This is a genomic window from Paraburkholderia diazotrophica, from assembly GCF_900108945.1.
Taxonomy (GTDB): domain Bacteria; phylum Pseudomonadota; class Gammaproteobacteria; order Burkholderiales; family Burkholderiaceae; genus Paraburkholderia; species Paraburkholderia diazotrophica.
Genome location: NZ_FNYE01000028.1, coordinates 57,672 through 104,582 on the forward strand (window position 1 = coordinate 57,672; position 46,911 = coordinate 104,582).

General features: G+C 63.8%; 44 protein-coding genes, 1 tRNA gene and 2 pseudogenes (1 of these 47 cut by a window edge). 24 read left to right on the forward strand and 23 right to left on the reverse strand.

Annotated elements, in window-relative coordinates:
- Positions 1–435, reverse strand: the 5' portion of a protein-coding gene (locus tag BMW76_RS27990; protein WP_090871159.1) for a DUF1345 domain-containing protein. 231 nt of this gene lie to the left of the window's left edge; the window shows 435 of its 666 coding nt (coding positions 1–435); its start codon is at positions 433–435; its stop codon lies off the left edge, out of view.
- A gap of 655 nt (positions 436–1,090) precedes the next feature.
- Here BMW76_RS27990 and BMW76_RS27995 point away from each other — a divergent pair.
- The 4 genes from BMW76_RS27995 (at position 1,091) to BMW76_RS28010 (ending at position 5,815) form a co-directional block, all read left to right on the forward strand.
- Positions 1,091–1,645 (forward strand): sugar dehydrogenase complex small subunit, encoded by a 555-nt coding sequence (locus tag BMW76_RS27995; protein WP_090871230.1) that lies wholly within the window; start codon positions 1,091–1,093, stop codon positions 1,643–1,645.
- A 156-nt stretch (positions 1,646–1,801) separates the two neighbouring features.
- Positions 1,802–3,403: a GMC family oxidoreductase gene (locus tag BMW76_RS28000; RefSeq protein ID WP_090871161.1), complete on the forward strand. Its 1,602-nt coding sequence runs from the start codon at positions 1,802–1,804 to the stop codon at positions 3,401–3,403.
- A gap of 264 nt (positions 3,404–3,667) precedes the next feature.
- Positions 3,668–4,900, forward strand: coding sequence for a c-type cytochrome (locus tag BMW76_RS28005; protein ID WP_407669033.1), 1,233 nt, complete (start codon positions 3,668–3,670; stop codon positions 4,898–4,900).
- A 177-nt stretch (positions 4,901–5,077) separates the two neighbouring features.
- Entirely contained in the window at positions 5,078–5,815 is a 738-nt protein-coding gene (locus BMW76_RS28010; protein WP_090871163.1) for a metallophosphoesterase, read from the forward strand.
- Between the two features lie 47 nt (positions 5,816–5,862).
- On the opposite strand, the gene BMW76_RS28015 is transcribed toward BMW76_RS28010, so the two are convergent.
- Both BMW76_RS28015 and BMW76_RS28020 read right to left on the reverse strand, forming a co-directional pair.
- On the reverse strand, positions 5,863–6,564 hold the full coding sequence (locus BMW76_RS28015; protein WP_090871165.1) for an RES family NAD+ phosphorylase: 702 nt from the start codon (positions 6,562–6,564) through the stop codon (positions 5,863–5,865).
- The gene (locus tag BMW76_RS28020) at positions 6,561–6,932 is read right to left on the reverse strand and encodes an MbcA/ParS/Xre antitoxin family protein (protein ID WP_322789305.1); all 372 of its coding nucleotides are present in this window, start codon (positions 6,930–6,932) and stop codon (positions 6,561–6,563) included. The genes BMW76_RS28015 and BMW76_RS28020 overlap by 4 nt, the downstream gene beginning before the upstream one ends.
- A gap of 167 nt (positions 6,933–7,099) precedes the next feature.
- Here BMW76_RS28020 and BMW76_RS28025 point away from each other — a divergent pair, with 167 nt between their 5' ends.
- Positions 7,100–7,588, forward strand: a complete 489-nt coding sequence (locus BMW76_RS28025) for a hypothetical protein (RefSeq protein WP_090871166.1) — start codon at positions 7,100–7,102, stop codon at positions 7,586–7,588.
- 3 nt (positions 7,589–7,591) lie between these two features.
- Here the strand turns inward: BMW76_RS28025 and BMW76_RS28030 are convergent, their stop codons facing one another.
- Positions 7,592–8,443: a LysR family transcriptional regulator gene (locus BMW76_RS28030; RefSeq protein WP_090871168.1), complete on the reverse strand. Its 852-nt coding sequence runs from the start codon at positions 8,441–8,443 to the stop codon at positions 7,592–7,594.
- 96 nt (positions 8,444–8,539) lie between these two features.
- Between BMW76_RS28030 and BMW76_RS28035 the strand changes: the two genes are divergently transcribed.
- Positions 8,540–8,923 (forward strand): tautomerase family protein, encoded by a 384-nt coding sequence (locus BMW76_RS28035; RefSeq protein ID WP_090871169.1) that lies wholly within the window; start codon positions 8,540–8,542, stop codon positions 8,921–8,923.
- Between the two features lie 94 nt (positions 8,924–9,017).
- Positions 9,018–9,851 (forward strand): TOBE domain-containing protein, encoded by an 834-nt coding sequence (locus BMW76_RS28040; RefSeq protein WP_090871171.1) that lies wholly within the window; start codon positions 9,018–9,020, stop codon positions 9,849–9,851.
- 63 nt (positions 9,852–9,914) lie between these two features.
- On the opposite strand, the gene BMW76_RS28045 is transcribed toward BMW76_RS28040, so the two are convergent.
- The 4 genes from BMW76_RS28045 to BMW76_RS28060 form a co-directional block, all read right to left on the reverse strand.
- A complete protein-coding gene (locus tag BMW76_RS28045; protein ID WP_090871173.1) occupies positions 9,915–10,616 on the reverse strand; it encodes an ATP-binding cassette domain-containing protein in 702 nt (233 codons plus the stop codon).
- A 1-nt stretch (position 10,617) separates the two neighbouring features.
- Complete coding sequence (gene modB / locus BMW76_RS28050) at positions 10,618–11,292, reverse strand: molybdate ABC transporter permease subunit (protein WP_090871174.1); 675 nt, start codon at positions 11,290–11,292, stop codon at positions 10,618–10,620.
- 23 nt (positions 11,293–11,315) lie between these two features.
- Positions 11,316–12,095 (reverse strand): molybdate ABC transporter substrate-binding protein, encoded by a 780-nt coding sequence (modA, locus tag BMW76_RS28055; RefSeq protein ID WP_090871176.1) that lies wholly within the window; start codon positions 12,093–12,095, stop codon positions 11,316–11,318.
- Between the two features lie 109 nt (positions 12,096–12,204).
- Entirely contained in the window at positions 12,205–12,915 is a 711-nt protein-coding gene (locus tag BMW76_RS28060; protein ID WP_090871235.1) for a phosphatase PAP2 family protein, read from the reverse strand.
- A gap of 357 nt (positions 12,916–13,272) precedes the next feature.
- Here BMW76_RS28060 and BMW76_RS28065 point away from each other — a divergent pair, with 357 nt between their 5' ends.
- Positions 13,273–14,457 (forward strand): extracellular catalytic domain type 1 short-chain-length polyhydroxyalkanoate depolymerase, encoded by a 1,185-nt coding sequence (locus BMW76_RS28065; protein ID WP_090871178.1) that lies wholly within the window; start codon positions 13,273–13,275, stop codon positions 14,455–14,457.
- Positions 14,458–14,563: 106 nt separating this feature from the next.
- Positions 14,564–14,740 carry a DUF3563 family protein gene (locus tag BMW76_RS28070; protein ID WP_090871180.1) on the forward strand — a complete coding sequence of 59 codons (177 nt, stop codon included), beginning with the start codon at positions 14,564–14,566 and terminating at the stop codon, positions 14,738–14,740.
- Between the two features lie 364 nt (positions 14,741–15,104).
- On the opposite strand, the gene BMW76_RS28075 is transcribed toward BMW76_RS28070, so the two are convergent.
- From BMW76_RS28075 to BMW76_RS28095, 5 genes are all read right to left on the reverse strand, one after another.
- A complete protein-coding gene (locus tag BMW76_RS28075) occupies positions 15,105–15,524 on the reverse strand; it encodes an organic hydroperoxide resistance protein (RefSeq protein WP_090871182.1) in 420 nt (139 codons plus the stop codon).
- Positions 15,525–15,701: 177 nt separating this feature from the next.
- A complete protein-coding gene (locus BMW76_RS28080) occupies positions 15,702–16,157 on the reverse strand; it encodes a MarR family winged helix-turn-helix transcriptional regulator (protein ID WP_090871183.1) in 456 nt (151 codons plus the stop codon).
- Positions 16,158–16,310: 153 nt separating this feature from the next.
- Positions 16,311–17,123, reverse strand: a complete 813-nt coding sequence (locus BMW76_RS28085) for a BPSS1780 family membrane protein (RefSeq protein WP_090871185.1) — start codon at positions 17,121–17,123, stop codon at positions 16,311–16,313.
- Positions 17,114–18,109, reverse strand: coding sequence for a homoserine kinase (locus tag BMW76_RS28090; RefSeq protein WP_090871187.1), 996 nt, complete (start codon positions 18,107–18,109; stop codon positions 17,114–17,116). Before BMW76_RS28090 ends, BMW76_RS28085 begins: the two co-directional genes overlap by 10 nt.
- 248 nt (positions 18,110–18,357) lie before the next feature.
- Complete coding sequence (locus BMW76_RS28095) at positions 18,358–18,765, reverse strand: hypothetical protein (protein ID WP_090871189.1); 408 nt, start codon at positions 18,763–18,765, stop codon at positions 18,358–18,360.
- 244 nt (positions 18,766–19,009) lie between these two features.
- On the opposite strand from BMW76_RS28095, the gene BMW76_RS28100 reads away from it, so the two are divergent.
- Positions 19,010–20,536, forward strand: a complete 1,527-nt coding sequence (locus BMW76_RS28100; RefSeq protein WP_090871191.1) for an AMP nucleosidase — start codon at positions 19,010–19,012, stop codon at positions 20,534–20,536.
- A gap of 58 nt (positions 20,537–20,594) precedes the next feature.
- Here the strand turns inward: BMW76_RS28100 and BMW76_RS28105 are convergent, their stop codons facing one another.
- Both BMW76_RS28105 and BMW76_RS28110 read right to left on the reverse strand, forming a co-directional pair.
- Positions 20,595–21,128, reverse strand: a complete 534-nt coding sequence (locus tag BMW76_RS28105; protein ID WP_090871194.1) for a chromate transporter — start codon at positions 21,126–21,128, stop codon at positions 20,595–20,597.
- Positions 21,125–21,733, reverse strand: a complete 609-nt coding sequence (locus tag BMW76_RS28110; protein ID WP_090871237.1) for a chromate transporter — start codon at positions 21,731–21,733, stop codon at positions 21,125–21,127. The genes BMW76_RS28105 and BMW76_RS28110 overlap by 4 nt, the downstream gene beginning before the upstream one ends.
- Positions 21,734–21,831: 98 nt before the next feature.
- Between BMW76_RS28110 and BMW76_RS28115 the strand changes: the two genes are divergently transcribed.
- Complete coding sequence (locus BMW76_RS28115) at positions 21,832–22,803, forward strand: transcriptional regulator GcvA (protein WP_090871196.1); 972 nt, start codon at positions 21,832–21,834, stop codon at positions 22,801–22,803.
- A gap of 51 nt (positions 22,804–22,854) precedes the next feature.
- Here BMW76_RS28115 and BMW76_RS28120 read toward each other — a convergent pair whose 3' ends face one another.
- Positions 22,855–23,598 (reverse strand): LOG family protein, encoded by a 744-nt coding sequence (locus BMW76_RS28120; RefSeq protein WP_087735609.1) that lies wholly within the window; start codon positions 23,596–23,598, stop codon positions 22,855–22,857.
- 1 nt (position 23,599) lies between these two features.
- Between BMW76_RS28120 and polA the strand changes: the two genes are divergently transcribed.
- From polA to BMW76_RS28135, 3 genes and pseudogenes are all read left to right on the forward strand, one after another.
- Entirely contained in the window at positions 23,600–26,347 is a 2,748-nt protein-coding gene (polA, locus tag BMW76_RS28125; RefSeq protein ID WP_090871198.1) for a DNA polymerase I, read from the forward strand.
- A 259-nt stretch (positions 26,348–26,606) separates the two neighbouring features.
- Positions 26,607–27,956 (forward strand): NAD(P)/FAD-dependent oxidoreductase, encoded by a 1,350-nt coding sequence (locus BMW76_RS28130; protein ID WP_090871200.1) that lies wholly within the window; start codon positions 26,607–26,609, stop codon positions 27,954–27,956.
- Positions 27,957–28,202: 246 nt separating this feature from the next.
- Positions 28,203–29,074, forward strand: a pseudogene (locus BMW76_RS28135) (dienelactone hydrolase family protein).
- Positions 29,075–29,369: 295 nt separating this feature from the next.
- On the opposite strand, the gene BMW76_RS28140 reads toward BMW76_RS28135, so the two are convergent.
- The gene (locus BMW76_RS28140) at positions 29,370–30,239 is read right to left on the reverse strand and encodes a sulfurtransferase (protein ID WP_090871202.1); all 870 of its coding nucleotides are present in this window, start codon (positions 30,237–30,239) and stop codon (positions 29,370–29,372) included.
- A gap of 110 nt (positions 30,240–30,349) precedes the next feature.
- Positions 30,350–31,456, reverse strand: coding sequence for an aromatic ring-hydroxylating oxygenase subunit alpha (locus BMW76_RS28145; RefSeq protein ID WP_090871204.1), 1,107 nt, complete (start codon positions 31,454–31,456; stop codon positions 30,350–30,352).
- Between the two features lie 286 nt (positions 31,457–31,742).
- Here BMW76_RS28145 and BMW76_RS28150 point away from each other — a divergent pair, with 286 nt between their 5' ends.
- The 4 genes from BMW76_RS28150 (at position 31,743) to folE2 (ending at position 35,886) form a co-directional block, all read left to right on the forward strand.
- Entirely contained in the window at positions 31,743–32,060 is a 318-nt protein-coding gene (locus BMW76_RS28150) for an exodeoxyribonuclease VII small subunit (protein ID WP_177200521.1), read from the forward strand.
- On the forward strand, positions 32,057–32,938 hold the full coding sequence (locus tag BMW76_RS28155) for a polyprenyl synthetase family protein (protein WP_090871206.1): 882 nt from the start codon (positions 32,057–32,059) through the stop codon (positions 32,936–32,938). The genes BMW76_RS28150 and BMW76_RS28155 overlap by 4 nt, the downstream gene beginning before the upstream one ends.
- Positions 32,939–33,034: 96 nt before the next feature.
- On the forward strand, positions 33,035–34,933 hold the full coding sequence (dxs, locus tag BMW76_RS28160) for a 1-deoxy-D-xylulose-5-phosphate synthase (protein WP_090871208.1): 1,899 nt from the start codon (positions 33,035–33,037) through the stop codon (positions 34,931–34,933).
- A gap of 146 nt (positions 34,934–35,079) precedes the next feature.
- Positions 35,080–35,886, forward strand: a complete 807-nt coding sequence (gene folE2 / locus BMW76_RS28165; protein ID WP_090871210.1) for a GTP cyclohydrolase FolE2 — start codon at positions 35,080–35,082, stop codon at positions 35,884–35,886.
- Positions 35,887–35,999: 113 nt separating this feature from the next.
- Here the strand turns inward: folE2 and tsaD are convergent, their stop codons facing one another.
- The gene (gene tsaD / locus BMW76_RS28170) at positions 36,000–37,025 is read right to left on the reverse strand and encodes a tRNA (adenosine(37)-N6)-threonylcarbamoyltransferase complex transferase subunit TsaD (protein WP_090871212.1); all 1,026 of its coding nucleotides are present in this window, start codon (positions 37,023–37,025) and stop codon (positions 36,000–36,002) included.
- Between the two features lie 135 nt (positions 37,026–37,160).
- Here tsaD and BMW76_RS28175 point away from each other — a divergent pair, with 135 nt between their 5' ends.
- From BMW76_RS28175 to dnaG, 4 genes are all read left to right on the forward strand, one after another.
- Positions 37,161–38,396 (forward strand): BaiN/RdsA family NAD(P)/FAD-dependent oxidoreductase, encoded by a 1,236-nt coding sequence (locus tag BMW76_RS28175; RefSeq protein ID WP_090871213.1) that lies wholly within the window; start codon positions 37,161–37,163, stop codon positions 38,394–38,396.
- A gap of 76 nt (positions 38,397–38,472) precedes the next feature.
- Entirely contained in the window at positions 38,473–38,685 is a 213-nt protein-coding gene (gene rpsU, locus BMW76_RS28180) for a 30S ribosomal protein S21 (RefSeq protein ID WP_012403240.1), read from the forward strand.
- 309 nt (positions 38,686–38,994) lie between these two features.
- The gene (locus tag BMW76_RS28185) at positions 38,995–39,441 is read left to right on the forward strand and encodes a GatB/YqeY domain-containing protein (protein WP_090871215.1); all 447 of its coding nucleotides are present in this window, start codon (positions 38,995–38,997) and stop codon (positions 39,439–39,441) included.
- 117 nt (positions 39,442–39,558) lie between these two features.
- The gene (gene dnaG, locus BMW76_RS28190) at positions 39,559–41,442 is read left to right on the forward strand and encodes a DNA primase (RefSeq protein ID WP_090871217.1); all 1,884 of its coding nucleotides are present in this window, start codon (positions 39,559–39,561) and stop codon (positions 41,440–41,442) included.
- 24 nt (positions 41,443–41,466) lie between these two features.
- Here dnaG and BMW76_RS42025 read toward each other — a convergent pair whose 3' ends face one another.
- Entirely contained in the window at positions 41,467–41,814 is a 348-nt protein-coding gene (locus BMW76_RS42025; protein WP_245763414.1) for a hypothetical protein, read from the reverse strand.
- A gap of 61 nt (positions 41,815–41,875) precedes the next feature.
- Between BMW76_RS42025 and rpoD the strand changes: the two genes are divergently transcribed.
- Both rpoD and BMW76_RS28200 read left to right on the forward strand, forming a co-directional pair.
- Positions 41,876–43,921, forward strand: a complete 2,046-nt coding sequence (rpoD, locus tag BMW76_RS28195; protein ID WP_245763415.1) for an RNA polymerase sigma factor RpoD — start codon at positions 41,876–41,878, stop codon at positions 43,919–43,921.
- Positions 43,922–44,107: 186 nt separating this feature from the next.
- Positions 44,108–44,195 (forward strand) — tRNA-Ile (locus BMW76_RS28200).
- A 361-nt stretch (positions 44,196–44,556) separates the two neighbouring features.
- Here the strand turns inward: BMW76_RS28200 and BMW76_RS40555 are convergent.
- From BMW76_RS40555 to BMW76_RS40560, 3 genes and pseudogenes are all read right to left on the reverse strand, one after another.
- Entirely contained in the window at positions 44,557–45,033 is a 477-nt protein-coding gene (locus BMW76_RS40555; RefSeq protein WP_143062340.1) for a hypothetical protein, read from the reverse strand.
- A gap of 867 nt (positions 45,034–45,900) precedes the next feature.
- On the reverse strand, positions 45,901–46,338 hold the full coding sequence (locus BMW76_RS28205) for a hypothetical protein (RefSeq protein WP_090871221.1): 438 nt from the start codon (positions 46,336–46,338) through the stop codon (positions 45,901–45,903).
- Positions 46,319–46,911, reverse strand: a pseudogene (locus BMW76_RS40560) (hypothetical protein); the annotation flags it as partial. The gene BMW76_RS28205 and the pseudogene BMW76_RS40560, both read right to left, overlap by 20 nt.

Genomic DNA, 46,911 nt, shown 5'->3' on the forward strand with positions numbered 1-46,911 from the left:
CGTCGCGAAGTGCAGGCGCGCGTAGTGCAGCGTGAAGATGGTCGGTATCAGGAACCATGCGCCGATCAGCGTGACGGCTGTCACGACGTAATGCGACAGGCCCGGCCCCTGCGAACTGGAACCGCCTTTCGACGACGCCAGCTCCAGCACGATCGCCGCGATGCTCGCGACTGTCGCGAGACAGATGATGAACAGCACCACTGTCGCGTTCTCGTCCTCGCGCTGCGCGATGTCGCGCACGCGGTCGTGATCGGCGCGCGCCATCTCGATCCACATCAGCGCAAGGTAAGTCCAAACGGTGACATCCCACGAGACGAGCACGCGGATCATCGGGCGCATCTGCATGCCCGCGAGCAGCGCGCCGATCAGCACGCCGACAAGCAGGCCCGCCATCATGCGCGGCCGGTTGCGTAGTACCTGGGGATAGACGTTCATGTACGCGCGCTCCTGGCAGGATGTTGTGACAAGGGCATGTCGCGAAGCGATGCCAAAGGTTGCGGCGATTCTACGATTGCATGCAGCATGATTTGTCGAAAGGGGTGCCTGGACGTTATAGTTTTCCCGCAGTTTTGCTCAATGGCCTTGCATGCGGCTTTCACGAGGTGCGTTGCCTTGTTCTGGGGCGCAAAGGAAGCACGAGCCACGAAGCACGTGATAGGCCGTCGAGGTCGATCACGGTCGGGCATCGCCGGAATGACCGGATTGGCGGCGCAATCGCTGGCGCCGCGCGGATGGCCCCGATCGAAGCGCTCGCATGCGCCCGACGATTAGAGACCGCAAGACAGCGGCGCAAGACCAGCAAGACAGTATTGGGGTGGACGCACGGCGTGCTCGCAGGTTCGGCCAATAACCGGACGGCGCGCGACCGTCGAACGACAAACACCATCTGGAGCCCCCAATGACAGATGTCCAACAACACGCTGCGCACACGGATGCCACGCACGCCGGCGAGGCCACTCATGAGGCCGAGGCGGCTGACGAGGCGGTGCAAGCGGTGGTGCAAGCGGCGGCCATCGACGGCGCGCAGGGCGGTGCCCGTCTCCGCCCAGGGTCGGGTTCCGGCTTCATCGCGCGCTCGCCGCGCCGGCGCATGTGGATGCTCGGTGCGCTCGCATCGGCGGCAGGCTTTGCGTTTTCAACGGCAGCGAGCCATCGCGCCGCGCGCGGCATCCGTCCCATTGCGGGACTTGCGAGCCTTTTGCACTTCGTGGGTATCTCACCCGCCTACGCCGATACGCTGCCCGCGGGCGGCGGCTTCGATGCGTTTATCGCGCTGTCGGGCAAGCTCACGGGGCACACGAGCTTCGATCCCGTGCTCGGCAAGCGTGCTTACGAAGCGTTGTCCAAGGCGGACAGCCAGTTCACGCAGAACGTCGCCGCGCTCAACGCGTGGCTGCAGACTCACGGCGGCGTGCCGTCCGACATCGTCACGCAGGCATTGCAGGCCGAACGGCCGAATCTCGCGAAGACCGTCAGCGCGATCACGCGAGCGTGGTATCTGGGGCTCGTCGGCGATTCGCCGAACGTCCAGGTGATCGCGTATGAAAGCGCACTGATGTTCGAGCCCGTCCAGGACATCCTGACTATTCCGTCGTATTGCCGCGACGTGCCGTTTTACTGGACCCGGAAACCCGCGAATGCGTGAGCGCTGCGCATGCAGCGTCACGTGTTCGTCTCGCACGCCGCTCGCCTTCGACGCGCGGCGGGGTCTCCGGACGGGTTGCCACCCGTGAACAACACATAAGCCAGCGGATCAAGCCAGCCGCAGAGGGCAAAGAAGAAGGCAAAGAAGAGGTCAAGGATGGCAAACGCAAATTCCGCCGACGTCGTCGTAGTCGGCTCGGGCGTGGCGGGCGGTCTCGTCGCGCATCAGATGGCGCTCGCGGGCGCATCGGTGATTCTGCTCGAAGCCGGGCCGCGTCTGCGGCGCGGGCAGATCGTCGAGAACTTCCGCAATTCGCCCGCGAAACTGGACTTCGCGACGCCGTATCCGTCGACGCCTTATGCGCCGCATCCCGAGTACTCGCCCGCCAACGACTATCTGATCCAGAAGGGCGACTATCCGTATAACTCGCAGTATCTGCGGCTCGTCGGCGGCACCACGTGGCATTGGGCGGCCGCGACGTGGCGTCTGCTGCCAGCGGATTTCGAACTGAAGAAGCGATACGGCGTCGGCCGCGACTGGCCGTATCCGTATGAAACGCTCGAGCCGTGGTACGACGCGGCCGAAGTGCAACTGGGCGTGTCCGGGCCGGACCCGTCGATCGATCTCGGCTCGCCGCGCTCGAAGCCGTATCCGATGGCGGGCCTGCCGCTGTCGTACATGGACCAGCGCTTCTCCGACGTGCTGAACGCGAACGGCTTCAAGGTCGTGCCCGAGCCCGTCGCGCGCAACAGCCGTCCATACGACGCGCGGCCCACCTGCTGCGGCAACAACAACTGCATGCCGATCTGTCCGATCGGCGCGATGTACAACGGCATCGTGCACGCCGACAAGGCGGAGCGCGCGGGCGCGAAGCTGATTGCGCAAGCCGTCGTCTACCGGATCGAAGCGGACGACAAGGGGCTTATCACGGCTGTTCACTACAAGGACCCGAAAGGCAACAGCACGCGCGTCACGGGCAAGCTGTTCGTGCTCGCCGCGAATGGCATCGAGACGCCGAAGCTGATGCTGATGTCGACGTCCGACAAGTTTCCGCACGGCATCGGCAACAGCTCCGATCAGGTCGGCCGCAATCTGATGGACCATCCGGGCACGGGCATCGCGTTTCTTGCGAACGAGTCGCTGTGGCCGGGGCGCGGGCCGATGGAGATGACGTCGGTGGTCAACTTCCGCGACGGCGCGTTCCGCTCGGACTATGCGGCGAAGAAACTGCATGTGTCGAACGGCGTGCCGACGATCGCGATTACATCGGCGCTGCTCAGGCAGGGCCTGACGGGCGCCGAGCTCGACCGGCAGATTCGCGACCGCGCGTCGCGCCTCGTCGTGATCAACAGCTTCCACGAGCATTTGCCGGAGCCGCGGAACCGCATCGTGCCTTCCGCCGATCACAAGGACGCGCTCGGCATTGCGCAGCCCGAGATCTACTACTCGATCAATGATTACGTGAAGAAAAGCGCTGCGCACACGCATGAACTCTATGCGCAGATCGCGGGGCTTTTCGGCGGCACGGAGGTGTCGTTCGACGATACATTCGCGCCGAACAATCACATCATGGGCACGACGATCATGAGCAGCGATGCGGCCGATTCCGTCGTCGATCCCGACTGCCGCACGCACGATCACCCGAATCTTTTCATCGCGGGCAGCGGCGTGATGCCGGGCGCAGGTTCCGTGAATTGCACGCTGACGATCGCGGCGCTATCGCTGAAGCTCGCCGACAAGCTCAAGCGCGAACTCTGACCCAACGCACGAAGACACATGATGAACCAGCACATGTCCCGCGCGCGCAAGCCAGGCGAACGCACCGGCAACCTCGACGCGACGGTTTTCTCAGCCAGCCGGCGCGCGGCGCTCAAATACCGCCGCCGGATATGGAAGATGGCGGCGCTCGCTGCGGCGTTCTCGCTGTTCGCGCTGTATCTCGCGTGGCTCGAAGCGTACGACGCAGCCCCGCGTCACAACGACGAAGCGCCGCTCGCTGAAGCCGTCGCGCAAGGCGCTGCGATGAGCACTGGTGCGGGCATTGTGCCCGCTGCCAGCGCGACAGGTGCCGATCTCGTCAAGCGCGGCGAGTACCTCGCGCGCGTCGGCGACTGCATCGCATGTCACACGTCGGACAAGGGCCGTCCGTTTGCGGGCGGCCTTGCGATCCATACGCCGTTCGGCACGATCTACACGCCGAACATCACGCCCGATCCGGACACGGGCATCGGCCACTGGACAGACGCCGACTTCATGCGCGCGATGCACGAAGGCATCGGCAAGGAAGGCGAGCGGCTCTATCCGGCGTTCCCGTATGTCGAGTACACGAAAGTCACCGAACAGGACGTGCAGGCGATTCGCGCGTATCTGAACACGGTGGCGCCCGTTCACTACACGCCGCCCGCGAACAACCTGAGCTTTCCGTTCAACCTGCGCTGGCTGATGTTCTTCTGGAACCTGCTGAACTTCGACGAAGGCCGCTTCGTGCCCGACCCGAAGCAAAGCGCCGAATGGAATCGCGGCGCGTATCTGGTGCAAGGGCTCGCGCACTGCGAGGAGTGCCATACGCCGCGCAACTTCGCGCAGGGGCTCAAGACGAGCGAACGCTTCTCAGGTGCGATCCAGGCCGGCTGGCACGCGTACAACATCACGCCGCACAAGACGAGCGGGATCGGCGAGTGGACGGATCAGGATGTGATCGGCTATCTGTCGACGGGCGTTGCCCCTAAACGCGCGAATGCAGCGGGGCCGATGGCCGAGGTGGTCGCGGATAGCACGCAGTATCTGAACCGGGAAGACTTGCGTTCGATCGCGACGTATGTGCGCACCGTCAAGCCCGTCGACAAGGGCGAGTCGCGCGCGCGGGCCGGATGGGGCGTGCCGGCGAGCGACGTCGTCGCGTTGCGCGGCACGAAGACGAACGGCGTGAACGGCGCGCGACTCTTCCTCGCCAACTGCGCGACGTGCCACAACTGGACGGGCGAGGGCGTCGGCGCGAGCGCGCCGGGCGCGTATCCGTCGCTGATCCATAACACGGTGTCGGGTGCGAGCGACGCGAACAATCTCGCGATGGTGATCCTGCACGGCGTGAGCCGCACGACCAAAGTCGCCGACGTGCTGATGCCGGCATTCGACCGTGATCTGAGCGATGAGCAGATCGCCGCGATCACGAACTATGTGACGAAGCGCTTCGGCAATCCGCGATCGACTGTCAGCGTCGAGCAGATCGGCAAGCTGCGCGCAACGCTGCAGTGACGGCATAAAGTGCGTGAAGTGCATGAAGTGCGGTGAAGTGCGATTAGTGCGACTGCGACGCAGCCGCGCGGCGCTCGAATCCCGCTACCACGTCTCTTGCGTGCCTTGCCGACGACAGGCGCACGAACGCGGGATGCCGCGCATACAGCGCTTGCATGCGCGCACTATCATTGCGTCATGGATTCCACACTTGTCACCGCCGTCCAACATCACGACGTCAATCGCGACGGACGCGATTTCGTGGTCGGCGATCTGCATGGCTGCGTCGATCCGCTGCGCTTTTTGCTGCGTGAAATCGAATTCGATCCGTCGCGTGACCGGCTGTTCTCCGTCGGCGATCTGGTCGATCGCGGCGCGCAGTCGGAAGAGGCGCTCGCACTGCTCGACAAGCGGTGGTTCCACGCCGTCCTCGGCAATCACGAGGACACGCTGTGCGCGGTGGCTGAAGGCAGGCTGAAGAAGCAGTGGTGGTATGGCATCGGCGGCCTGTGGAGCGCGCGTGTGCCGATGGAGCGGTTGCGTGCGTATGCGCAGCGGCTGCGCACGCTGCCCCTCGTGCGCGTGATCGGCTCGGGCAGCGATCGCTTCAACGTGCTGCACGCGGAGTTTCTCGGCACCGACGCCGAACTCGACGCAAACCATTTCTCCGACGAGACTCGCCAGCAACTGCTGTGGGGCCGCAGCCTCGCGATGGGCACAACCGATCCGGCGAGTCAGCGCGGCCTGTCGCTGACCTATTGCGGGCATACGCCCGTGCGCGAGGTGCAGCAGTTCGGCGCGCAGGTGTTCATCGACACGGGTGCGTTCGGACCGGGCGGCAAGCTGACGATCGTCGAAGCGCGCACGACGACGCGCTGGTCGGTCACGGTCGATCTGGCGCGCTCGGCTGGAGCATCGGCGCTTGCGTTGCCGTAGTTGCGTTGCCGTAGAAGCCCATGCCGTAGACACTCCTGCCGGATGCGTCAGCCGACCCGGCTCAGCTCGAACACCATGTCGACGGTGCTGCCGTTCCAGTTGTATTCCAGATACGCCGCGTGATGACAGTCGCGCAGAAGCGTCGTCCTGAACGCGGCGAGACATTCGCCCCCCGCATCCCGCACCGACGGATAGGCGATGCCCGGCGCGCCCGCCTCGCGGATCGCGCGGCCGAGCGCCTGGCCGGGCGCATAGTCGTTCGGCGACAGCACCGATGCATCGGCTGAATCCATGTCCCGCAGATCGACGACATCGCCTTGCGCGATCACTGTGTAGAGACGCATCTGCTGGCGCATCGGTGGTTCCTGGGTCGCGGCGAGAAAGAGGCCCGAGTGGTAGCGCGTTTCCGCGATCGCCGTTTCGCGCGAGCGCGCGCAATAGAACACGCCATACGTGCCGTCGGAAAAACGGCTGCCCTGCGGATTCAGATGCGTGAGCGCGGCCATGATCGGCCCGTAGCCGGGACCGAAGCGCCGTTCGTCGCGCGGCACGAGATCGAGATCGCCGACTTCCGTGCGCACGCGGTCGTTGGTCATCGCTTCGAGCGCGTAGAGCGCGTCGAAGTCTTCGGGCGATGCGACGCGGTCGAACAGGTTGACGGCGGGAAAGCGAGTCGGAATCACGCGATACGCGGGCGTCCAGGCGAGCGATGCCACGCGCCAGCGGTCTTGCCATTGCGGTTCAGTCACGCCCAGCCGCCTCGCATTGCGTCGAGATACTGGCGCACGGCGACGAGGTCGCTGATATTGCCGGCGAGCATGCGGTCGAGCGCGCGGCGGCCGCCGAACGGCGGCGCGCTGTTGGGGCGCTTGATCCAGGCATCGGCGGCGGCAGGCTGCGGCAGCAGGATTTGCAGCGACTTGTAGATGCCGAGCAGAAGGGACAGCCGCTCCAGCGTGTCGCGGGCGAGGCGTGCCGTCTGCGGCGAGTTTTTCCACTTGAAGAACGTCGAGCGGCCGGGCGAGCCGAGCAGAATGATCTGCTCGTCGGCGCTCAATTCCCAGTCGCGTGCAATGTTGAAGAACGCGCGCAGACCGGCGGCGGACATGTCCGCCATCGAAGGTTCGGCGGGCGGTCGTCGCAGCGGTCGTTCGGCGCTCGAGATGTGGGCGGCGGAAGACATCATGGAGTCCTGAGGTGAACTTTTTCTACATATTAGTCCACATATGGATTAATGCAAGTCCGCATGTATAATCCGCGCCACGAGTTTTTGCGGAGGCGGCGGTGTCGTTCGGATTCAGAGTGGGGGTGGCGGTCGGTTTGCTGTGCGCGTCGATGGCGGCGCGCGCCGAATACAAGGAAGTGTGGAATCCGCCCGAGGCCGCGCCGGGTGTCCGGCACGTCATGCAGTCGAAGCACTCGGCGCCCGTTGGCTCTGGCGCGGCGACGGGTGCGCATCGGCATGCGGCTGCGCCGCGCGCGAAAGTTGCAGCGGCTAAGCCAGACGCGAAAATCCCGCCGAAAAAGGCCGGTAGCGTGGCGGCTGGCGCTGGTGTGAAGACGGCGCACGCAAGCGCGGCGCATGTAGCGACGCGCCAGGGCCACGCAGAGACCCACGCCCAAGGCCACGCCCAGATCCAAGGCCCGCCCGCAAAACCTGTCGCCGCCGTGGCCACGCCCTCGCCGAAACCCGCGCAAACCGCCAACGTACCAGCGCCTCAGGCCAACAGCGGCGGCGCCATTCCGCGCGAGCTTCCGCCGATTCTCAAATAAGCGTCACTGGGCGGTCAGCCCGTTCGTCACGATCCGCAGCGTTTCCGCCGAGCGTGCGTCGCGCACGCGCGAGTGCAGCGTCACGCGCGATTCCGGCAACGCCGGCAAGCCCAGACGCGCGCCCGAATCGACCAGACCGCGCGGCGCGACGCGCCTCGCGAGCGGCGACACGGCGAGCCCGGCCGCTGCCGCCGCGCCCACGGCAGACACCCCGCCGCCGACGAACGCTTCGCGCCACGCGATGCCTGCGCCGTCGAGCGTACGCAGCGCGATCGAGCGCACATTGCAAGGCGGGGCAAGCAGCGCGAGCGGCAGCGGTTCGCCGGCGCGCGGCTGCCATTCGGGCGTCGCGAGCCAGGACAGCGGTTCCGTGAAGAGCAGCTGGCCGTCCTCGCGCGGCATGTCGTCGGGCTCGGAGCGCACGACCACGGCGTCGAGCCGCCGCTCGTCGTACTGATGAAGCAGCGCCGCCGACGTTCCCATATGCAGTTCCAGCACGAGCCCCGGATCGTGCGCATTGACGCGCGCGAGCATCCCCGCGAGGTCGATGCCCGCAACATGCTCGCTCAATCCCAACGCAAGACGCCGCCGCTCCACAGAGAGCGAGCCGAGCGCCCGGTCGTGCGCCGTCAGCAGACCGCGCGCGCCTTCGACGAACGCCTCGCCATCCGCCGATAGCCGCACGACGCGCGGCGTGCGCTTCAGCAACTGCTTGCCGATATGCGCTTCCAGCCGCTTCAGCTTGAGGCTGACGGCGGATTGCGTGGTGTCGAGTGCATCCGCGGCCCGCGTGAAGCTGCGCAAATCGGCGACGAGAACAAAGGCGCGCACGGCGTCGAGATCGAGCACTTTCATTTCAGATGTAAATAGATGAAATATCGAAGCATATCTGTTCATTATGATAGGTCCGAACTAGCCTGAATGCACCTTCTCTTCACACAGGAGTTCGCTATGCCTCTCACCCGAATCGCTCTGCGCGCCGGCAAGCCGGCTGATTACCGTCGCGCGCTTACGCAGGGCATCCAGCGCGCGCTGATCGACGTTTTCAACGTGCCCGAAGACGACATCTTCATGGTCATCAGCGAGCACGATGCGAGCAACTTCGTCTATGGGCGCAACTATCTCGACATCGAGCGCAGCGACGATTTCGTGCTGATCCAGATCGCCGCGAGCAACACGCGCACCGCCGAGCAGAAAAAGGCGCTCTACCAACGCATCGCCGACAACCTGGCCGAAAGTCCAGGCGTGCGTCGCGAGGATGTGTTCGTGAATCTCGTCGAGGTGTTGAAGGAGAACTGGTCGTTCGGCAACGGGATCGCGCAGTACGCGCTCTGAGCGTTTTCGCGCGGCCGCTCGCGTGCTTTCGGCGAGGTGCGCGTCGCTATAATGGCTTGCACTTTTATCCGCCATTCGCCGACGCGCGCGCGCCATGACGACCGACCACAACGACGCTTCCCACGACCCTTTGCAATTCGGCGGCTCCGTCTGGTTCCGTTCCGGCGAGCAGACGCTCGGCGGCGCGCAACGCATTGCGCTGCTCGCGGCGATCGGCGACACGGGCTCGATCACGGGCGCGGCGAAAGCCATCGGCATGAGCTACAAGGCCGCGTGGGACGCGATCGACGCAATGAACAACCTCGCCGGCGAGACGCTCGTCGTCCGCTCGACAGGCGGCAAGGGCGGCGGCGGCACGACGCTCACGCCGCGCGCGCGGGCGCTGATCGACACGTTTCGCGCGGTCGAGCGTGAGCACCGGCTGTTCCTGGAGCGCGCCGGCGCCGCGATTGCCGGATTCAGCGACGACTGGCAGCTGATCGGCCGCATCGGCATGAAGACGAGCGCGCGCAACCAGTTGTACGGCAAGGTCAGCGCCATCCAGCGCGGCACCGTCAACGACGAAGTATCGCTTGCGCTGCCCGGCGGACAGATCATCGTCGCGATCGTCACGCACGAAAGCACGGAGATGCTCGGGCTCGCGGTCGGAGGGGAAGCCGTCGCGCTCGTAAAGGCGTCGTCGGTGCTGCTGGCTGCGGACGACGGCACGGCGCAACGGCTGTCGACGCGCAACCGGCTGCGCGGCAAGGTGTCGGCGGTGCAGCGCGGCGCCGTCAACGCGGAGGTGTCGCTCGCGCTCGAAGGCGGCGCCGTCGTCACGGCCGTCGTCACGAACGAGAGCGTCGACGAACTGGGCGTCGCCGAGGGCGAGGCGCTCGTGGCCGCGTTCAAGGCGTCTAGCGTGATTCTTGGCGTGACTACGGCTTAAAGGTTTGAGGGGCTTCATAGCGCCGCGCCTGTCGGGCGCGGTGCGGTGCGGTGGTGCTCTCTCTTAGGAAAGCGTGCGCGCGTAGCCCTTGAACGGCGCGTTTTCGCGCACGCTGCCGTCGTACACCTGCACGACCTGATCGCCGAACGCGGCGACATCGTCGGGATCGTGCGTGATCAACAGCATCGGAATGTCGAGCCGCGTCTGCAGATCGCACAGTTCGCGCCGCATTCGCTCGCGCAGCGCGTGATCGAGCGCGGAAAACGGCTCGTCGAGCAGCAGCAGCCGCGGCTGCGCGACGAGCGCCCGCGCCAGCGCGACGCGCTGTTTCTGTCCGCCGGAAAGCTGCGCCGGATGGTGCCCGGCGACGCTTTTCAGATCCAGCGCATCGAGCCAGTAATCGATCTGCGGATGCGAAAAGCGTCGGCCCGGATTGAGCCAGCCTGAGTGCATGCCGAAGCCGATGTTCTGCCGCACGTTCAAATGCGGAAACAGCGCGTAGTCCTGGAAGAGGTACGCGAGGCGGCGCGCCTGCGGCTTCTGGTCGATGCCGCGCGCACTGTCGAAGAGCGCGTCGCCGTGCAGTGTGATCTTGCCTTCGTCGGGGCGCAGCAAGCCCGCGATCGCCTGCAGCGTCAGGCTCTTGCCCGCGCCCGACGGCCCGTACAGCACGATGCGCTGCGCGCTCGCAGTGAACGACACGTCGAGCGTGAACTGGCGCTCGGGCGTATGCAGCGATTTGCGGATGTCAACGGTGAGCGGCATGTCAGCGGGAAGTCATCAGCGAGTGTTGCGGCACGAGCCGGCCCGCGAGCAGAAGAATCGCGACGCAGGCAATCGACGTCACGAGCACGAGGAAATTGGCCGTGCCGTCGTCGCCGGCCTGCACGGCGGCGTAGACGGCCACCGACAGCGTCTGCGTGCGGCCCGGCAGGTTGCCGGCGATCATCAGCGTCGCGCCGAATTCGCCGAGCGCCCGCGCGAACGCGAGCAGCGCGCCCGCCAGAATGCCACGCGACGCGAGCGGCAGCGTCACGCGAAAGAAAATGGCCGCTTCGCTGACGCCAAGCGTGCGCGCCGCGCGCTCGAGCTGCGGATCGACAGATTCGAACGCCGCGCGCGCGGACTTCAACACGAGCGGAAAGGCCACGACCATCGACGCGATCACGGCGCCCTGCCACGTGAACACCAGCTGGATATCGAAGCGGTCGAGCCACGCGCCGATTACGCCGCGCCGGCCGAGCAGCACCAGCAGGTAATAGCCGAGCACCGTCGGCGGCATCACGAGGGGCAGCGTCAGCAGCGAATCGATTACGTCGCGCGCGCCCGAGCGCCAGCGCGACAGACCGAGGCCGAGCGCGATGCCGAACACGACGTTCAGCGCGGTCGCCCAGCCGGCGACCTTCAGCGACAGCAGCAGCGGAATCCAGGCCTGTTCCATCACGCGCGCCTCGTTATGCCCGCTCAGTGCGCCGGCTTGAAGCCGTATTTCGCCAGCACGGCCTGGCCCGCCGGCGACAGCACGAACCCGATGAACGACTGCGCGTCGGCGGCATGCTTGCTGCCTTCGACCTGCGCGATCGGGTAGGTGATCGGCGTGGTCGTCGGCACGGTCAGCGCAACTTTGATCTTGCCGGGCATGACGGCGGCATCGGTGCCGAACACGAAGCCGGCGTCGACTTCGCCGCGCGACACGTAATCCAGGCTCTGTCGAACGTTGGCCGCGAGCACGCCCTTCGCGCTGACGGCATCCCACACGCCAGCCGCCTTCAGCGCGCCTTCCGTGTAGCGGCCGACGGGTACGGACGCCGGATCGCCGTACGCGACGCGTTTCACGCTCGCCGTCGTCAGCTCGTTCAGCGTCGACGGCGCGCGCTTGCCGTCCGCCGGCACGATCAGCACCAGCGAATTCGCGGCGAAGTCCGTACGCGTCGACGGCACGATCACCTTTTGCTCGACGGCCTTGTCCATCGCCTTCTGATCGGCGGAAGCGAACACATCGGCGGGCGCGCCCTTCGCGATCTGCTGCATCAGCACGTCCGACGCGCCGAAGTTGAAGAGCAGCTTCGTGCCGGGATGCTGCTGCTCGTACGCATCGCCGACCGCCTTGAACGCGTTGGTCAGGCTGGCGGCAGCCGACACGACGATCTCATCCGCGCGTGCCTGCGCGCCGAAGGCGAACGAGAGCGCGCTTGCGGCGAGCACGGCGGGCTTCAGAAAGCGGTGGATCGACGTGACGGACATGGATGCATGGCGCCGGGCGGACCGGAAACGAGTGGAAAACGCCATCGTAATATATGTGCGGTTATAGCGCTCGACATGTTGAGCATATCGGGGTCGTAAAGGCGAACTTTTATGCGTCGGGGTTTTGCAGCGGCACGGCGACGTTGCGCGTATTCGGCAACGGCGAGAACGGCGCGACGGGCGCGCTCGTATCGCGCAGCCCCCGCCAGCTGCCGCGGACGAACGGCCGGTCGTGGCCGGAGACCTTCAGCGCGAGATGCGTGACCCAGCGGTGCGTCGGCACATGCACGTTGTGCAGGCCGAGCGCGATGAGCATCAAACTCAGCGCGACGGGGACGATTGGCATGCGCCCCGGCGTCGCGTTCCATGCGATGCGGATGAACACGAGCGCTGTCAGCGCGCCGACGATGCAGCCCGTGATCGCCTCCGAAGGCGAATGCGCCTCGATGACGATGCGCGAAAAGCTGACCAGCGCGCCACCGAACAGCGCCAGCAGCACGCCGGCGACACGCATGGCGGGCGGCGCGGGCAGCAGCACGAGAAAGGCCGCGACGGGGAAGACGGCCGTGGCGAGCATTGCGTGTCCGCTCAGGCCGGTGAAGTCCCACACGGGCACGCCGACGCCCCAGCCGAGAAACGCCACCTTCGTCGCCGTGACCAGCGCGACGGCCACGCCGAGCAGAAAGAGCCAGCCTGCGGCAAGCTTCCATGAATAGCCGACGGTCAGCCAGAGCGCGATCGCGAAGGCGAGCGGCAGCGTCAGTCCGGCTCCGCCGAAGCTCGTGATCAGATACCAGAAGTGATATGGCAGGTGAGGCATGGGCATTCTTGACGACATATAGCCGGGCGCGGCGTGTTGCGGGCCTGCGGCTGGGAGATTCGGGGCGCCGTGTGGCAGCGCGGGATCGGATTGCACATTTCCCGGGACACTTCCGCTCGGCGCGTATTCTATAAGTATAGGGGGAGGAGTTCGGCCGCAGTCGCAAACACCGAACGCGATATCTGACAGATGCTAGGACAATTCGGAAATCGTATGAGGGAAGGCACGCAGCAGCAGGCTTTTTGCTGAATCCACAATCACCCGACGTTCAGCATCGCACCGGGATTGGTGTTATTGTGCATTGCACAAGTCTGCCTTTGACGCAGACAGCATCGATCCCTATTTGCGAGAAATCCTATGCCAAAAAGCTTCACCAAAATCTGGCTAGGCGGCCTCAAACGCCTGTTTGCGATCCAGACGGAGCACGCCCGCACGACGCTGAAGCGTGCGTCCAAGTCGAAGCGCCCGGTGACGCGGCCTGCATCGCCCGTCGCGAAGCCTTCGGTGAAAGTGCGCAAGACCGTCACGCGCGACGTGCCACAGCGCGGCGCGCGCGAATCGCGCGTGGGGCCGCGCGCCGCCGCATGGGCGGGCGGCACGTGGACACGCTCGTTCCACTCGGCGCCTGCCGCGCCGGGCAGCCTCGTCAATCATCTGCAATACGGGCTGTATCTGCCCGCCGGCAAGCCGCTCAAGCACGTGCCGCTCATCGTGATGCTGCACGGCTGCAAGCAGTCGATCGACGAATTCGCCGAAGGCACGCGCATGAATCTGCTCGCCGACCGCTACGGCTTCGCGGTCGTGTATCCGGAGCAGTCGAAGCATGCGCACGCGCATCGCTGCTGGCATTGGTACGACGATACGGACCGCGCTGGCCGGGCCGAGGCGCGCTCCGTGGTGTCGCTCGTCGATGCGCTCGTCGAGTCATATGGTTTCGATCGCGAGCGGGTCTATGTGGCCGGGTTGTCGGCGGGGGCTGGGCTCGCGACGCTGCTGGCGCTGCACTTCCCGGACCGTTTCGCGGCCGTCGCGCTGCATTCGGGGCCGGCGTTCGGTGAGGCGCACTCCGGCATCACCGCGATGGACGTCATGCGGCGCGGCACGCGTCAGGACCCCGTCACGCTCGTCGATGCCCTCGCGGACGTGACCTCGTATCCGGGGATGCCGGCCATCATCCTGCAGGGCGAGTCCGACCACGTCGTCGCGCCCGTCAACGCGGAGCACTTGACCGAGCAGTTTCTGCGGCTGAACGGCATCGTCGATGCGCAGGGCGTGCGCAAGGTCGGCGACGTGAAGGAGGACCGCAAGGCGACCGTGCTCACGCGCGACTACACGCGCGGCGGACGGCGCGTCGTACGGCTGTGCCGCGTGCAGGGGCTCGGCCATGCGTGGAGCGGTGGCGACGATGCGGTGCCGTTCCATTCATCGAAAGGGCCTGATGCGAGCAGCCTGTTGTGGGATTTCTTCAGGCATCAGCGCCGCACCGAGTTGCCGCGTGCGGCCGCGCGCGCCACAGAGGGCGCCCGTCCGCGCGCCAGTTGACAAATTGCCACACTTCGAATCGATCGCTGGCACAGACCTAGGGTTTTCCCTATAATACGGGTTATCCCTAGGTATCGGCCACCTAACGCCACATTCGAGGTTCACCATGTATCTGATCAGCCGTCTTTTCCTGTTCCTGACGAAGTCCTACGACGAGCGCGTCAAAGAGCGCAACGACGCCTACCTGGCAGAAGCCACGGACCTGTACGACCTCGAGTTCCGCATGCGCAAGGTCGATCGCGAATCGCAAATGCGTCATCCGTCGTGGATGAGCCAGAACTAAGCTGGTTCGCACTGGCCGGCGTATGAGCAGGTCCGAAACGCGCGCTCGACGCGAGCGTAGCAGCGCATAGCGCGCCAGCATCGTCTGGCGCGCTTTTGCATGATCGCCGACGGGCTGCGGGTAATCCTTCCTCAGCATAACGGCCCAGTTCTTCAGATCGTCTGGGTCCGCCTGCCAAGGCGTGTGGATCGGTGTCGCCAGTCGATACCATCCGCAGACGGTTGTGAATGAAGCCAGTGCCCGTATCATGCGTCGAGGTGATGAGCGCGAATCATGTGCTGTCAAAGACAACGCCCGTCTTTCGAATGAAGGGCGGACGCTGCGGCCCGAACGGCTGTCGGTTTGATGTAGATCGCCGACAAGTTCAAACCACCTTCGCGCGCACGTCGACATTGCCGCGCGTCGCGTTCGAATACGGGCACACCTGATGTGCCGCGTCGACCAGCTCCTGCGCCGCCGCCGCATCGAGACCCGGCAGCGACACGCGCAATTCGATGTCGAGCGCGAAGCCGCCTTTGTCGTTCGGGCCTACGCCGACATCGGCCGTCACCGTCGTTTCAGCGGGCACAGCCTGCTTGCGCTGGCCGGCGACGAACTTCATCGCACTCAGGAAACACGCCGAGTAGCCGGCCGCGAACAGCTGTTCCGGGTTCGTGCCCTGCGCGCCGTTGCCGCCGAGTTCACGCGGCGCAGCCAGCTTCACGTCGAGCACGTTGTCCGATGAGACCGCGCGACCGTCGCGACCGCCGTTGCTCGTTGCCGTTGCCTTGTACAGTACGTTCATTTTGCCGCTCCTTGATCGGTTTCGGTGATTGGGTCGGTGCTTGCCGGTCTTTCGCGCGCATCGCTATCGGATCGGCACGCGACAAAGATAGCGTACAAATCATTTGTGTACAAACTATATCCATATCGATGCGATAGGAAATGCATAGGCGCCGGCAGCCGCGACCGACCCGCGTTTTCAGTAGCGTTCGAGGTAGTCGTTCAAGGTGCCGCGCAATTGCGTCAGATCATCGCGTAGCCGCGTGAGGAACTCAGGCGTTTGCTGGGTCGCGCAAAAGATCGCGCCCGGCACATCGCGTGCAGTGCGCTTGAGCGCGACGCCCGATTTTGTCAGCCGGATAAAGACGAGCCGTTCGTCCTCGGTGCCGCGCAAGCGCTCGATATAGCCTTGCGCTTCGAGCCGCTTGAGCAGCGGCGTGACCGTCGCCGAATCCAGATTCAGGCGCACGGCGATGTCCTTCACGGTGACATCGTCGCTTTCCCACAGGATCAGCATCGTCAGATATTGAGGGTACGTGAGCCCAAGCCGGTCGAGAATCGGCTTGTACGCTTTGGTCATCGCAAGGGACGTCGAGTAGAGCGCGAAGCAGAGCTGCTCATCGAGCGTGACGGGAAAAGCGGTGCGCTGGGTCATGTGCGTTCCCTGAAGCAAAGCGTGCGAATGGATTGCGTGCAAACTATTGTGCCGCAAAACACGGCACGACGGATCGATGCAAACGGACGGGAAATCCGCGCCGCATGGCAGCGGCGCAGGTTCGAAGAAAGCCGGCTCTTGCGAAGGCGGCTGCTAGGAAGACGGCGAAGAAGGCGCAGGCGGCAGCGGCTGTCCGGGCGATTGCACGCCGAAGCAGCCGCGATAGGTTGCATAGAACGAGCAGTAGAGCATCGTCGTGACGATGATCGACGCGGGCATCAGGATCACGAGCGCGAGGTCGCCCGCACCGATCGCCTGCAGCAGCGCGGACAGTCCGAGCGACACCGTCGTCGCGACGGCGAACCACAGCGCGCCGTACACGGCGAACGCGCCGCGATTTCGCCAGCAACTGACGATGCTGAAGAACATCGCCTTGATGGTCGGCACATCGTGCCATGCGGTGAGGATCGGCGCGAACCAGAACAACATCGCGACGGGCACATAGAATGCGAGCGCCGTCAGCACGGCCAACGGAATATCGCTGTTGGCGATGGCTTCCGGCTGCATCGACTCGCCGCTGACCATCAGATGCAGCAGCACGCCGCCGTCCGCAAGCGCGGAGCCCAGCATCACAATGGTCATCGCGATGATGTAGAGCACGCCGAGCAGCAGCAGGCGCTTCGCGACCTGGCTGCCGTACGAGCGGAAGCCGTCGACGAGTATGGTGGGCAGCACCGGCTTGCCCGCAATCGTGTCGCGGCACGCCGCCATGAAGCCGACCGCGATGCCCGGAATTAGCATGAGCGGCAGCACGCCGCCGACGATGGGGATCAGCGAAATGGCCGTCATCGCGAGCAGATATGCGAAAAACAGCGTGAGAAACGCAAGCGGGTTCTTGCGAAAGAGCCAGATTCCTTGCCGGAACCATACGTAGCCGGTTTTCGCCGGGACTTCGATCAGTTGCATGAGCTGTGAATGCCAGGGAGGGCGACGCCAGCGAGGCGCTCGCGAAGAATGCGCTCGAAATGACCCGGATCGTGTGGCTTGAGCAGTTCGGCGGCGCGCGGCATATGGAAATCATACAGGCGAGACACCCAGAAGCGATACGCTCCCGCGCGCAACATGTCGCCCCAGTGCCGGTTTTCGGCGGGAGTGAACGGGCGCACGGTCTGATACGCGCGCAGCAACGCTTCGACGCGCGCTTCGTCGAGCTTGCCCGTGGCGAGATCGACGCACCAGTCGTTGACCGTCACGGCGACGTCGAAGAGCCACTTGTCGCAGCCCGCGAAATAGAAATCGAAGAAGCCGCCGAGCGCAACTTCATGATGCGTATCGGGCGCCGCGTGCGCGAACAGTACGTTGTCGCGGAACAGATCGCAATGGCATGGACCCTCCGGCAGCGACGCATAATCCGCCGACGCAAAAAACGCCTGCTGATGCGCGAGTTCTTCCGTGAGCAGCGTGCGTTGCGCATCGGTGACGAACGGCACGATGCTCGGCACCGTTTCCTGCCACCACGGCAGGCTGCGCAGATTCGGCTGATGATGCGGGAAATCGCGGCCCGCCAGATGCAGTCGCGCGAGCATCTGGCCCACTTCGATGCAATGCGCGACGCCGGGCGCGAGCTCCGGCGCGCCGTCGAGCTTCGTGACGATCGTCGCGGGCTTGCCGTCGAGCATGCCGAACAGCGCGCCGTCGTCGCGCGGCATCGGGTCCGGCACGGGCACGCGATGCGACGCCAGGTGGCGCATCAGGTCCAGATAGAACGGCAATTGCCCTGCCGTCAGCTTTTCGAAAATGGTGAGGACGTACTCGCCGCGCGTGGTCGTCAGAAAGAAATTGCTGTTCTCGATTCCGGATGTGATGCCGCGAAAGTCGACGACTTCGCCGAGATCGTAGTGGCGCATCCAGTCTGCGAGCTGGGCTTCGGTGACAGCGGTGAAAACGGCCATGCGTGGGGCGTCGAATCAGGTTGTTCGGCTGGCGCGATGCCAGTGTGAGCCGGGGCAAGCGGGTTGAAAACGTCGTTGCCTTCGTGGTGCGTCTTTGTGACGGGCGCCGGATGCGATGTTCACCGGCGCCTATCGGCCTTAAGCAGGCTTGCAACAGGCTTGAAACAGGCTTGAAACAGACTTGAAGCGGGTTTGAAGCAGGCCGGCGCGCGTCGCCGCGAGTGGGCGCACGCGCAGGCTTGCGTCGATCAGTAATGCAGGTTCACGGACGGCAGGCGCGCGGGCGGCTTGCCGGATTCGTAGACCTTCGGCGACGTGTCGGTGGGCGCGCTCATCTGGTAGCGCGTGCCGAAGTTCGAGCGCACGTTGATCTCAACGGGCTTGCCCTTGTCGCGGTATTCGGTGATTTCGGTGCCATTGCTGCTGCGCTCGTAGAAGCTCGGCGTACGCGGCGTGTTGATCTCGACCTTCGAGCTCACCTCGGCCGCGGGACGGTTGATCGCTCTCAGATCCGGCAGGCCCGCGCGTTCGTTGGCTTCGGCTTGTGCGTCTGCGGCCGCCTGCGCGTCTTTCGCGGATGGGGCAGGCTGGGCAGCCATCGCCACGCCGCTGACGGCGAGCGCCAGCGCAACTGCGGCGGGGAAGAGCGGCTTCATGATGTTTCTCCGATTAGGTGGCCCGATTCTAGCAAATCCAGTGCTGCTCACGGGCATGAGCAGCGGGCGATAGCCTTATTTTGCGCGCTTCTCGCACGGCACGCGCGGCACATGTGTGAGGCGTCGCGCAAGCGGCGCAATCATGCGTGCGTGTGATCGCACAGGCGGCTCATGTGCAGGCGCGCGCACATCAGAAAGCGCGGGTTCCGTGGTAATGTCGTTGCATCAATCGAGGCGACCGAAGATGAACTACGATACCAATCAACGCGCGGTGCACATGCCCGCTAACGCGTTCCCGACCGAGGCCTTCGACGACGCCGCCGATGCCGTCACGCGCCTGTCCGCCATCTATGAAGCGAACACATCGTTCCTGCGCGATGCGTTTGCGCGTTTCCGGCGCAACGAGCCGTTCGACCGTCGCGTGCGCGCGTGCTATCCGTTCGTGCGCGTGCGCACGGATACGAACACGCATGTCGATTCGCGCCGCTCGTATGGCTTCGTCGCGGGTCCGGGCGTGTTCGAAACCACGGTGACGCGGCCCGATCTGTTCGGCAATTACTATCGCGAGCAATTGCGCCTGCTGGTGAAGAACCATCATGTGGCCGTCGAAGTGGGCGTATCGGATCAGCCGATCCCCATTCACTTCGCTTTCGCCGAGGGCATCCACCTCGAAGGCGATCTGGATCGCGAGCGTCTGCTCTCGATGCGCGACGTATTCGACCCGCCCGACCTCGCGTTGCTCGACGACCGCATCGTCAACGGCACCTACGAGCCGATGCCCGGCGAGCCGCATCCGCTTGCGCTCTTCACGGCGGCGCGCGTCGACTTTTCGCTGCATCGGCTCAAGCACTACACGGCGACGTCGCCCACGCACTGCCAGAACTACGTGCTGTACACGAACTATCAGTTCTATATCGACGAGTTCGTGAAGCTCGGCCGCACGATGATGGCGAAGACTGACGACGCCGATCTGCGCGCATACCGCAGCGAGTACACGTCGTTCGTCGAGCCGGGCGACGTGATCACGTACAACGCGAATATCGGCGAGCAGGAAGACGAAGGCACGGCGCCGCCGCGCCTGCCGCAGATGCCCGCGTATCACCTCAAGCGCGCGGACGGCAGCGGCATCACGATGATCAACATCGGCGTCGGCCCGTCGAACGCGAAGACCATTACCGATCACATCGCGGTGCTGCGCCCGCATGCATGGATCATGCTCGGCCATTGCGCAGGTCTGCGCAACACGCAGCGTCTCGGCGACTACGTGCTCGCGCACGGCTATGTGCGCGAGGATCACGTGCTCGACGACGACTTGCCGCTGTGGGTGCCGATTCCTGCCCTCGCCGAAGTACAGGTCGCGCTGGAGCGCGCCGTCGCGCAGGTCACGCAGCTCGACGGCGCCGAACTCAAGCGCGTGATGCGCACGGGCACGGTCGCGAGCGTCGATAACCGCAACTGGGAGCTGCGCGATCATCGCGAGCCCGTGCAGCGCCTGTCGCAAAGCCGCGCGATCGCGCTCGACATGGAAAGCGCGACGATCGCCGCGAACGGCTTCCGTTTCCGCGTGCCGTACGGGACGCTGCTGTGCGTGTCCGACAAGCCGCTGCACGGCGAACTGAAGCTGCCCGGCATGGCCGACCAGTTCTATCGCGCGCAGGTCGACCAGCATTTGCAAATCGGCGTGAAGGCGATGGAGATTCTGCGCACCAACGGCCTGCACAAGCTGCACAGTCGCAAGCTGCGCAGCTTCGCCGAGGTGGCGTTCCAGTAGTAGCGTTTCGGCAGTAGCGTTTCGCAATAGCGTTTGCGGTAGCGCGTGTAAGCGCTTGTCAGCCGACGAACGGGAGTCCGGCGAGCCCTGCGAGCGCGCCGGCTCCGAGCAGCCACAACGGATGAATGCGTGTCCTGAACGCGAGCACTGCGCATGTGCCCGTGATGGCCCACGCGAGCCACGACGTGTCCGACGTCTGCGCGATCAGAACGGCGCTCGCCGCGACGAGACCCGCCGTCACGGGCACGAGTCCCTTCTGCGCGATGCGCCGCCACGGGCGGTCCTTGAAGCGGTTCCACGCGTGCATCGCAAGCAGCGTGACGACCGAAGACGGTCCGAACTTCGCGAGCGAGGTCACGAGCATCCCGGCCCAGCCCGCCACATGCCAGCCGACGAGCGTCACGACCATCATGTTCGGTCCAGGCGCGGCCTGGGCGAGCGCGAAGAGCGCGCTGAATTCGCTGGCGGGCATCCAGTGATGCACCTCGACGACCTGCCGCTGCATCTCCGGCAAGATGGTGTTGCCGCCGCCGAACGCGAGCAGCGACAACTGGCTGAAGATGACGGCGAGCGCGATCAACGTATCGGTCATTTCGATGCCTCGTTCTGGCGTGCCGATGTTGCGGCGGCATCGGCTTTTGCCACGCGCGACGCCATGTAGATGCTGAGCGGCGTCAACACGATCATCGTCGGCAGCAGCGGAAAGCGCAGCAACGCGATCGCGACGAAGCCCAGCGCGGCGATCGTCGCGGCCCTCGGGTCGTGGCGCAGCGGCAGCAGAATCTTGACGGCCATCGCGATCAGCAGACCGGCGGCGGCCGCCGCGAGTCCGGCGAAAAGATGCCTGATGTGCGGATCGTTCTGCGTGCGCTCGTAAATCACGCCCAGTGCGATCACGACGAGCGACGGTCCGGCGATCAAGCCGAGAATGCCCGCCAGCGCCCCATGCAGGCCGCGAAAGCGCATGCCCAGCGCCACCGACAGATTGATCACGTTGCCGCCCGGCAGGAACTGGCACAGCCCGAGCAGATCGGTGAACTCGGCGGCCGTCAGCCAGCGGCGCTGTTCGACGATGGTCCGCCGCGCGAGCGGCAGCGCGCCGCCGAACGACGTCAGGCCGAGGCCCAGAAAGCCCATGAAGATTTCGCGCGTAGTCGGAGCGGGCGCATGCTCCGGCGCGTCGGGGTGCTGATCCATCGCGTTCACCATTCGGTACAAGGCGTGAAGGTTAGCGCCGATTCCGGGCAGCGCAAAACGATTTCTCGGGCACATCCTTGTGATCTAGAATCACAAGGATGAATGCAAGGACGAACCGCAAACTTCCCCCTTTCCCGGCACTGCGCGCCTTCGAAGCCGCGGCGCGGCACAACAGCTTCACGTCCGCCGCGGACGAGCTTCATGTGACGCACGGTGCAATCAGCCGTCAGGTGGCGGCGTTCGAGGCGTGGGTCGGCGTGCAGGTGTTTCATCGTATCGGCAAGCGGGTGCGGCTGACGGAAGACGGCCGCCGCTATCTGTCGACGGTGCAGGCCGCGTTCGACAGCATCGCCGCAGCGACCGACCAGTTGCGCGACACGGGCGTCGTGCACGTGCTGCGCGTGAATGCGCTGCCGACGTTCGCAATGAAGTGGCTATTGCCGCGGCTCTCGCAGTTTCAGCGGATGGCGCCGAACGTCGAGTTGCGGCTGTCGACGTCGAACGCGCCCGTCGAAACGCTCGACAGCTTCGACGTCGCCGTGCGGCGCGGGCCCGCACACTGGCCCAATTGCGCGAGCGGGCAGTTTCTCGAAGAAAGCGAGCTTCCCGTGTGCAGTCCCGTGCTGTTGCAGCGCCTGCCGATTCATACGGCCGACGATCTCGCGCGTCATGTGCTGCTGCATTCGGATACACGGCCGGACGCATGGCAGCACTGGCTGCACGCGGCGGGTGTCACCGCGAAGTGCCGCAAGAAGCAGTCGTTCGATCACTTCTACCTGGCGTTGCAGGCGGCCGTGGATGGCCTGGGCGTCGCGCTCGGACCGACGCCGCTGGTCGACGACGAACTGGCGTCGGGGCGCCTGGTGATGCCGCTGAAAGGACCGCGTATCGGCGCGCGCGGCTATTGGTGGGTCGCGCGGCGCGAAGTGGCGAACGCGCCGATCGTCGGGCAGTTTTGCCGCTGGCTCGAAGCGCAGGCGGCGCAGACGAAAGTGGAAACGGAAGCAGAAGGTACTGCACCGGCAACGACGCGCGGCAATGCGGGCAACGCGCATGCCGCGTCGCGATAGCCGTGATGGCGGACAACGCAACGCACTGTCCGCCATGGATGCATCAGACGATCACAGGTAGAACATCCGGTCTTCGTCCGACTTCACGGGATGCGCTTCCGGCTCTTCGCGCTCTTCATAGAATGCGAGCACGGCTTCGAGCACCTGGTCGGGTTCGTCGATCACCTGCATCAGGTTCATGTCCTCGGGATTGATGAGGCCCATCGGCACCAGTTGCGCTTCGAACCAGCCGAGCAGACCCTTCCAGAACTCCGCGCCGACGAGAATGATGGGCACGTGGCGCGACTTCTTCGTTTGAATCAGCGTGAGCACTTCGGCGAGTTCGTCGAGCGTGCCGAAGCCGCCCGGCATCACGATGACGGCATCCGAGTTCTTCACGAACGTGACCTTGCGCGTGAAGAAATGGCGAAAGCGCAGCGAGATGTCCTGCCACTGGTTGCCCGACTGCTCGTGAGGCAATTCGATGTTCAGGCCGACGGACGGCGCCTTGCCTGCATGCGCACCCTTGTTGGCCGCTTCCATGATGCCGGGGCCGCCGCCGGAGATCACTGCGAAGCCGGCGTCGGAGAGCTTGCGTGCAATCGTGGTGGCCAGTTTGTAGTAGGGCGAGTTCGGTTTCAGACGTGCCGAACCGTAGATGCTCACGGCCGGGCGGATCTCCGACAGGTACTCGGTCGCCTCGATAAACTCTGCCATAATCGTGAACATCTGCCACGATGCGCGGGCCTTCTTGGCTGTTGCGCGCTCTTGATCTGCGAGCGATCGCAGACTCGGAATCACTTTTCTCTTAGTCATAATGCCTGAAGAACAGAACCTGGAAGGTAAGACCCTGCTATTGGTTGACGGTTCGAGTTATCTGTACCGGGCCTACCATGCGATGCCTGATCTGCGCGGTCCAGATGGCGGACCAACAGGTGCGCTCTACGGAATCATCAACATGCTGCGCCGTATGCGCAAGGAAGTTACGGCAGAGTATAGCGCGTGCGTGTTCGATGCCAAAGGCAAGACGTTTCGCGACGACTGGTATCCGCAATACAAGGCACACCGTCCGTCGATGCCCGAAGATCTGGCCAAGCAGATCGACCCGATTCACGTCGCCGTGCGCTCGCTCGGCTGGCCGCTTCTGATGATCGAGGGCGTCGAGGCCGACGACGTGATCGGCACGCTCGCGCGGCGCGCGGAACAGCGCGGCATGAACGTGATCGTATCCACGGGGGACAAGGATCTGGCGCAGCTCGTGACGGATCATGTCACCCTCATCAATACGATGACGAACGAGAAGCTCGACCGCGAAGGCGTCGTTGCGAAGTTCGGCGTGCCGCCCGAGCGCATCGTCGACTATCTGTCGCTGATCGGCGATACCGTCGACAACGTGCCGGGCGTCGAGAAATGCGGCCCGAAAACGGCACTCAAATGGCTCACGCAATTCGAAACCCTCGATGGCATCGTCGCACATGCGAATGAAATCAAAGGTGCGGTAGGAGACAATCTGCGACGCGCGCTCGATTTCCTGCCGATGGCGAAAAAGCTCGTCACGGTCGAAACGGAATGCGATCTGACCGAGCACGTGAACTCGTTCGAAGAGACGCTCGCCACGCGCCCCGAAGCGCGCGAGGACTTGCGCGACATCTTCACGCGTCACGGCTTCAAGACGTGGCTGCGCGAAGTGGAAATCGCCGATGCCGTCGAAGGACCCGAGACGGATGTGCCGCCCGCACCGACCGTCGACGGCGAGCGCGCGCGCGAGTACGACACCGTGCAGAGGTGGGAGCAGCTCGATGCATGGCTCGCGAAGCTCGACGCCGCCGACATCACGTCGTTCGATACGGAGACCACGTCGCTCGATCCGATGACGGCGCAGATCGTCGGCATTTCGATTGCGGTCGAAGCAGGCAAGGCCGCGTATATTCCGCTCGCGCATCGCGGGCCGGATGCGCCCGTGCAATTGCCGCGCGACGAAGTGCTCGCAAAGCTCAAGCCATGGCTCGAAAGCGCGGACAAGAAGAAGGTCGGCCAGCATGTGAAGTACGACGAGCAGGTACTCGCGAACTACGGCATCACGATGAACGGCATCGAGCACGACACGCTATTGCAGTCGTATGTGCTCGAGTCGCATCGTCCGCATGACATGGACAACCTCGCGTTGCGCCATCTCGGCTTCACGACGATCAAGTACGAAGACGTGGCGGGCAAGGGTGCATCGCAGATCGGCTTCGACGAAGTGCCGCTCGACAAGGCCTCCGAATACGCGGCCGAAGATGCCGACATTACGCTGCGGCTGCATCAAGCGCTGTATCCGCAGATCGCTGCGGAAGTGCCGCTCGATCATGTGTATCGCAGCATCGAAGTGCCGACGTCGCGCGTGCTGCGCAAGATGGAGCGCAACGGCGTGCTGATCGACGCGGAAAAGCTGCGCGTGCAGAGCAATGAAATCGCGACGCGTCTCGTCGAACTCGAAAAACAGGCGTATGAACTGGCGGGCGGCGAATTCAATCTCGGCTCGCCGAAGCAGATCGGGCAGATCTTCTTCGAAAGGCTCGAACTGCCCGTCATCAAGAAGACGCCGAGCGGCGCGCCGTCCACCGACGAAGAAGTACTGCAAAAGCTCGCCGAAGATTATCCGCTGCCAAAAATCCTGCTCGAGCATCGAGGGCTGTCGAAGCTGAAGTCGACGTACACGGACAAGCTGCCGCGCATGGTCAACGCGACGACGGGGCGCGTGCATACGAACTATGCGCAGGCCGTCGCGGTGACGGGGCGCCTCGCATCGAACGATCCGAATCTGCAGAACATTCCTGTGCGCACGGGCGAAGGCCGCCGCATCCGCGAAGCGTTCATCGCGCCGCCGGGACACAAGCTCGTGTCGGCGGACTACTCGCAGATCGAGTTGCGGATCATGGCGCATATCTCCGGCGATGAAGCGCTGCTGCGCGCGTTCAAGCAGGGCGAAGACATTCACCGCGCTACGGCATCCGAAGTGTTCAGCGTGACGCCGCTCGAAGTGTCGAACGACCAGCGGCGCATCGCGAAGGTCATCAACTTCGGCCTGATCTACGGGATGAGCTCGTTCGGTCTCGCATCGAACCTGGGCATCACGCGCGATGCCGCGAAGCTCTATATCGACCGCTATTTCGCGCGTTATCCGGGCGTTGCCGCGTACATGGAGAACACGCGTTCGAGCGCAAAGACGAAGGGCTATGTCGAGACCGTGTTCGGCCGGCGTCTTTGGCTGCCCGAGATCAACGGCGGCAACGGACCGCGCCGCCAGGCCGCGGAGCGGGCCGCGATCAATGCGCCGATGCAGGGCACGGCCGCCGATCTGATCAAGATGTCGATGATCGCGGTGCAGAACTGGATCGAGGAGTCGGGCATCGGCACGCGCATGATCATGCAGGTGCACGACGAACTGATTCTCGAAGTGCCGGACGACGAGCTCTCCGATGTCCGCAAGCGCCTGCCGGAACTGATGTGCGGCGTCGCGCAACTGAAGGTGCCGCTCGTCGCAGAAGTGGGCGCGGGCGCGAACTGGGAAGAAGCGCACTGACATGCCAGTCATGTGCGCCACGACATACTGACACAGCATTGTTGCTTCTCCAGGTCAACGGGACAATCAGCGGGACAATGAGCGGGACAGCAAGCGGCAACGTCGTTCGCAAGTCACAGTCGCACATGACGGACTTGTGACTTGTCCCGCTGGTCGCCGACAATCGACAGAACGCGAATAACAAAAAGCAAAAGCGGCCGCACACGCGCGAAGCGAGCCGCATCGACGCACAACTTGTCGTTTCATACGGAGAGTCCTGATGCATCGTTTTGTCGTCGTGGGTGGAGGTGCGGGCGGTCTCGAGCTGGCGACGCGGCTCGGCGACCGTTATGCGCGCAAGAAGAGCAATGGCGTGCCGCTCGCGCAGGTCACGCTGGTCGACCGTTATCCGACGCATATCTGGAAGCCGCTGCTGCATGAAGTGGCAGCGGGCAGCATGGACCCTTTCACGCAGGAACTCGAATATGCGGCGCAGGCGCGCTGGCATGGCTTCGAATTCCAGCAGGGCGAACTGACCGCGCTCGATCGCACCGCGAAACGCATCACGCTCGGCCGCGTGCTCGATGACGACGGCGCCGAGCTTCTTCCCGAACGCGGGCTCGAATACGACACGCTCGTCATCGCGATCGGCAGCACCACGCATTTCTTCGGCGTGAAGGGCGCGCCGGAATATTCGCTTGCGCTCGACACCGTCCAGCAGGCCGAGCGCTTTCGCAAGCGCCTCATTGCCGCCTGCATGCGCGCCGAGCATCAGGCGCACGAGCCTGTCGAGTCGAATCCCGGCACGCATGCATCGACGGAGCCGCGCATCCAGGTCGCGATCGTCGGCGGCGGCGCAACGGGTGTCGAGCTATCGGCGGAATTGCGCAATACGGCGCAAGTGCTGTCCGCGTACGGGTTGCACAAGCTCGATCCGCGTCATGACGTCGGCATCGTGCTGATCGAAGCGGGGCCGCGCATTTTGCCGGCGCTTCAGGAGCGCGTATCGACGGCGACGGCCGAACTTCTGCAAAAGCTCGGCGTGAAGCTGATGGTGGGCGAGACCGTTGCGGAGGTCGCGCCGGGTCTCGTGCGCACGGCAAGCGGCAAGACCGTGCGCGCCGATCTGACCGTGTGGGCCGCCGGCATCAAGGCGCCGCTCGTATTGAGCCAGCTCGACGGCTTGCCCGTGAACCGGCTCGGCCAGTTGCAGGTGCGCCGCACGTTGCAGACCGAAATCGACGACAACGTGTTTGCGCTCGGCGATTGCGCGGCATGTCCGTGGCCCGGCAACGAGCGCAACGTGCCGCCTCGCGCGCAGGCCGCGCATCAGCAGGCGAGCTTTCTGTTGCGCGCGTTCGGCAATAGGCTCGAAAGCCGGCCGCTGCCCGAGTTCACCTATCGCGACTTCGGCTCGCTGGTGTCGCTTGGGCACTTTAGCGCCGTCGGCAATCTGATGGGCGGCGTGATCGGCGGCAACATGCTGATCGAAGGGCTCTTCGCGCGCTTCATGTACATGTCGCTGTACCGGCTGCACATCGCGGCGCTGCATGGCTACGCGCGGATGGTGCTCGATACGTTCGCGCACTGGTTGCGGCGCACTACGCTGCCGCGCGTGAAGCTGCACTGATCGTCGGTCGATGCTTCTGCAACGGAATGCGCTTTGCGCGTATGCTTGTCCGCGGGAGTTGGCGCTTTAGCTGTCGGCTGGAGTTAGTGCTTTAGCACTTACTGCGGCCCCATGCAGAGCACTTACTCCCGTCCCATGCAGGGCGGTCGATCGGAGTTGGCTTGAATGCCTACTCTCCCGTCTCCTGCAAAAACGTTGCTTGCCTTCCTTGCCGTTCACCCTTGTCATTTCACCAAGGAGCACCGCATGCTGAAGCCAGAAGTCGACAGTCTCGTTCCCCACGTGCCCTTCGATCGGCGTACCTTCATCAAGGCGGCGCTCGGCAGCGGCTTTGCGGCGTGCGTGCTGCCCGTGTCCGCGCAGACCATCCACACCGATAGCGAAGGGCTCGATGCGGGCGAGGTCGGCATCCACTCGGGCGATACGCTGGTGCCCGCGTACCGCGCGCAGCCGAAGGGCAAGACGCATCTGCCCGTGATCATCGTGATCCATGAGATCTTCGGCGTGCACGAGCATATCGCGGATGTCTGCCGACGCTTCGCAAAGCAGGGCTATCTGGCCGTCGCGCCGAACCTGTACGTACGCCAGGGCGATCCGACAAAGTATCCGTCGATGCAGCAGCTCAACGAGGAGGTCGTGAGCAAGGTGCCCGATGCCCAGGTGCTCGCCGATCTCGACGCGACCTTCAAGTGGGCCGGCCAGCACGGCGGCGACGTGAACCGGGTTGGGGTCAACGGCTTCTGCTGGGGCGGACGCATTACGTGGCTGTACGCGGAACACAATCCGCGGCTGAAGGCGGCCGTCGCGTGGTATGGGCGCGTGGTCGGCGATCAGACGCCGATGACGCCCGCCAATCCGATCGACCGCGTATCGGATCTACAGGTGCCCGTGCTCGGGCTGTATGGGCGGAGGACCAGAGCATTCCCCAAGATTCGCTGGAAAAGATGAAGCAGGCGATCGCGCAAGGGCCGCAGGCGGGGCGGGGGGCGCAGTTCGTCGTCTACGACGACGCGGGGCATGCGTTTTTTGCCGACTATCGGCCGAGTTACCGGCAGGCCGATGCCGAGGATGGCTGGAAGCGGGCGCTCGCGTGGTTCAGGCAGCATGGCGTCGGCTGATTGTGCTGTTGCGTCACAAGTGCGGATTTCACGCGATCGTGTTGCGGCCGCATTGCGGTAACGTTGAATTCCTTTGCAAGTCGGTTTGATGCTGTTGCCGCGGGCTGTCCGGTCGTCTTTTACAGCCGTGACAAAGTTGTTTCCAAAAGGTATTCAGTGCGGACTTCGGGTCCGCTCTTTCCGCTTGCTCGTCGGACTGTGCTCGCCTTGGGTGCGGGCGCGCCGCGCAGATACTGGCGACGCGCCTCGCTGACCAAGGCAAAAGCGCCGTGGTCAGCGAACGGCTAGCGATGGATCAAGGATTGGCGCCCGTCGCCACCGGCCGCGCCGGATCGGAACTCCATTCGCTCCACGACCCCGGATACAGCGCTGCGCCGTGCAGTCCCGCAACCTCCATCGCGAGTGCGTTGTGGCACGCGGTGACGCCCGAGCCGCATTGCAGCACGACGTGCTCGGCGGCTACGCCCGGGATGACGGCGCTGAATTCGTCACGCAGTGTATGCGCCGACTTGAAGCGGCCGTCCGCGGTCAGGTTGTCCTTGAAGTAGCGGTTGCGCGCGCCCGGAATGTGGCCGCCGACGCGGTCCAGCGTTTCATTCTCGCCGCGATAGCGGTCCGCGGCGCGCGCGTCGATCAGCACGCGCTCACGCGTGCCGAGGTTGCGCTCGACGGCCTGCGCGTCGACGGTCACGGCAAGCGGGGCGCCCGCCTTGAAGTCGCCCGTGACTTTGGGCGGCGCGTCCTGCGTCAACGGCTGGCCAGCCGCTTGCCACGCCGGAAGCCCACCGTCGAGCAGCGCGACGGAATCGTGACCCAGCCAGCGCAGCAGCCACCACAGACGCGCGGCGTACATGCCGCCCTGCTCGTCGTAGGCAACCACCTGCTGGCCTTGCTTGAGGCCGAGTTCGGCGAGACGGTCGACGAGCTTCTGACGATCCGGCAACGGGTGGCGCCCATTGGTGCCCGTCTTCGGGCCCGACAGATCGCGGTCGAGGTGCAGATAGTGCGCGTGTGGCAGATGGCCCGCCGCGTAGGCCTTTTCGCCGGCGTCGGTGTCGGCGAGATCGAAGCGGCAATCGGCGATGAAGACGCTGCCCGGCGCGGCAGCCAGACGTTCAGCGAGATTATCGGCCGAGATCAGCGTGGTGTAGTGAGTGTGTGGCATGACGGCTCCTGAGAGACTGGCATCGGCAGCGCCGAACGATATGGGTAGTCTAAACAAAAAAAGACGGGCCGAAGCCCGTCTTCCTTTGCCGATAGCCGACCGACGAATGCTCAGACCGTGCCGAGCTGGCGCCGCAGAAACTCGTGGAAGTGCTGCATGCCGTCTTCCATCGGGCTCTGATACGGACCGACCTGCGATTCGCCGCGCTCCAGCAGCGCGCGGCGTCCGGCATCCATGCGCTCGGCGATTTCGTCGTCTTCACGCGCCGTTTCCATGTAGGCGGCGCGCTCGGCCTCGACGAAGTCACGCTCGAACAGCGCGATTTCCTCAGGGTAATAGAATTCGACGACGTTGGTCGTCTTCTGCGGACCGCGCGGAATCAGCCACGACACGACGAGCACATGCGGATACCACTCGATCATGATGCCCGGGTAGTACACCATCCAGATCGCGCCGAACTCCGGCATCTTGCCTTCGCGGTAACGCAACACTTCGTCGTGCCACTTGCGGTACGTCGGGCTGCCCGGACGCGCGAGCTCGTTGTGCACGCCGACCGTCTGAACGCTGTACCACTCGCCGAACTCCCACTTCAGGTCGTCGCAATTGACGAAGCTGCCGAGGCCGGGATGGAACGGCACGACGTGGTAGTCCTCCAGATAGACCTCGATGAAGGTCTTCCAGTTGTAGTCGCACTCGTGCACTTCGACGTGATCGAACATGTAGTCCGCGAAGTCGAAGTGTTTCGCCGTGCCGAGACGCGCGAGATCTTTCGCGACATCGCGGCCCTGTGATTCGAACAGCAGGCCGTTCCAGCTTTGCAACGGCGTGGCCCCGAGGTTGAGGCAGGGATTGTCGGCGAAATGCGGCGCGCCGAGCAGCTGACCGTTCAGATCGTACGTCCAGCGATGCAGGGGACAGACGATGTTCTCCGTCTGCCCGCGGCCGTTCAGCATGATCGCCTGGCGGTGCCGGCACACGTTCGACAGCAGTTCGATTTGCGACTGCTGATTGCGAACGAGCACGCGCCCCTCGCTTTCGCCTGGCAAGGCAAAATAGTTTCCCGCTTCGGGAACCATGAGTTCGTGCCCGACGTAGCGAGGACCTTTCTTGAAGAGTATTTCGAGTTCGCGCTGGTGAAGCGCCTGGTCAAAGTAAGCCGTGACTGGCAGCTGGCTGTGGATAGCCTTCAGCTGCAATGCATTGCTCAGATTGGACATTCCCACTCCCGATGAAGACGTGAAAGCAGTGAACAACCCAACCATCGAAGATTCGATTTAGGGAGCCCGCGATTATACCCGTTTCCCCCTCCTTGGGGCGCTTAAGTACCTGATTTGGGTTAAAAATGTCGTCGAAGTTCGCGATTTGTGGCGCGAAACGCTGGATTTTTTTCTGCCGACAGAAGTGTTGCGCAAGCGTCGCGCCTGCCCCGATTGGTGCGCTTACAGGTCGAGAAGGTTCCTTTTGCCGTAGAATGTCCGACTTGTTTTAATTTTGCGACGATTCATGGCGAAGACCGCACCGACCGAGACGACGGGTTTGTCCCCCGCCAGCGCCGAAGGTTCCGACCAGACCCCGCTGCCCGAGAGCTACGAGGCGGCGCTGGCTGAGCTGGAAGGGCTCGTCGGGAGGATGGAAGGCGGCAGCCTCAACCTGGAAGAGTCGCTGGCAGCTTATCGGCGCGGCGCCGCGCTCGTGGCATTCTGCCAGCAGCAACTCGAAAAGGTGGAGCAGCAGGTGCGCGTCCTGGATGGCGAGACGCTCAAGCCGCTTCCCGTGAACACAGCAGGTACAACCGCTGCCGACAGCGGAGACGATCTATGACATTCGAACAATGGATGCGCTCGGTGCTGGACCGCGTAGAGAGCGCACTCGAACAATACTTGCCGGCGACGTCGACGGAGCCTGCAAAGCTGCATGAAGCGATGCGCTATGCCGTACTTGGCGGCGGCAAGCGGGTGCGCCCGCTGCTGTGCCACGCGGCGGGCGAGCTGACGGACGCGAAGGCCGGGAGCCTCGAAGCGGCGTCGGCGGCGCTCGAAATGATCCACGTCTATTCGCTCGTTCACGATGACATGCCGTGCATGGACGACGACGAACTGCGCCGCGGCAAGCCCACCGTGCACGTCAAGTATGACGAAGCGACGGCGCTGCTGGTCGGCGACGCGCTGCAGTCGCAAGCTTTCGTTGCGCTGACATCGGATGTGCTCGCGCCCGCGCAGCAGGCCGCGCTGGTGCGCGAACTGGCGCTCGCGAGCGGCTCGGTCGGCATGGCGGGCGGCCAGGCGATCGATCTCGCAAGCGTCGGACAAACGCTGACGCGCCCGCAGCTCGAAACGATGCACCGCCTGAAGACGGGCGCGCTGCTGCGCGCGGCCGTCCGGATGGGGGCACTGACGGGTGGAACGCCCGATGCAAACACGCTGCAGGCGCTCGACGCCTATTCGGCTGCCGTCGGCCTTGCGTTTCAGGTCGTCGACGACATTCTCGACGTCACGACGGATTCCGCGACGCTCGGCAAGACGGCCGGCAAGGACGCAAAGGACGGCAAGCCGACCTATGTGTCGATCATTGGGCTCGACGCGTCGCGCGCGCTGGCTGCGCAACTGCGCAGCGACGCGCACGATGCCCTTGCTCCCTTCGGCGCCCGCGCACAGCGGCTCGCCGAGCTGGCTGATCTCGTGGTGAACCGGGTCAGCTGAAGTGGCTGTAACGCGAAAGCCCGCCGCCCGCACAAGCGTATTCGGGTGTGCGCGAACGAAGTGCGGGCGCGTAAGTTTTCCTACAATGGAACGACGATGTACGACTTGCTGAAAACCATTGACGACCCCGCGGACCTGCGCCGCCTCGATCGCCGCCAGTTGCAACCGCTTGCCGACGAGTTGCGTGCCTTCGTGCTCGACAGCGTATCGCAGACGGGCGGCCACCTGTCGTCCAATCTCGGTACGGTCGAACTGACAATCGCGCTGCACTACGTGTTCGACACGCCGCGCGACCGCATCGTCTGGGATGTGGGTCATCAGACCTATCCTCACAAGATCCTGACGGGCCGCCGCGACCAGATGTCGACGCTGCGCCAGCTCGGCGGCATCTCGGGCTTCCCGCGCCGCGACGAGTCGCCATACGACACGTTCGGCACCGCGCACTCGAGCACGTCGATTTCGGCGGCGCTCGGCATGGCGATCGGCAGCAAGCTGCGCGGCGAAGACCGCTTCGCGATCGCCGTGATCGGCGACGGCGCGATGACGGCGGGCATGGCCTTCGAGGCGATGAACAACGCCGGCGTCGAAGACGACGTGCCGCTGCTCGTCATCCTCAACGACAACGACATGTCGATTTCGCCGCCCGTGGGCGCGCTGAATCGCCATCTTGCGCGTCTGATGTCGGGCCGCTTCTACGCAGCGGCGCGCGCGGGCGTCGAACGCGTGCTGCGCCACGCGCCGCCCGTGCTCGACCTCGCGCGCAAGCTCGAAGAACACGCGAAGGGCATGATCGTCCCGGCCACGCTGTTCGAAGAGTTCGGCTTCAACTACATCGGACCGATCGACGGCCACGATCTCGATTCGCTGATCCCGACGCTGCTGAATATCAAGGAATTGCGCGGCCCGCAATTCCTGCACGTCGTCACGAAAAAAGGCCAAGGCTACAAGCTCGCCGAGGCCGATCCCGTGCTGTACCACGGTCCTGGCAAGTTCAATCCGGCCGAAGGCATCAAGCCGTCGACGACGCCCGCCAAGAAGACCTATACGCAGGTCTTCGGCGAATGGCTGTGCGACGCGGCGGAACTCGATTCGCGCGTGGTCGGCATCACGCCCGCGATGCGCGAAGGCTCGGGCATGGTCGAATTCGAAAAGCGCTTCCCGGATCGCTACTACGACGTCGGCATCGCCGAGCAGCACGCGGTGACGTTCGCAGGCGGCCTCGCGACGGAAGGGCTGAAGCCCGTCGTCGCGATCTACTCGACGTTCCTGCAACGCGCGTACGACCAGCTGATCCACGACGTCGCGCTGCAGAATCTGCCCGTTGTGTTCGCAATCGATCGCGCTGGCCTCGTCGGCGCGGACGGCGCGACGCACGCGGGCGCCTATGACCTCGCGTTCCTGCGCTGTATCCCGAACATGACGGTGATGGCGGCATCGGACGAAAACGAATGCCGTCAGATGCTGTACACGGCGCTTCAGCAGCCGAACCCGACGGCCGTGCGTTATCCGCGCGGCGCGGGCACGGGGGTCGCGACGGTCAAGCAGATGGCCGCGATTCCGCTCGGCAAGGGCGAAGTGCGCCGCGAGACGTCGCAGCCGGCGGGCAAGCGCATCGCGATTCTCGCGTTCGGCACGATGGTCGCGCCGGCGCTGGCAGCAGCGGAGCAGCTCGACGCGACGGTCGCCAACATGCGTTTCGTGAAGCCGCTCGACGCCGGCCTCGTGCGCGAGCTGGCCGAGAGCCACGACGTGATCGTCACGGTCGAAGAGGGCTGTGTGATGGGCGGCGCGGGCTCCGCGTGCGTGGAAGCCATGATGGAGAGTGGGGTTATCCGGCCCGTACTACAATTGGGGCTTCCCGATCGCTTCATCGATCATGGAGATCCGGCCAAGCTGCTCGCCTCGTGTGGCCTCGATGCCGCGGGTATCGCGAAGTCCATCCGCGAGCGATTTGTGGAGCACGCAAGCGGCAAGTCGGTGAAACGCGTCGCTTAACATGGCGGGCCGCCGGAACGAATAAGCGGCCCGTTGCATCTACTCCAATATGAATCGGCGGGTCGCGTATCCGCTGGGCTCCGCCGGCGCAAGCCGGCGGTTGTCGTTTTGCGCATCGATTCGCGCTGTCAGTTGAGGATAAGAACATGAACCAGATGAACCCCGCCTTCGTGATGCCCGACGTGCAAAGCACGGTCGACACCCGCCAGATTCCGATTCAGCGGGTCGGCGTGAAGGCGGTGCGTCATCCGTTGACGGTCCGCACGCCGGACGGCAACGTTCAGCCGACCGTCGGCACGTGGAATCTCGATGTCCATCTGCCCGCCGAGGTGAAGGGCACGCACATGTCGCGCTTCGTCGCGCTGCTCGAAGAGAACAAGGCGCCGCTCGATGCGTCCGCGTTCCGCGCGATGCTCGCGTCGATGCTCGACAAGCTCGAGGCGCCGGCGGGTCGTATCCAGGTGTCGTTCCCGTACTTCGTCAACAAGACGGCGCCCGTGTCGGGCGTGCAAAGTCTGCTGGACTACGAAGTGACGCTCACGGCCGATTCGCGCAACGGCGCGACGCGTCTGTTCCTGAAAGTGCTGGTGCCCGTGACGAGCCTGTGCCCGTGCTCGAAGAAGATCTCGGAGTACGGCGCGCACAACCAGCGCTCGCATGTGACGATCGACGCCGAGCTGGTCGACGATATGCCCGTCGAAGATCTGATCCGTATCGCCGAAGACGAGGCGTCGTGCGAGCTATGGGGCCTGCTCAAGCGTCCCGACGAAAAGTTCGTGACCGAGCGCGCGTATGAGAATCCGAAGTTCGTCGAAGACCTGGTGCGCGACGTCGCAACACGTTTGAATGAAGATCGGCGGATCGTCGCGTATGTGCTCGAAGCGGAGAACTTCGAGTCGATCCACAATCACAGCGCGTATGCGGTGATCGAGAACGACAAGCGCAAGGCCTGACCGCTTCGCTGCCTTCAACAGGCAAACGGCCGCTCAGCGATGAGCGGCCGTTTTACATTGTGTTATGCACCTCGCGGCGGCGACACCGTTGTCGGCTTTGCGAGGAAAGCGCCTCAGCGCGCCAGCGACGACAGGTCCCAGCGCGGCTTCACGGTGAACGCGTAATCGTTCGCGGCCTGCGCGGGCCAGCGTTGCAGCCGCAGCGCGCCCGCGAGCGCGATCATCGCGCCGTTGTCGGTGCACAGCGACAGGTCCGGGTAATGCACGTCGAAGCCGCGCTTCTTTGCCGCCGCGGACAGCGCCTCGCGCAACTGCCGGTTCGCGCCGACGCCGCCCGCCACCACGAGACGCTTGAGCTTCGTCTTCTTCAGCGCGGCGAGCGACTTCGCGGCCAGCACGTCGACGGCTGCGTCGACGAAGCCGCGCGCGAGATCGGCCTTGGCCTGCTCGCAGACATTGCTTCCGAGCTTCTTCACGTGCGTCAGCACGGCCGTCTTAAGGCCGCTGAAGCTGAAATCGAGGTCGCCCGAGTGGAGCATCGGACGCGGCAGCACGACCGCGCCCGGCGTGCCGAATTCCGCGAGCCGCGACACTTCCGGTCCGCCCGGATAGCCGAGGCCGAGCAGCTTCGCGGTTTTGTCGAAGGCTTCGCCGGCGGCGTCGTCGAGTGTTTCGCCGAGCGTCTCGTAGACGCCCACGTCGGTGACGCGCATCAGTTGCGTATGGCCGCCCGACACGAGCAGCGCGACGAACGGAAACGGCGGCGGCGCGTCGACCAGCAGCGGCGACAGCAAATGCCCTTCCAGGTGATGAATGCCGATGGTCGGCTTGTTCCACGCCATCGCGAGCGAATTGGCGATGCTCGCGCCGACCAGCAGCGCGCCGGCGAGCCCCGGACCTTGCGTATAGGCAATCGCGTCGATGTCGCCGCGCGCGGCGCCCGAGCGCTCCAGCACCTCTTCGAGCAGCGGCAGCGCGCGCCGGATATGGTCGCGCGATGCCAGCTCCGGCACCACGCCGCCGTATTCGCGATGCATCGCGATCTGCGAATGCAGCGCGTGCGCTAGCAGGCCGCGCTCGGTGTCGTAGAGCGCGAGGCCGGTTTCGTCGCAGGAGCTTTCTATGCCGAGAACGAGCATGATTGAACGCCAGTCGGAGACAGTCGGGGCGCCCGGTGAGCGGCGCCCGAAACATCAAAAAGGAACCTGAAAGTATAGCAGCGCGGGCGTTGCGGTGCCGGAGCCGCCCCCTCGCGCCGGTTACAATGCAGCCCCATGGAATCCTTCGATATCGCCGTAATCGGCGCGGGCGCGGCGGGCATGATGTGCGCATCGGTGGCGGGTCAGCTCGGCCGGCGCGTCGTGCTGATCGACCACGCGGTGCGGCTCGCCGAAAAGATCCGCATCTCGGGCGGCGGCCGCTGCAACTTCACGAATCTGTACGCTGGGCCCGCGAATTATCTGTCGGCGAATCCGCATTTCTGCCGCTCCGCGCTGGCGCGCTACACGCCGCGCGATTTCATGGCGCTGCTCAAGCAATATCGCGTGACGTGGCACGAAAAGCACAAGGGCCAGCTGTTCTGCGACCAGTCGAGCGACGCCGTCATCGACGTGCTGAAGAGCGAATGCGACGCCGGCAACATCGCGTGGCGTCGGCCCCTCGCCGTCGAGCAGGTGCGCCATGCCGATTCCGATGGCTTCACGCTGGATACGCACGCCGGTCCGATCCACGCCCGCGCGCTCGTCGTCGCGACGGGCGGCCTGTCGATTCCGAAGATCGGCGCAACGGATTTCGCCTATCGTCTCGCGAAGCAGTTCGGACACAAGCTGATCGACACGCGGCCGGCTCTCGTGCCGCTTACGTTTGCTCCCGCCGACTGGCAGCCGTTTTCGGAGCTTTCGGGCGTCTCGCTGGAAGTGCATCTGGCGACGGGCGCGAAGAAGTCGGGCGGCGAGTTCGTCGAAGACCTGCTGCTCACGCATCGCGGACTGTCCGGTCCCGGCGTGCTGCAGATTTCGAGCTACTGGCAGCCGGGCGAGCCCGTGCACATCAACTTGCTACCGGAGCAGGACGCCGTTGCCGCGCTGCTTGAGGCGAAAAGCGCGACAAAGCGGCAGATCGCGAACCTGCTCGCCGAATGGGTGCCGACACGCCTCGCGCACGTCTGGCTGCAAACGCACGGCGTGCCCGCCGAAGCGCGTCTTGCCGATCTGCCCGACAAGGCATTGCGGCGGGTCGGCGAGGCACTATCGCGCTGGACCCTCACGCCGAACGGCACGGAAGGGTACAAGAAAGCCGAGGTGACGCGCGGCGGCATCGATACGCGGGAGCTGTCGTCGGCGACGATGATGAGCGCGCGCATGCCCGGTCTGTACTTCATCGGCGAGGCCGTCGACGTGACCGGCTGGCTCGGCGGATACAACTTCCAGTGGGCGTGGGCATCGGGCGTCGCGGCAGGCCAGGCGGCCGCCGAATACGTCGGAACGCACGGTCAGGCACTCGCAAAATGAGGGCTTGACACCGTCATACGATTGTGCGAAACACCTGCTATACTTTCCCTTCTTTGCCAAGCTCCGTTATTGAAAGATGACGACTATCCGCGTAAAAGAAAACGAGCCTTTTGAAGTCGCGATGCGCCGCTTCAAGCGCACGATCGAAAAGAACGGCCTGCTGACCGAACTACGTGCGCGCGAGTTTTACGAGAAGCCGACGTCTGAGCGCAAGCGGAAAAAGGCGGCTGCGGTGAAGCGCCATTTCAAGCGCCTGCGCAGCCAGCAATTGCCCAAGAAGTTTTACTGATTCAACATGAAGTCGCGGCTCTCGCCCAATGTTTCCGCGAAAGCAGCGGCTCACACAAGGTGACGGCGCGCAAGCGTGCCGGCGCTGCGGCAACCGGCCTCGAACGGTCCCAAACGGCCCCAGGCCGGTTCGGTCAGAGTTCCGTAAGGCCGCATCCAGATGCGCGAATTCAGCGAATTCACTGTGTATCTGGACCAACCCGGGTTCCAGCCCGGGTACTAACCCGCTTGAGGAACGATCCCAAGCGGGTTTTTGCGCTCTGCACGGCGTCTTCACCCGCTTTTTTAACTCCACGCATTCAGGTGAACGATGAGTCTCAAGGTCCGAATCAATGACGACATGAAAGCAGCGATGCGCGCGCGCGAAACCGAGCGCCTCGGCACGATCCGGCTGCTGCTCGCTGCCATCAAGCAGCGTGAAGTCGACGATCGCGTGGAACTGGACGACGCCGGCGTAACGGCCGTCATCGACAAGATGATCAAGCAGCGCAAGGATTCGATCGCCCAGTTCGAAACGGCCGGCCGCGCCGATCTCGTCGAAAAGGAACAGGCCGAACTGGCCGTGCTGAGCGCCTATATGCCCGAGCAATTGTCGGACGCGGAAATCGCCGCCGAAGTGCAGACGGCCGTCGCGCAGGTCGGCGCCGCCGGTCCGCAGGACATGGGCAAGGTGATGGGCGTGCTGAAGCCGAAGCTCGCCGGCCGCGCCGACATGACGGCCGTGTCCGCGCAGGTCAAGGCCGCGCTGTCGAAATAAGCCGGCCCCCGGTTTCGCCGTGCGTGCATGCTCTCTCGCGGCTGCGCGCACGGCGGGCGTGTCTTGCGCCGGTGCCTTACCCCTGTGCCCCACTCCTTTTAAGGCCGCGTCTCCACTGTGATTCCGCATTCCTTCCTGCAAGACCTGCTGAACCGCGTCGATATCGTCGACGTGGTCGGCCGGTATGTGCAGTTGAAAAAGGGTGGCGCGAACTTCATGGGACTCTGTCCGTTTCACAACGAAAAGAGCCCTTCGTTCACCGTTAGTCCGACTAAGCAGTTCTATCACTGCTTCGGCTGCGGCGCGCATGGCACGGCCATCGGCTTTCTCATGGAGCACGCCGGGCTGTCGTTTCCCGAAGCCGTCAACGAGCTGGCCCAATCCGTCGGCCTTACCGTGCCGCAGGAGCCCGCGCCGATGCGCGGCGGCTCGGGCGGCGGCGGTTCGGCAGGCGAAGGCTACGCGCCCGCCGTATCGAAGGCCGTGACGACGGCGCTGACCGACGTGATGCAGACGGCCAACGACTTCTACCGCACACAGCTGCGCGGCGCGCCGAACGCGATCCAGTACCTCAAGAAGCGTGGTCTGACGGGCGAAATCGCGAAACGCTTCGGCCTCGGCTACGCGCCCGACGGCTGGCAGAACCTCGAAGCGGCATTCTCCAACTATCGGGACGACGCCCTCGTCGAAGCGGGTCTCGTGATCGTCAGCGAGAAGTCCGATGCTCAGGGCCAGAACCGGCGCTACGACCGCTTCCGCGAACGCGTGATGTTCCCGATCCGCAACGTGAAAGGCCAGGTGATCGGCTTTGGCGGACGTGTGCTCGACGGCGGCGAACCCAAGTATTTGAATTCGCCGGAAACGCCTTTATTTAACAAAGGCAGCGAGCTGTATGGCCTGTTCGAGGCGCGGCTCGCGATTCGTGAACAGGGCTACGTGCTGGTCGTCGAAGGTTATATGGACGTGGTTGCGCTCGCGCAGCTGGGCTTCGAGAACGCCGTCGCGACGCTGGGCACGGCCTGCACGCCGATTCATGTGCAGAAACTGATGCGCCAGACGGATACGGTGGTGTTCAGTTTCGACGGCGATTCGGCGGGCCGCCGCGCCGCGCGCCGCGCGCTCGACGCATGTCTTCCGCATGCCGCCGACAACCGCACGATCCGCTTCCTGTTCCTGCCCGCGGAGCACGACCCGGACAGCTACGTCCGCGAATTCGGCGCCGATGGCTTCGCCGAGCAGGTGCGCCGCGCAATGCCGCTGTCGCAGTTCCTGCTGAACGAAGTGCTGGCGGGCAAGGAACTGGATCAGCCGGAAGGCCGCGCGCGGGCGCTCTTCGACGCGAAGCCGCTCTTGCAGATGCTGCCCGCAAACGCTTTGCGCGCGCAGATCATGCATATGTTCGCCGACCGGCTCGACGTGCCGTTCGAGGAAGTGGCCGCGCTATGCGAAGTCGATGCGCGGATCGCGGCCGTAGCACGCAGCGCGCCTGCCCGCAAAGATCGCCGCAGCGTCACGGGCATCGAGCAGCGGGCGCTGCGGAATCTGGTGATGCATCCGCGCATCGTCGCGGCGCTCGACGAAGAAGAGGAGCAGGCGCTGCTACAGGTCACGCGGCACGGCGAACTGTTCGAGGAAGTCACGACGCACGCGCGCGGGCTGGGCGACACGGCGGAATTTCAGTTGTTGTCCGATCTGTTGCGAAACGGGGCCAACGCCCCCACCTTCGAGGAAATCTTCCGCGAAATTCTGGACTATGATGAAAACGTCCGGGATCTGCTGTTGAAGAATCCCGAGGACGCGACGGTCGCCGAAGAGCGGCGTGAGCACGAGCGCCTTGCCGGTGAGGAATTGAAAGCGGCAATTTTGAAGATGCGCTATGACGCGTATTGCGAGCGGCTGGATCAATTGTCGCGTCAGTCGAGGCACACCCCCGAGGAGTTTTCGGAGTTGACGGAGCTGATGAAAAAGCGCGCTGACATGAAGCGTCAGCTCGGACAGTGAAAGGGAAGGGCTGAAACCCGGGTGCTATAATAAAAGGTTCTCAGCGGTTTTGTTTTCCAGGCAAAGGCGATAAAAGGCGATTGCAATGGTAAAGACTACAGGCGGAAAAAGAGCGACAGGCAAAGGCTCGGAGGAGCCGAAAAAGACCACCAGGGTCAGCGCAGCCAGGCCGGCTTCTTCCGCCAGAAAGGCGTCTGCCGAAACCGCCACGCCAGTAGCCCGGAAGAAAGCCTCGACCTCTTCAGCCGCGAGAGCGGCATCGGTGACATCGAAGTCGGTGGCGTCGGTAGCGAAGCGGCAAGGAGTCAGAAGCGAAAGGGAAGCGGATGTCGCGCAGGACGATGCGGCTCCCCGCGAGTCTTTGGTATCCACGGTTCAACCGGCTGTTGTCCAGCAGCCGGCAGTCGAGACTACAGCCGGTATGGCGAACTCCATGACGAAAAAGCTGAACGAAGTATCCGTCGATGACGACGCAACCCAGAGCGAAGAAGCAGCTGCAACCCCCGCTCCGGGCAAAGGCGAAAAGGCCAGGGCACGCGACCGCCGCGCAAAGGAAAAGGCGCTGCTCAAGGACGCGTTCGCGTCTTCGCAGCCTGGCACCGTCGAGGAGCTTGAAGAGCGTCGCTCGAAGCTGCGTGCGCTGATCAAGCTCGGCAAGGAGCGCGGCTTCCTGACCTATGGCGAGATCAACGACCACCTCCCGGACAACTTCACAGAAACCGAGGCGATCGAAGGCATTATCAGCACGTTCAACGATATGGGTGTCGCCGTCTACGAGCAGGCGCCCGATGCCGAAACGCTGCTGCTGAACGACAACGCACCCAACGCTTCGTCGGACGATGAAGTGGAAGAGGAAGCGGAAGTCGCGCTTTCCACTGTCGACTCCGAATTCGGCCGCACGACCGACCCGGTACGTATGTACATGCGCGAGATGGGCACCGTCGAGCTGCTCACGCGCGAAGGCGAAATCGAGATCGCAAAGCGCATCGAAGACGGCTTGAAGCACATGGTGATGGCCATCTCCGCGTGCCCGACCACGATCGCCGATATTCTCGCGATGGCTGAGCGCGTCGCGAATGAAGAGATCCGCATCGACGAGCTCGTCGACGGCCTGATCGACGCGAACGCAGAAGACGCGGACGGCTTCTCCGAACAGGAAGCCGAAGCGATCGAAAACGAAGACGAAGAAGCGGAAGAAGACGAGGACGAAGAAGAGGAAGACGACGATGGCGCCGCGCAAGCGACGGCCAACGCCGCGCAGCTCGAGGAACTGAAGCGCCTGTCGCTCGAAAAATTCGCGCTGATCAGCGAATGGTTCGACAAGATGCGCCGCGCGTTCGAGAAGGAAGGCTACAAGTCCAAGTCCTACCTGAAGGCGCAGGAAACGATTCAGGACGAGCTGATGATGATCCGCTTCACCGCGCGCACCGTCGAGCGTCTGTGCGACACGCTGCGCGCGCAGGTGGACGAAGTGCGCCAGGTCGAGCGTCAGATCCTGCATACGGTGGTCGACAAGTGCGGCATGCCGCGTGCCGAGTTCATCGGGCGTTTCCCGGGCAACGAGACGGACCTCGAATGGGCGGACAAGATCGTCGCCGAGAACCACTCGTACAGCGCGATCCTGTCGCGTAACGTGCCCGCTATCCGTGAACAGCAGCAGCGTCTGCTGGACTTGCAGGCGCGCGTCGTGCTGCCGCTGAAGGACCTGAAGGAAACCAACCGCCAGATGGCGGCGGGCGAACTGAAGGCGCGTCAGGCGAAGCGCGAGATGACGGAAGCGAACCTGCGTCTCGTGATCTCGATTGCGAAGAAGTACACGAACCGTGGCCTGCAGTTCCTCGACCTGATCCAGGAAGGGAATATCGGCCTGATGAAGGCGGTGGACAAGTTCGAATATCGCCGCGGCTACAAGTTCTCGACGTACGCGACGTGGTGGATCCGCCAGGCCATTACGCGCTCGATCGCGGACCAGGCGCGCACGATCCGTATTCCGGTGCACATGATCGAAACGATCAACAAGATGAACCGCATCTCGCGTCAGATTCTGCAGGAAACGGGCCTTGAGCCCGATCCCGCGACGCTGGCCGAGAAGATGGAGATGCCGGAAGACAAGATCCGCAAGATCATGAAGATCGCGAAAGAGCCGATCTCGATGGAAACGCCCATCGGCGACGACGACGATTCGCATCTCGGCGACTTTATCGAAGACACGAACACGGTCGCGCCGTCCGACGCCGCGTTGCACGCGAGCATGCGCGATGTCGTGAAGGACGTGCTCGATTCGCTGACGCCGCGCGAAGCGAAGGTGCTGCGCATGCGTTTCGGCATCGAAATGAGCACGGACCATACGCTGGAAGAAGTCGGCAAGCAGTTCGACGTGACGCGTGAGCGTATCCGGCAGATCGAGGCGAAGGCGCTGCGCAAGCTGCGTCACCCGAGCCGCTCGGACAAGCTGAAGTCGTTCCTCGAAGGCAACTGATCGAGGCGCGTTCGGTGGCCGCTCGCTGACCTGATCTGCGCATGGGGCTTCCCGATCGCTTTGTTCAGCGAAGCGATCACGGAAGCCCTTTTTTCGTGTAGTATGTCGGCCAATCAACGAACAGGCCCGGCCTTCAGACCGGGTCTTTTTGTTGGTTCCCTCCTGCTTCCGTCGTGAAGCATCGTTGGGCCGGACGCCGTGCTGGTTGCAGGCAGCGGACTCATAATCCGCCTCCGAAAGGACACCGTGGGTTCGAATCCCACCCGGCCCACCAAAGGTTTGCGGGCGATAACGATCCGTAAAAAGATTTCCGCAACCGTAGATCATTTCCGCAATTCAGCTTCAGGCTCGTGCACGTCTCGCTTTCCGCGATGGCAACGATTATCTCGTCCCGAATGCGATGTGTAGCGCAGCCCGCTATATCGGCTTGCATTGATGCGGGAACCCGTGCTTACCGATCGATTCGCGCGCGACCTGGATTTAGTTCTTATCGCCCTGGAGAAACAATCTTTGTCGAGGCCGTCAATCATAAGATAGATGGTCATCTCATTCGCTCGATGCTAGCGGATGCAATCAGGCTTGGCTTCACTGCGAACGCGGACATGGTGCGCCCTTGATCAACGCACGACTGCGATTCATCCTAGGCGGAAAAGTCGCAACGGGCGTCGATCGGATTGGCCTGAAAACCAAACTGCACAAGGTAATTGACCGGGCGCTGGCCGAGAAAGCGCATTCGTCGACGCCGAGCCGTACCCGGCATTGCTGAACAGTCTGCTGATCGATGAGCTGTCGCGGACATTGCCGACGATCAAGAACGCGCCTAGACCGTCGACGAGGCGGCTGTGGTATGCCGCATTGGCGCCGCTCGGCGGCGCGAAGGCGTGAAGCATACCGATCTGCGCGGACGAGGCGAACGACATGGGATTTAAACGCTCCGGTAAATCGAGCGTGGGCCCGTCGCAGCTTACGTCCCGGTCAGCAATGCTTACCTCTCGTGTATCAGCCTTGTAACGAAATGTGACGACGCAGGGATGCGGTGATGGATTCAGGCACAGAAACACGTATTCATCAGTGTAACTACCAATAATCATATCAACTGGAAGCGGTGCCACTCCGGTATATCGGTAATACGTACCTATAAATGTCGACCCTCGCCATCAACGCGCTTCATTTTGGCGAAAATTTGCGTATCAGACCTGTAACAATTTGTGACATACCGGCATTTTCGCGATCGTCTGCGAACGCGAATTTTTTTGCGACGATTCGCTTCGCCAATAATTGGATCGAGCCTTACCGAAGGCCGAATTGCCTCGAAAACGAACCATCACCGCAACGCTGCCTTGGGCGTTTCCTCAGACTTTTTCTGTTCGCCTCCCCACATTAATGTCCGCGCGACTCGCGACCGCCGAGGCTCTACCAATATTCACTTGTGAAACATTCGTCGTGGCCGACGCATCAAGAGGTCGTTCATTTAGCTGAATGAACCAATGCCAGCAAGACTTTCGCTAACGATGGCACCGTTCTGGCTATATGTCCCGCACCGGCGACGCACATGATTCTGGCAACAACAGCGTCCGGATTGCGGTGCCACAGAACAGCTGACGGGGGAGTTTGGTTCTGCGGCGCCGGAAAACTTCGGTACTTCCGGTTTTGTTTGCCGATGGTAGCGAAGTTCAAGGAACTGCGATGCCTGTCTGGATCGGCATTCGGTTCCCGAAGAGAGTGGCGTTGGGGAGGGGGCGGGCTGGAGTGCATTGTCGAGGCGATGTGCTCCAGCACCGAACCGGTCAGCCAGGCCAAAACCGGCTGTGCAGTTTGCAGCCTTCACCAATGTCCGATCCCGCAGTACCGGTTAGTTGTCGTGGTATGGACAGTCGGCGACGTCCAGTGTCGAAGCGGCCGTAAGGTGAATCATCGACGTCCATAGTGCAATCCTCCCTTCGAGGGACTCCATGCATAATTTGTCCATGCCTGTCCCGTCAACGACGTGGGATTGGCGTCAGATTTGAGGGAAGTTTAGCTTCCAGTTCAGCGACGCGATCACTCAACTCGAGGATCTTTGCATTGGCTTCGTTGAGCAGACAGGCCACTGCATCGCGCTGCTTCGTAAGATCCTCGATCCGGTCACGCAGATTCCGATTGCGTCTGCGCTGTGACTGAAGTGTCTGACTTCGGGATGGTGGATGCCTGTCGACACGCGTGGCGAGATAGCGCTGAATGTCAGCGATCAGGCCAGGGAACCGCGACTTCCTCAATGCGCTGGGATCGCTGCCGGCTTCCCTGGCCACGTTGTTCTGGCTAACGGGAGTTCCTTCAGGCAGACGCTCGGGATGCCCTTGTTTCAGACGCTCGAATGCCTCGCGATACGCTGCCTCGGCCGATGGCCGCGCGCGGGAATCAATCTGGTTTGACGACATCGAAAAAACTCCTCACGCTGCGTTTCTGGGCTTCAAGTGATGCCCGCAATGGACTGCCGGGTGGCGCGTCTGCGAGCCGTTCGTCCAGATGCCGCTCCAGGGCCTTGATCTGATCAACCTTGCTTCTGTCGTACAGGACGTCAGGACAGGGCTTTCCACCCTGGCCGGCATCACCGCCGCCACAATGCGCAATGGACTCGATGCCGCCATAGGGGCATGGCTGACGGTTCGTGCATACGCCAATCAGGATCTCGCGGCACGCCACGCGGCCTTCCCTGGCGAGCTTCGTCAGCTTCTTCACATCCCTTGCGTCGATGAGCCGTACGATCTCATCTTTGCGCGCTTGCCCGTGCGGACTGACATAACGGTCTGCGGTCATGCGCACGAGTTGCCTGCCGAGGGTTTCATACAGGGTTCGCACATAGAGCGCCTGAGCATCATCTTCAAGGCGAACACGCGCATACCCGCGGCCGTAATACAGACTCATTGCGCGTGAAACGTGTTTCAGCTGGAGCTGAAGGGAAGCATCAGACACGAGACCGGATGCCTGCATGTTCACCGCCCCTGTTCGCC

What these genes read in the sequence shown, in the direction of transcription:
- BMW76_RS28070 (WP_090871180.1), top strand. Translation starts at nt 14,564, where the DNA reads ATGTATCTGATCAGCCGTCTTTTCCTGTTCCTGACGAAGTCCTACGAC.
- BMW76_RS28075 (WP_090871182.1), bottom strand. Translation starts at nt 15,524, where the DNA reads ATGAACGTACTGTACAAGGCAACGGCAACGAGCAACGGCGGTCGCGAC.
- BMW76_RS28100 (WP_090871191.1), top strand. Translation starts at nt 19,010, where the DNA reads ATGAACTACGATACCAATCAACGCGCGGTGCACATGCCCGCTAACGCG.
- BMW76_RS28155 (WP_090871206.1), top strand. Translation starts at nt 32,057, where the DNA reads ATGACATTCGAACAATGGATGCGCTCGGTGCTGGACCGCGTAGAGAGC.
- BMW76_RS28110 (WP_090871237.1), bottom strand. Translation starts at nt 21,733, where the DNA reads ATGGATCAGCACCCCGACGCGCCGGAGCATGCGCCCGCTCCGACTACG.
- BMW76_RS28105 (WP_090871194.1), bottom strand. Translation starts at nt 21,128, where the DNA reads ATGACCGATACGTTGATCGCGCTCGCCGTCATCTTCAGCCAGTTGTCG.
- BMW76_RS28030 (WP_090871168.1), bottom strand. Translation starts at nt 8,443, where the DNA reads ATGAAAGTGCTCGATCTCGACGCCGTGCGCGCCTTTGTTCTCGTCGCC.
- BMW76_RS28145 (WP_090871204.1), bottom strand. Translation starts at nt 31,456, where the DNA reads ATGTCCAATCTGAGCAATGCATTGCAGCTGAAGGCTATCCACAGCCAG.
- BMW76_RS27995 (WP_090871230.1), top strand. Translation starts at nt 1,091, where the DNA reads ATGTGGATGCTCGGTGCGCTCGCATCGGCGGCAGGCTTTGCGTTTTCA.
- BMW76_RS28120 (WP_087735609.1), bottom strand. Translation starts at nt 23,598, where the DNA reads ATGACTAAGAGAAAAGTGATTCCGAGTCTGCGATCGCTCGCAGATCAA.
- polA (WP_090871198.1), top strand. Translation starts at nt 23,600, where the DNA reads ATGCCTGAAGAACAGAACCTGGAAGGTAAGACCCTGCTATTGGTTGAC.
- folE2 (WP_090871210.1), top strand. Translation starts at nt 35,080, where the DNA reads ATGAACCAGATGAACCCCGCCTTCGTGATGCCCGACGTGCAAAGCACG.
- BMW76_RS28150 (WP_177200521.1), top strand. Translation starts at nt 31,743, where the DNA reads ATGGCGAAGACCGCACCGACCGAGACGACGGGTTTGTCCCCCGCCAGC.
- BMW76_RS28095 (WP_090871189.1), bottom strand. Translation starts at nt 18,765, where the DNA reads ATGAAGCCGCTCTTCCCCGCCGCAGTTGCGCTGGCGCTCGCCGTCAGC.
- rpoD (WP_245763415.1), top strand. Translation starts at nt 41,876, where the DNA reads ATGACGAAAAAGCTGAACGAAGTATCCGTCGATGACGACGCAACCCAG.
- BMW76_RS28185 (WP_090871215.1), top strand. Translation starts at nt 38,995, where the DNA reads ATGAGTCTCAAGGTCCGAATCAATGACGACATGAAAGCAGCGATGCGC.
- BMW76_RS28040 (WP_090871171.1), top strand. Translation starts at nt 9,018, where the DNA reads ATGACGACCGACCACAACGACGCTTCCCACGACCCTTTGCAATTCGGC.
- BMW76_RS28035 (WP_090871169.1), top strand. Translation starts at nt 8,540, where the DNA reads ATGCCTCTCACCCGAATCGCTCTGCGCGCCGGCAAGCCGGCTGATTAC.
- BMW76_RS28130 (WP_090871200.1), top strand. Translation starts at nt 26,607, where the DNA reads ATGCATCGTTTTGTCGTCGTGGGTGGAGGTGCGGGCGGTCTCGAGCTG.
- BMW76_RS28090 (WP_090871187.1), bottom strand. Translation starts at nt 18,109, where the DNA reads ATGGCCGTTTTCACCGCTGTCACCGAAGCCCAGCTCGCAGACTGGATG.
- BMW76_RS28140 (WP_090871202.1), bottom strand. Translation starts at nt 30,239, where the DNA reads ATGCCACACACTCACTACACCACGCTGATCTCGGCCGATAATCTCGCT.
- rpsU (WP_012403240.1), top strand. Translation starts at nt 38,473, where the DNA reads ATGACGACTATCCGCGTAAAAGAAAACGAGCCTTTTGAAGTCGCGATG.
- BMW76_RS28115 (WP_090871196.1), top strand. Translation starts at nt 21,832, where the DNA reads ATGAATGCAAGGACGAACCGCAAACTTCCCCCTTTCCCGGCACTGCGC.
- modB (WP_090871174.1), bottom strand. Translation starts at nt 11,292, where the DNA reads ATGGAACAGGCCTGGATTCCGCTGCTGCTGTCGCTGAAGGTCGCCGGC.
- tsaD (WP_090871212.1), bottom strand. Translation starts at nt 37,025, where the DNA reads ATGCTCGTTCTCGGCATAGAAAGCTCCTGCGACGAAACCGGCCTCGCG.
- BMW76_RS28045 (WP_090871173.1), bottom strand. Translation starts at nt 10,616, where the DNA reads ATGCCGCTCACCGTTGACATCCGCAAATCGCTGCATACGCCCGAGCGC.
- BMW76_RS28000 (WP_090871161.1), top strand. Translation starts at nt 1,802, where the DNA reads ATGGCAAACGCAAATTCCGCCGACGTCGTCGTAGTCGGCTCGGGCGTG.
- modA (WP_090871176.1), bottom strand. Translation starts at nt 12,095, where the DNA reads ATGTCCGTCACGTCGATCCACCGCTTTCTGAAGCCCGCCGTGCTCGCC.
- BMW76_RS28205 (WP_090871221.1), bottom strand. Translation starts at nt 46,338, where the DNA reads ATGTCGTCAAACCAGATTGATTCCCGCGCGCGGCCATCGGCCGAGGCA.
- BMW76_RS28085 (WP_090871185.1), bottom strand. Translation starts at nt 17,123, where the DNA reads ATGCAACTGATCGAAGTCCCGGCGAAAACCGGCTACGTATGGTTCCGG.
- dxs (WP_090871208.1), top strand. Translation starts at nt 33,035, where the DNA reads ATGTACGACTTGCTGAAAACCATTGACGACCCCGCGGACCTGCGCCGC.
- BMW76_RS28060 (WP_090871235.1), bottom strand. Translation starts at nt 12,915, where the DNA reads ATGCCTCACCTGCCATATCACTTCTGGTATCTGATCACGAGCTTCGGC.
- BMW76_RS28020 (WP_322789305.1), bottom strand. Translation starts at nt 6,932, where the DNA reads ATGGCGGACATGTCCGCCGCCGGTCTGCGCGCGTTCTTCAACATTGCA.
- BMW76_RS28010 (WP_090871163.1), top strand. Translation starts at nt 5,078, where the DNA reads ATGGATTCCACACTTGTCACCGCCGTCCAACATCACGACGTCAATCGC.
- BMW76_RS28175 (WP_090871213.1), top strand. Translation starts at nt 37,161, where the DNA reads ATGGAATCCTTCGATATCGCCGTAATCGGCGCGGGCGCGGCGGGCATG.
- BMW76_RS28065 (WP_090871178.1), top strand. Translation starts at nt 13,273, where the DNA reads ATGCCAAAAAGCTTCACCAAAATCTGGCTAGGCGGCCTCAAACGCCTG.
- BMW76_RS28005 (WP_407669033.1), top strand. Translation starts at nt 3,668, where the DNA reads ATGAGCACTGGTGCGGGCATTGTGCCCGCTGCCAGCGCGACAGGTGCC.
- BMW76_RS28080 (WP_090871183.1), bottom strand. Translation starts at nt 16,157, where the DNA reads ATGACCCAGCGCACCGCTTTTCCCGTCACGCTCGATGAGCAGCTCTGC.